51 protein-coding genes and 2 pseudogenes (2 of these 53 running past the window's edge) are annotated in these 57671 nt (G+C 59.6%); 27 read left to right on the top strand and 26 right to left on the bottom strand.

What is annotated here, in order from left to right; all coding sequences use genetic code 11:
• A protein-coding gene (locus AO065_RS21545) for an EamA family transporter (protein ID WP_004882840.1) crosses the window boundary here: on the bottom strand, positions 1–158 show its 5' portion. The gene continues 685 nt to the left of window position 1, outside the view; the window shows 158 of its 843 coding nt (coding positions 1–158); its start codon is at positions 156–158; its stop codon lies beyond the left edge, outside the window.
• A gap of 147 nt (positions 159–305) precedes the next feature.
• Here AO065_RS21545 and gcvA point away from each other — a divergent pair, with 147 nt between their 5' ends.
• Positions 306–1181 carry a transcriptional regulator GcvA gene (gene gcvA / locus AO065_RS21540; protein WP_231501446.1) on the top strand — a complete coding sequence of 292 codons (876 nt, stop codon included), beginning with the start codon at positions 306–308 and terminating at the stop codon, positions 1179–1181.
• 17 nt (positions 1182–1198) lie between these two features.
• Here the strand turns inward: gcvA and AO065_RS21535 are convergent, their stop codons facing one another.
• From AO065_RS21535 to AO065_RS21520, 4 genes are all read right to left on the bottom strand, one after another.
• On the bottom strand, positions 1199–1903 hold the full coding sequence (locus AO065_RS21535) for a helix-turn-helix transcriptional regulator (RefSeq protein ID WP_004882838.1): 705 nt from the start codon (positions 1901–1903) through the stop codon (positions 1199–1201).
• A gap of 2 nt (positions 1904–1905) precedes the next feature.
• Entirely contained in the window at positions 1906–2838 is a 933-nt protein-coding gene (locus tag AO065_RS21530; protein ID WP_004882837.1) for an NAD(P)-dependent alcohol dehydrogenase, read from the bottom strand.
• A gap of 272 nt (positions 2839–3110) precedes the next feature.
• On the bottom strand, positions 3111–3854 hold the full coding sequence (locus AO065_RS21525) for a substrate-binding periplasmic protein (protein WP_004886767.1): 744 nt from the start codon (positions 3852–3854) through the stop codon (positions 3111–3113).
• 149 nt (positions 3855–4003) lie between these two features.
• Positions 4004–5461: an efflux transporter outer membrane subunit gene (locus AO065_RS21520; protein WP_004886765.1), complete on the bottom strand. Its 1458-nt coding sequence runs from the start codon at positions 5459–5461 to the stop codon at positions 4004–4006.
• An 87-nt stretch (positions 5462–5548) separates the two neighbouring features.
• Between AO065_RS21520 and AO065_RS21515 the strand changes: the two genes are divergently transcribed.
• From AO065_RS21515 to AO065_RS21485, 7 genes and pseudogenes are all read left to right on the top strand, one after another.
• A complete protein-coding gene (locus AO065_RS21515; protein WP_004886761.1) occupies positions 5549–6163 on the top strand; it encodes a TetR/AcrR family transcriptional regulator in 615 nt (204 codons plus the stop codon).
• A 74-nt stretch (positions 6164–6237) separates the two neighbouring features.
• Complete coding sequence (locus AO065_RS21510; RefSeq protein ID WP_004886758.1) at positions 6238–7344, top strand: efflux RND transporter periplasmic adaptor subunit; 1107 nt, start codon at positions 6238–6240, stop codon at positions 7342–7344.
• Complete coding sequence (locus AO065_RS21505) at positions 7341–10451, top strand: efflux RND transporter permease subunit (RefSeq protein WP_004886755.1); 3111 nt, start codon at positions 7341–7343, stop codon at positions 10449–10451. Before AO065_RS21510 ends, AO065_RS21505 begins: the two co-directional genes overlap by 4 nt.
• Before the next feature lie 2 nt (positions 10452–10453).
• Complete coding sequence (fabF, locus tag AO065_RS21500) at positions 10454–11734, top strand: beta-ketoacyl-ACP synthase II (RefSeq protein ID WP_032652195.1); 1281 nt, start codon at positions 10454–10456, stop codon at positions 11732–11734.
• A 434-nt stretch (positions 11735–12168) separates the two neighbouring features.
• A pseudogene (locus tag AO065_RS21495) lies at positions 12169–13393 on the top strand (multidrug effflux MFS transporter).
• Positions 13394–13490: 97 nt separating this feature from the next.
• Positions 13491–15152 carry a methyl-accepting chemotaxis protein gene (locus tag AO065_RS21490; protein WP_407072086.1) on the top strand — a complete coding sequence of 554 codons (1662 nt, stop codon included), beginning with the start codon at positions 13491–13493 and terminating at the stop codon, positions 15150–15152.
• A gap of 353 nt (positions 15153–15505) precedes the next feature.
• Positions 15506–16063, top strand: coding sequence for a nucleotidyltransferase family protein (locus AO065_RS21485; RefSeq protein WP_043304809.1), 558 nt, complete (start codon positions 15506–15508; stop codon positions 16061–16063).
• 3 nt (positions 16064–16066) lie between these two features.
• Here AO065_RS21485 and AO065_RS21480 read toward each other — a convergent pair whose 3' ends face one another.
• From AO065_RS21480 to AO065_RS21470, 4 genes are all read right to left on the bottom strand, one after another.
• Entirely contained in the window at positions 16067–16444 is a 378-nt protein-coding gene (locus tag AO065_RS21480; protein WP_032652184.1) for a hypothetical protein, read from the bottom strand.
• Positions 16445–16574: 130 nt separating this feature from the next.
• Positions 16575–16772: a hypothetical protein gene (locus AO065_RS21475; protein WP_004886734.1), complete on the bottom strand. Its 198-nt coding sequence runs from the start codon at positions 16770–16772 to the stop codon at positions 16575–16577.
• 152 nt (positions 16773–16924) lie between these two features.
• Positions 16925–17215 carry a hypothetical protein gene (locus AO065_RS26780; protein ID WP_235811644.1) on the bottom strand — a complete coding sequence of 97 codons (291 nt, stop codon included), beginning with the start codon at positions 17213–17215 and terminating at the stop codon, positions 16925–16927.
• A gap of 92 nt (positions 17216–17307) precedes the next feature.
• Complete coding sequence (locus tag AO065_RS21470; protein WP_004886729.1) at positions 17308–17934, bottom strand: TetR/AcrR family transcriptional regulator; 627 nt, start codon at positions 17932–17934, stop codon at positions 17308–17310.
• A 109-nt stretch (positions 17935–18043) separates the two neighbouring features.
• On the opposite strand from AO065_RS21470, the gene AO065_RS21465 reads away from it, so the two are divergent.
• Positions 18044–19249 carry an MFS transporter gene (locus tag AO065_RS21465; RefSeq protein WP_004886727.1) on the top strand — a complete coding sequence of 402 codons (1206 nt, stop codon included), beginning with the start codon at positions 18044–18046 and terminating at the stop codon, positions 19247–19249.
• A 39-nt stretch (positions 19250–19288) separates the two neighbouring features.
• On the opposite strand, the gene AO065_RS21460 is transcribed toward AO065_RS21465, so the two are convergent.
• Entirely contained in the window at positions 19289–20230 is a 942-nt protein-coding gene (locus tag AO065_RS21460; protein WP_004886725.1) for an alpha/beta fold hydrolase, read from the bottom strand.
• Positions 20231–20455: 225 nt separating this feature from the next.
• On the opposite strand from AO065_RS21460, the gene AO065_RS21455 reads away from it, so the two are divergent.
• Positions 20456–20935, top strand: coding sequence for a DUF6882 domain-containing protein (locus AO065_RS21455; protein ID WP_004886721.1), 480 nt, complete (start codon positions 20456–20458; stop codon positions 20933–20935).
• Between the two features lie 48 nt (positions 20936–20983).
• On the opposite strand, the gene AO065_RS21450 is transcribed toward AO065_RS21455, so the two are convergent.
• Together AO065_RS21450 and AO065_RS21445 are read right to left on the bottom strand one after the other, a co-directional pair.
• Positions 20984–21280: a DUF3144 domain-containing protein gene (locus AO065_RS21450; protein WP_004886719.1), complete on the bottom strand. Its 297-nt coding sequence runs from the start codon at positions 21278–21280 to the stop codon at positions 20984–20986.
• Between the two features lie 170 nt (positions 21281–21450).
• Complete coding sequence (locus AO065_RS21445) at positions 21451–21888, bottom strand: DUF3592 domain-containing protein (RefSeq protein WP_004886717.1); 438 nt, start codon at positions 21886–21888, stop codon at positions 21451–21453.
• A gap of 88 nt (positions 21889–21976) precedes the next feature.
• Here AO065_RS21445 and AO065_RS21440 point away from each other — a divergent pair, with 88 nt between their 5' ends.
• The 3 genes from AO065_RS21440 (at position 21977) to AO065_RS21430 (ending at position 24785) form a co-directional block, all read left to right on the top strand.
• Positions 21977–22420, top strand: a complete 444-nt coding sequence (locus tag AO065_RS21440; RefSeq protein ID WP_004886715.1) for a GNAT family N-acetyltransferase — start codon at positions 21977–21979, stop codon at positions 22418–22420.
• A 203-nt stretch (positions 22421–22623) separates the two neighbouring features.
• On the top strand, positions 22624–23619 hold the full coding sequence (locus tag AO065_RS21435) for a hypothetical protein (protein WP_004886712.1): 996 nt from the start codon (positions 22624–22626) through the stop codon (positions 23617–23619).
• Positions 23620–23831: 212 nt separating this feature from the next.
• Entirely contained in the window at positions 23832–24785 is a 954-nt protein-coding gene (locus AO065_RS21430) for a hypothetical protein (RefSeq protein WP_032652179.1), read from the top strand.
• A 39-nt stretch (positions 24786–24824) separates the two neighbouring features.
• Here the strand turns inward: AO065_RS21430 and AO065_RS21425 are convergent, their stop codons facing one another.
• The 3 genes from AO065_RS21425 to AO065_RS21415 form a co-directional block, all read right to left on the bottom strand.
• Positions 24825–25064 (bottom strand): hypothetical protein, encoded by a 240-nt coding sequence (locus AO065_RS21425; protein WP_004886708.1) that lies wholly within the window; start codon positions 25062–25064, stop codon positions 24825–24827.
• A gap of 164 nt (positions 25065–25228) precedes the next feature.
• Positions 25229–25900, bottom strand: a complete 672-nt coding sequence (locus tag AO065_RS21420) for a response regulator (protein WP_004886706.1) — start codon at positions 25898–25900, stop codon at positions 25229–25231.
• On the bottom strand, positions 25875–29276 hold the full coding sequence (locus tag AO065_RS21415) for an ATP-binding protein (protein WP_004886704.1): 3402 nt from the start codon (positions 29274–29276) through the stop codon (positions 25875–25877). The genes AO065_RS21420 and AO065_RS21415 overlap by 26 nt, the downstream gene beginning before the upstream one ends.
• A gap of 504 nt (positions 29277–29780) precedes the next feature.
• Here AO065_RS21415 and urtA point away from each other — a divergent pair.
• The 8 genes from urtA (at position 29781) to tspO (ending at position 37098) form a co-directional block, all read left to right on the top strand.
• The gene (urtA, locus tag AO065_RS21410) at positions 29781–31025 is read left to right on the top strand and encodes an urea ABC transporter substrate-binding protein (RefSeq protein ID WP_004886701.1); all 1245 of its coding nucleotides are present in this window, start codon (positions 29781–29783) and stop codon (positions 31023–31025) included.
• Between the two features lie 98 nt (positions 31026–31123).
• Positions 31124–32041, top strand: a complete 918-nt coding sequence (urtB, locus tag AO065_RS21405) for an urea ABC transporter permease subunit UrtB (protein ID WP_004886699.1) — start codon at positions 31124–31126, stop codon at positions 32039–32041.
• Between the two features lie 10 nt (positions 32042–32051).
• Complete coding sequence (gene urtC, locus AO065_RS21400; RefSeq protein WP_004886696.1) at positions 32052–33215, top strand: urea ABC transporter permease subunit UrtC; 1164 nt, start codon at positions 32052–32054, stop codon at positions 33213–33215.
• Entirely contained in the window at positions 33212–33973 is a 762-nt protein-coding gene (urtD, locus tag AO065_RS21395; RefSeq protein WP_004886694.1) for an urea ABC transporter ATP-binding protein UrtD, read from the top strand. Before urtC ends, urtD begins: the two co-directional genes overlap by 4 nt.
• A gap of 10 nt (positions 33974–33983) precedes the next feature.
• Positions 33984–34673 (top strand): urea ABC transporter ATP-binding subunit UrtE, encoded by a 690-nt coding sequence (urtE, locus tag AO065_RS21390; protein WP_004886692.1) that lies wholly within the window; start codon positions 33984–33986, stop codon positions 34671–34673.
• Between the two features lie 81 nt (positions 34674–34754).
• Positions 34755–35984, top strand: a complete 1230-nt coding sequence (gene fmdA / locus AO065_RS21385; RefSeq protein WP_004886688.1) for a formamidase — start codon at positions 34755–34757, stop codon at positions 35982–35984.
• A gap of 79 nt (positions 35985–36063) precedes the next feature.
• Entirely contained in the window at positions 36064–36411 is a 348-nt protein-coding gene (locus AO065_RS21380) for an FmdB family zinc ribbon protein (protein WP_004886687.1), read from the top strand.
• Between the two features lie 246 nt (positions 36412–36657).
• On the top strand, positions 36658–37098 hold the full coding sequence (gene tspO / locus AO065_RS21375; RefSeq protein ID WP_004886685.1) for a tryptophan-rich sensory protein TspO: 441 nt from the start codon (positions 36658–36660) through the stop codon (positions 37096–37098).
• 52 nt (positions 37099–37150) lie between these two features.
• On the opposite strand, the gene AO065_RS21370 is transcribed toward tspO, so the two are convergent.
• On the bottom strand, positions 37151–37777 hold the full coding sequence (locus tag AO065_RS21370; RefSeq protein WP_004886684.1) for a glutathione S-transferase family protein: 627 nt from the start codon (positions 37775–37777) through the stop codon (positions 37151–37153).
• Between the two features lie 151 nt (positions 37778–37928).
• A complete protein-coding gene (locus tag AO065_RS21365) occupies positions 37929–40376 on the bottom strand; it encodes a PAS domain-containing protein (RefSeq protein ID WP_050562203.1) in 2448 nt (815 codons plus the stop codon).
• A gap of 403 nt (positions 40377–40779) precedes the next feature.
• On the opposite strand from AO065_RS21365, the pseudogene AO065_RS27930 reads away from it, so the two are divergent.
• Together AO065_RS27930 and AO065_RS27925 are read left to right on the top strand one after the other, a co-directional pair.
• A pseudogene (locus tag AO065_RS27930) lies at positions 40780–41961 on the top strand (methyl-accepting chemotaxis protein); the annotation flags it as partial.
• 33 nt (positions 41962–41994) lie between these two features.
• The gene (locus AO065_RS27925; protein ID WP_370454378.1) at positions 41995–42708 is read left to right on the top strand and encodes a methyl-accepting chemotaxis protein; all 714 of its coding nucleotides are present in this window, start codon (positions 41995–41997) and stop codon (positions 42706–42708) included.
• 190 nt (positions 42709–42898) lie between these two features.
• On the opposite strand, the gene AO065_RS21355 is transcribed toward AO065_RS27925, so the two are convergent.
• Positions 42899–43840, bottom strand: coding sequence for a DMT family transporter (locus AO065_RS21355; protein ID WP_004886666.1), 942 nt, complete (start codon positions 43838–43840; stop codon positions 42899–42901).
• Between the two features lie 74 nt (positions 43841–43914).
• Between AO065_RS21355 and AO065_RS21350 the strand changes: the two genes are divergently transcribed.
• Complete coding sequence (locus AO065_RS21350) at positions 43915–44769, top strand: LysR family transcriptional regulator (RefSeq protein WP_004886663.1); 855 nt, start codon at positions 43915–43917, stop codon at positions 44767–44769.
• A gap of 12 nt (positions 44770–44781) precedes the next feature.
• Here the strand turns inward: AO065_RS21350 and AO065_RS21345 are convergent, their stop codons facing one another.
• Together AO065_RS21345 and AO065_RS21340 are read right to left on the bottom strand one after the other, a co-directional pair.
• Positions 44782–46956 (bottom strand): hybrid sensor histidine kinase/response regulator, encoded by a 2175-nt coding sequence (locus AO065_RS21345; protein WP_004886662.1) that lies wholly within the window; start codon positions 46954–46956, stop codon positions 44782–44784.
• 240 nt (positions 46957–47196) lie between these two features.
• Positions 47197–48213, bottom strand: a complete 1017-nt coding sequence (locus AO065_RS21340) for a 1-aminocyclopropane-1-carboxylate deaminase (protein ID WP_004886659.1) — start codon at positions 48211–48213, stop codon at positions 47197–47199.
• Between the two features lie 171 nt (positions 48214–48384).
• Between AO065_RS21340 and AO065_RS21335 the strand changes: the two genes are divergently transcribed.
• Positions 48385–48891, top strand: coding sequence for an Lrp/AsnC family transcriptional regulator (locus tag AO065_RS21335; protein WP_004886657.1), 507 nt, complete (start codon positions 48385–48387; stop codon positions 48889–48891).
• A gap of 99 nt (positions 48892–48990) precedes the next feature.
• The gene (locus tag AO065_RS21330; RefSeq protein WP_043304790.1) at positions 48991–49806 is read left to right on the top strand and encodes an AraC family transcriptional regulator; all 816 of its coding nucleotides are present in this window, start codon (positions 48991–48993) and stop codon (positions 49804–49806) included.
• On the opposite strand, the gene AO065_RS21325 is transcribed toward AO065_RS21330, so the two are convergent.
• Positions 49744–50394: a LysE family translocator gene (locus tag AO065_RS21325; protein WP_004886654.1), complete on the bottom strand. Its 651-nt coding sequence runs from the start codon at positions 50392–50394 to the stop codon at positions 49744–49746. The two genes, AO065_RS21330 and AO065_RS21325, sit on opposite strands and share 63 nt — an antisense overlap.
• Positions 50395–51684 (bottom strand): hypothetical protein, encoded by a 1290-nt coding sequence (locus tag AO065_RS21320; protein ID WP_004886653.1) that lies wholly within the window; start codon positions 51682–51684, stop codon positions 50395–50397. It lies immediately after the preceding gene.
• A 197-nt stretch (positions 51685–51881) separates the two neighbouring features.
• Here AO065_RS21320 and AO065_RS21315 point away from each other — a divergent pair, with 197 nt between their 5' ends.
• Positions 51882–52790 carry a DUF808 domain-containing protein gene (locus tag AO065_RS21315; protein WP_004886651.1) on the top strand — a complete coding sequence of 303 codons (909 nt, stop codon included), beginning with the start codon at positions 51882–51884 and terminating at the stop codon, positions 52788–52790.
• A gap of 648 nt (positions 52791–53438) precedes the next feature.
• Here AO065_RS21315 and AO065_RS21310 read toward each other — a convergent pair.
• From AO065_RS21310 to alc, 4 genes are all read right to left on the bottom strand, one after another.
• Positions 53439–54224 carry an outer membrane protein OmpK gene (locus AO065_RS21310; RefSeq protein WP_004888121.1) on the bottom strand — a complete coding sequence of 262 codons (786 nt, stop codon included), beginning with the start codon at positions 54222–54224 and terminating at the stop codon, positions 53439–53441.
• A gap of 379 nt (positions 54225–54603) precedes the next feature.
• Positions 54604–55887, bottom strand: a complete 1284-nt coding sequence (locus AO065_RS21305; protein ID WP_004888119.1) for a urate hydroxylase PuuD — start codon at positions 55885–55887, stop codon at positions 54604–54606.
• A gap of 28 nt (positions 55888–55915) precedes the next feature.
• Entirely contained in the window at positions 55916–56440 is a 525-nt protein-coding gene (locus AO065_RS21300) for an ureidoglycolate lyase (RefSeq protein WP_004888117.1), read from the bottom strand.
• 273 nt (positions 56441–56713) lie between these two features.
• Positions 56714–57671, bottom strand: the 3' portion of a protein-coding gene (alc, locus tag AO065_RS21295; protein ID WP_004888116.1) for an allantoicase. It continues 38 nt past the right edge of the window; the window shows 958 of its 996 coding nt (coding positions 39–996); its start codon lies beyond the right edge, outside the window; the stop codon is at positions 56714–56716.

Here is a 57671-nt window from a genome sequence, read left to right as displayed (position 1 = left end):
AAGGGCAGCATTATGACGGCCACGGTCGCCACCGACGCGATCATGATGCCCATCCAGGCCATGGACAGATGGCGGTCGCGGTTGCCGTGCAGCATGGCATTCCAGCCTGCATGGAGCACTGCAGCGAGTAGAACCAGACCGCCTGCGTAACTGAGCATGGTGTTTTCCGAGTGGGCAGTGCGAAGGAGGCGCCAGAAGCAAAGGCAGTGTTTATCTGCTTGGCAAAATATCTATCTTGGTACGGCCTGACAAACCAGATAAATTGGCTGATCACGTTAGCGTGGCTATTGCGAATGAAACGAGAATTGCCCCCGCTTAATGCGTTGCGCTCCTTCGAGGCGGCTGGCCGTCTGGGCAGCTTCAAGGAGGCCGCAGCCGAACTGCATGTCACGTCGGGAGCGATCAGTCAGAGCGTTCGTCTGCTTGAGGACTGGCTGGGCTCGACATTGTTCGAGCGACACAACCGTCGGGTCGTTCTGACTGCTGCTGCCAGAGCGTATCTGGCTGAAATCGGCCCGCTGCTCGAACAGATTGCGCTGACGACGGCGCGTTTCGGCTTGCCTGATCCGGCCCCGCGCACGCTGTTGGTGAACGCGCTCGCGACCTTCACGTTGCGCTGGCTGGTGCCGCGACTTGATGCGTTTCGCGCCAAGCATCCCGGCATCGACGTACAGGTGCATACCTCGAACAAGGCCGTGGAAAGCCTGAAGGAGCCCTACGACCTCATCATCCGGGGTGGGCCGGACACGCTTTATGGCTATCGGACCCGCGTATTCCTGCGTGAAGACAGAATTCCTGTGTGTAGCCCGGCGCTTCTGAAGCGACTGCCGTTGAATACCCCGGAGGACCTGAGACACCACACGCTGTTACATACCTCCAGCCTGCCAAGGTTGTGGCCTGACTGGCTGGCGAGTGCAAGCGTCCCTGCGTTGCAGCCAGCTGCAGGCGTGGTGTTCGATCACTTCTATCTGACCTTGCAGGCTGCCATCGACGGATTGGGCATCGCGATGGGTCCTGCAGCGCTGGTAGCCAGCGACCTGCAGGCTGGAAGGCTGGTGATGCCCTTTGCCGGGCCGCGCCTCAAGTCGCGCAGTTACTGCGCCTATGTGCCTGACGAAAAACTGGACGATGAAACGGTGCAGTTGTTCTGTGCGTGGCTGGAGGGGCAGGGTGACGGTTGAGGAAAGGGCTGCCCGTGTCAGCAGGTCTCGCCCCGGACGTTGCAGGGCAGTATCTCCAGCGCACGCCACTCTTTGATCATCTGGCGACGATTGCGCGTATAGCGTTCGGTCAGGACCTGCGCTTCTGCAATGTCGTCCATGTCGATAATCCGGTATTTGCTGTCACCTTCGCACCACGCCGCCAGGTGACGCCTGGATTCGATGAAGCCGAGCATAATCGGCCAGATGGTCTGCGGATCCTTGGGCGCATGTTCGATTGAAAGCGTGATGCTCAGCTTGCACTGATCACGCAGCGCACGGCGGATCTCGCTCAGGTCGATGGTGGATGAAGCGCTGAACGGCCTGCTGATGTAGAACGTCTCGTCCTCAAGCGTCGGCCGCATCTCTACAGGCAGAACGGCACTGATCTTGGCCAGGGCGTTTTTCACGGCGAAGGCGAATTTGTCGTCGGTCTGGCGGCTGACCCACTGCGCACCAATCATCAATGCCTGAATTTCCTCCTCCGTAAACGACAGCGGAGGAAGCAGAAAACCGGGCTTGAGGATATAGCCCAGGCCCGGTTCTCCCTCGATGTCGGCTCCCATGCCCTGCAGGGTTGCGACGTCGCGGCGGATGGTTCGCAACGACACGCCCAGTTCCTGCGCGAGGGACGCCCCCGAGACGGTTCTGCGATGTCGGCGAAGCGCTTGCATCAATTCAAACAAACGATGACTTCTGGCCATGCCTACTCCATCGCGATAACACCTTTGCCACCGAGTTTGCGTCCTTGTTCAATGTCGGTGATCAGGTTGATCGCGCTACTCAAGGGAACGACTTCACCCACCGGGACCCTGAATCTGCCCTGGCTGGCGGCTTCGGCCAGCTTATCCAGAATCTCGGCGCGTGGCGAACCTATGATGGGCTTGAGCCTGCGGTCGAAGAGGGCACGTATGAATTTTCCGGGGCCGGGGTTCAGGTCAAGGAATACGCCGCCGGGCCGTAACATCGCAAGGCCTTGAGATACGCTCAGGGTGGCCGCGGTGTCCAGCACCACATCAAAACGGGTGCTGATGGCTGAAACAGGCGTCGTCCGATAATCGTAAACCGTATCCACACCCAACGCCCTGGCCTTCTGGATATCCCTGGCGCTGCAGCTGCCTGAGACGGTGGCACCGAGATAACGGGCGATCTGCACAGCCGCTTCGCCGACCGCGCCCGAGCAGCCGTTGATGAAAAGATGCTGTCCGGCCTGCAGCTTTGCCTTGTCGACCAGTCCGTTCCAGGCCGTGATGCCCGGCGTGCCGATGCAGGCGGCGTCTTCGAACGAGAGCGATTCGGGTTTTATGGCCAGAAAGGCTTCCTTGGTCACGACGGCCTGAGCAAACGCGCCGCTTTCCTTGAAACGGGCCAGTCCCATTACTGCGTCGCCTACCTTGAGCCGAGTGACGTCAGCGCCAGCCCTGATAACCGTGCCCGAAAAATCCATGCCCATCGCCCGGGGAAAGGTCTTGCCGGTGACAATCTTCATGACCCCGCTGCGCAATTTCCAGTCAATCGGGTTGATGGCGGCGTACCTGACCTGCACCGCCACCTCGTCCTTACCGGGGCTGGAGAGCTCGAAATCCTCGAGCCGCATCAACTCCGGACCGCCGTACTTGCTGTACTGAATGCGCTTCATGAGATGTCTTCCCGTTGAGTGTGGGGATGACACTACACAGCGACAGGGACAGTTTTTGTCACCATGATGGGCGGGCTGTTGATGCGTTGATGATCGTTCCCATCGCTCGTGCGTGCTAACACCAAGGACATTCCGCGTTATACACNCTGGAGCTTGTCCACGCATCTGCGCCACATTCAAGAGCGGACGCGGAGCGTCCTGGGAGGCATTCCCACGCAGAGCGTGGGGACGATCATCGTCGCATTCCTCCAGAAGGATTTGTGTATCACTGCTCACTGCAAAGGCTGCTCATACCTCTGCTGAATACGCTCCAGTTCACCGGACTGACGCAGGGTTTCCAGAGCGCTGGCCCAGGAGGCAACCAGTTCGTCTTCACTGTCCTGACTGAAGGCGATGTACAGCGAGGAGCGATAAAGCTCGATAGGAACCTGTCGCAGTGTGCCGGGGGCGATGTTCAGGTGTCGGCTCTGGTAGGCGACGCCCGCAGCGGTGTCGCCGATGATGATGCCAGTGCGACCGTTCAGCAGCATGCGGTAGAGCTGTACGCTTTCGGTGGCGCTTTTATCGAGGTTTCTAAAGCCCAGTGACTGCAGCATGTCGGGCAGCAGACCTGCGTGCCGGGTGGTGATCTGCGGCGCGTGCAGCAGTTGTTCGAGCGAGGTCACTGGCGGTGCCGTTGCCAGTTGATAAGGGTGTATCGACTCCTCCAGGATGGGGCCGACCCACTTGTACAAATGCTCGCGCTCTGGAGTTCGAAACATGGAGTACATGATGGTCCTGGGCCGCATCTTCAATATGTGACTTGCCCTCATGCTGGGTGCCAGCACGATAGTGAATTCGTGCCCGGTGACCTTCATGATTGCGCGGACTATCTCTGTGGTCATGCCGGTAAGCTGACCGTTCTCTGAATAATTGTAGGGCGCCCATTCTTCAGTCACGACCTGATAGTGATCGGCCCTGGCAGGCGCGCTGAGCAACAGACACAACAGTACTGAAATCAGTGTCGAATAATTCACATGGCCTGCCTGGTGGGCTGTTCGATCACTCAGGTCGGATCGACAGTCAAGACAAGCATAGACTCAAGCGAATGGCTTGGCAGCCCGGGTCGCAGGGAAAAGTATGCCTTTGGATTCAATGCCCACTGAGTTGCGGTTTATTGCGGTGGCTATCGAACCGCAACATCGGACCCCGGCGCCTGCCAGCCACCCCCGAGTGCCTTGAAGGCAGCCACGGCGGCACGGGCGGTTTCGGTCTGGGCCTGGGCTCTGGCGTCCGATGTCTGAAGCATCGTTTCGTCGGCGCGCAACACGTCGATCAGGCTGGCTGCCCCGTTCTGATAGCCCGCGAAGGACGATTGCCTTGCTGCGGTCAGCGCCTTTTCGCCACGGCTGAGAATGGTCGTCTGAGTGGTGCGATTGATCAGCGACGAGAACGCATTCTCGACATCTTCGGTGGCTCGCAAAACCGACTGTCGATAAGCGGCCAGGGCTTCTGCTTCTGCGCCCTTGGCCTGATTGATCTGCGCGTTGACGCGGCCGAAATCGAACAGCCTCCAGCGCAGTCCCAGTACGCCTGCCGACTGACTGGCGCCGCTGCTGAACAGGTTGCCGCTCGACACCGCTGTCGCACTGCCGAGCAGTGCGCTCAGCGAAAGCTTGGGGTAGTACTCGCTGACTGCCACTCCGATCCGGGCGCTGGAAGCGGCAAGGCGACGTTCAGCGACCATAAGGTCCGGTCTGCGGCGCAAGAGATCGGCAGGTGTGCCGGTTGCGATGAGTGGCGGGGCGGTCGGGATCGCTTTAACCGTCGCCAGTTTCGTGCGATGGGTGCCAGGAGGTACGCCCAGCATGACGTCGAGGGCGTTCATGGCGGCGTCCAGCCCAGACTGCAGAACCGGTACAGTTGCTTGAACCTGCGCGAGTTCGCCTTCGGTCTGGCGCAGTTCGTACTCGGGCGACAGGCCCCTGTCGTACAGCATCTGCACTTTCTCCAGCAGGTCCTGCCGGGTCTTGACCTGCCGTTGCGCGATGTCCAGTCGCGTTTGCAACCCGCGAATCATGATGTAGGTATCAGCCGTCTGCGCCGCAACCGCCAAGCGTGTCGCCGCAACGCCCGCCTCGGATGCCTGATAGTCAGCCAGTGCGGCTTCGCGGCCGCGCCTCAGTCCGCCAAATACGTCCAATTCCCAGGCGGCGTTGAGGTTGGCTTCGTATGCATTGCCGTAGCGATCAAAACCCGGGGTTGAGTCCAGTACCTCTCCGAGCGGCGTTTCCACTGACTGATAGGCGCGCGAAGCCTGCCCGCTGACGTTACCCGATGGCAGCAGCGCAGCAGTGGCGGCGCTGAGCCCGGCGCGCGCTTGAGTCAGCTGCGCGCTGGCCTGTGCCAGTGTGAGGTTTTGCGCCAGCGCACTGGAGACGAACTCGTTTAACAGTGGGTCGGCAAAACTCTGCCACCAGACCGCATTATCGAGCTTGAGCGCTGTAGAATCCGGCCTTGCGTCAGGTCGAGCCAGATAATGAGCCGACACAGGAGCGTCCGGACGCTGGTAATCCGGACCTACGGCGCAGCCCGCCATCAGGCTGGCACTTATCAATAGTGCGTACGTGCAGAGCGGGCGCATTGAGATTTCCTTGGGATGAATGACTGTGACCATATTACAATTTGGTCACTTGTTGTCAATCAAGGCTTGCGGAGCTAAGCTGGAAACATGACTAAGCACATCGATACGACCCCGTCACGCGGACCGTCCGACCACAGCGTTCGCGATCAGGTCGTGGAAGCGGCCACCGAACACTTCGGTCACTACGGTTTCGAGAAAACCACAGTGTCCGATCTTGCCAAGGCCATCGGTTTTTCCAAGGCCTACATCTACAAGTTCTTCGACTCCAAGCAGGCCATCGGCGAGGTGATCTGTTCCAATCGCCTGGCCATGATCATGACCATCGTCGATGCGGCAATCGCAGATGCGCCAACCGCCTCGGAGAAGCTGCGACGCCTGTTCCGCGCGGTGGTCGAGGCTGGTAGCGATCTGTTCTTTCACGACCGCAAGCTGCACGACATTGCCGCCGTCGCTACCCGTGACAAGTGGCCGTCCGCGCTAGCGCACGATGCCCGTTTGCGCGAGCTGATCCAGCAGATCGTTCTTGAAGGGCGCGAGTCGGGCGAGTTCGAGCGCAAGACGCCACTCGATGAAACCGTCCAGGCCATTCATCTGGTGATGCGTCCCTACATCAGCCCGGTCCAGTTGCAGTACAACCTGGATATCGTGCCCACAGCCCCTGTGCACCTGTCCGCGCTGATACTGAGAAGCCTCGCTCCATAAATTTGTGACTGTTGACTAAATTGGTCACTATCTAGAGAATCGGATTCCTGCTCACTTTAAAAGTTAGGGATCCCATGCTCCGGCTCATACCTGCAACGCTCGCCGTTTGTGCTCTGCCCTTCGTTCTGACCGCGTGTGGCGACTCGTCGAGCGTGCGCGATCCTCGTACGCAACCACCGTTGGTGAAAAGCGCCGCAGTTGCGAGCGCCAGTGACGGCGCTCGTTCGTTCACAGGCGTGGTGGTCGCTCGCGTGCAGAGCGATCTGGGTTTCCGCGTCTCCGGGAAAATTCTGGAGCGTCTGGTGGACACGGGGCAGACCGTCAAGCGCGGCCAGCCGCTCATGCGTCTGGACCCGGTCGATCTTGGTCTTCAGGCGCAAGCCCAGCAGCAGGCCGTGGCAGCTGCCGTGGCGCGGGCAAAACAAACGGCAGACGATGAAGCCCGCAACCGGGATCTGGTCGCTGCCGGCGCCATTTCCGCATCCGCCTACGACCGGATCAAATCGCTGGCTGACACTGCCAAGGCCGATCTCAATGCTGCGCAGGCGCAGGCTGCTGTAGCGCGCAATGCCACCGGCTATGCGGTGTTGTTGGCCGATGCCGACGGGGTTGTGGTTGATACTCTGGCCGAGCCTGGACAGGTCGTCAGCGCAGGGCAACCGGTGGTCAGGCTTGCCAAGTCGGGTCAGCGTGAGGCCATTGTCCATTTGCCGGAAACGTTGCGGCCTGCCGTCGGTTCTGCAGCGCAGGCGCGGATGTACGGAAACGACGCCGAGGTGATCCCTGCGAAACTACGGTTGCTGTCCGACTCGGCCGATCCACTGACCCGAACTTTTGAAGCCCGGTACGTACTCGACGGAGCCAACGCCGTCGCTCCGTTGGGTTCGACCGTCACGCTGGACATCGATGATGGCAAGACCTCCATGCAAGCGCTCGCGGTGCCCATTGGCGCACTTCATGACGCAGGGCAGGGCGCAGGCGTGTGGGTGATTACCGGGACACCGACGAAGGTTTCGTGGCGCGGCGTGCAGTTGCTGGGACTGAGCGACGATTCGGCTCGGGTCACAGGTGGCCTAAAGCCCGGCGAGCAGGTCGTGGCGCTAGGTGCCCATCTGCTTCACGAAGGCGAAGAGGTGCTGGTGCTGCAACCGAGTACTGTCGTTGCCGGAGCGAAGCCATGAGCTCGGGCCGTTTCAACCTCTCGGCGCTGGCCGTTCGCGAACGGTCCATCACGCTGTTTCTGATCTTCCTGATCGGCGTCGCTGGTACGCTCTCATTCTTCAAACTGGGGCGCGCCGAAGACCCGCCGTTCACGGTCAAGCAACTGACGATCATTTCGGCATGGCCCGGCGCAACCGCACAGGAAATGCAGGATCAGGTCGCCGAGCCGCTTGAGAAGCGCATGCAGGAACTGAAATGGTACGACCGAAGCGAGACCTACACTCGCGCCGGTCTGGCGTTCACCATGGTCTCGCTGCTGGACAAGACCCCGCCGTCCCAGGTGCAGGAAGAGTTCTATCAGGCACGCAAGAAAATCGACGATGCAGCCAAGACTCTGCCGGCAGGCGTGATCGGTCCGATGGTCAACGATGAGTTCTCTGATGTGACCTTTGCGCTCTTTGCCTTGAAGGCCAAGGGCGAACCGCAACGTCTGCTGGTGCGCGATGCCGAAGCCCTGCGTCAGCGGCTGCTGCACGTGCCTGGCGTGAAGAAGATCAACATCGTCGGAGAGCAGGCCGAACGCATTTTCGTGTCGTTCTCCCACGAGCGGCTGGCGACGCTGGGTGTTTCGCCGCAGGACATCTTTGCTGCGCTCAATACTCAGAACGTGTTGACGCCCGCGGGCTCCATCGAGACCGATGGGCCTCAGGTGTTTCTGCGTCTGGATGGTGCGTTCGACAAGCTCGAGAAAATCCGCAATACACCGATTGCCGTGCAGGGCAGAACCCTCAAGCTGACGGACGTCGCGACCGTCGAGCGCGGTTATGAAGATCCTGCCACGTTTATGGTCCGCAGCCAGGGCGAGCCCGCCTTGCTGCTGGGCGTCGTGATGCGCGATGGCTGGAACGGGCTTGACCTCGGCAAGGCACTGGATGCCGAGACCGCCAGCATCAACGCGGCCATGCCGTTGGGCATGACGCTTTCCAAAGTCACCGACCAGTCCGTGAACATCGCTTCATCGGTCGATGAGTTCATGATCAAGTTCTTCGTCGCGCTGCTGGTGGTGATGCTGGTCTGTTTCCTCAGCATGGGCTGGCGAGTGGGCGTGGTGGTGGCGGCTGCCGTGCCGCTGACCCTTGCGATTGTGTTCGTGGTCATGGAAGCGACGGGCAAGAACTTCGACCGCATCACCCTGGGCTCGCTGATTCTGGCGCTGGGCCTGTTGGTGGATGACGCGATCATCGCCATCGAAATGATGGTGGTGAAAATGGAGGAGGGCTACGACCGCATCAAGGCCTCGGCCTACGCCTGGAGTCACACAGCAGCGCCCATGCTCGCCGGTACGCTGGTCACCGCAGTCGGCTTCATGCCCAACGGTTTTGCCCAGTCCACGGCGGGCGAATACACCAGCAACATGTTCTGGATCGTCGGCATCGCGCTGATTGCGTCCTGGGTCGTCGCGGTCGTGTTTACGCCTTACCTGGGCGTGAAGCTGCTGCCTGACATCAAGCCGGTCGAAGGTGGTCATGCCGCGATTTACGACACGCCACGCTACAACCGTTTTCGCCGGATTCTGGCCCGGGTCATCGCTCGCAAATGGCTGGTCGCAATCGTGGTGATCCTGACCTTTGTCGTCGCGGTGCTGGGCATGGGGCTGGTCAAGAAACAGTTCTTCCCGACCTCGGATCGCCCGGAAGTACTGATCGAAGTGCAGATGCCGTACGGCACCTCCATCGAGCAGACCAGCGCCACCACGGCCAAGGTCGAGGCGTGGCTGCATAAGCAGGACGCGGCGAAGATCGTGACGGCCTATATCGGCCAGGGCTCGCCGCGTTTTTATCTGGCGATGGCGCCTGAATTGCCCGATCCATCGTTTGCCAAGATCGTCGTGCTGACGGACAGCCAGGAATCGCGTGAAGCACTCAAGCACAGCATCCGCGAAGCGGTCGCGCAGGGGCTGGCACCCGAAGCGCGGGTGCGGGTGACACAACTGGTGTTCGGGCCGTATTCGCCGTTTCCGGTCGCGTACCGTGTTGCCGGTCCTGATCCTGACAAACTGCGCGAGATTGCGCAGCAGGTACAGACTGTCATGCAGAACAGCCCGATGATGCGCACCGTCAACACGGACTGGGGCTCGCGCGTACCGACGCTGCATTTCTCGCTGAATCAGGATCGCCTGCAGGCCGTCGGGCTGACCTCCAGCGCGGTCGCCCAACAGTTGCAGTTCCTGTTGTCCGGCGTGCCGATTACCTCGGTGCGCGAAGACATTCGCTCGGTTGAGGTTATGGGCAGGGCAGCCGGGGATATCCGTCTGGACCCGGCAAAAATCGCAGGCTTCACCCTCGTGGGTTCCGGTGGCCAGCGCATTCCGCTCTCGCAGATCGGCGAAGTCGGCGTGCGCATGGAAGACCCGATTCTGCGCCGTCGTGATCGTGTGCCTACCATCACCGTGCGCGGCGACATTGCCGAGCATCTGCAGCCGCCGGATGTGTCGTCGAAGATCATCAAGGAACTGCAGCCGATCATCGACCACCTGCCGGCCGGTTACCGCATCGATCAGGCCGGTTCGATCGAGGAGTCGGCCAAGGCGACCGTGGCGTTGCTGCCGCTGTTCCCGATCATGATTGCGGTCACCTTGCTGATCATCATCCTGCAGGTGCGTTCGATGTCGGCGATGGTCATGGTGTTCATGACCGCGCCACTGGGGCTCATTGGAGTAGTGCCGACCTTGCTGCTGTTCAATCAACCGTTCGGTATCAACGCGCTGGTGGGGCTTATCGCGCTGTCCGGCATTCTGATGCGCAACACGCTGATTCTGATCGGGCAGATCGATCAAAACGAAAAGGATGGGCTTGATCCTTTCCATGCCGTGGTGGAAGCCACCGTGCAGCGAGCGCGTCCGGTGCTGCTCACGGCACTGGCTGCCATCCTGGCGTTCATCCCGCTCACGCATTCGGTGTTCTGGGGCACGCTGGCGTACACGCTGATCGGCGGCACGCTGGGCGGTACGGTCATGACCCTGGTGTTCCTGCCGGCCATGTATTCCATCTGGTACAAGATTCGCCCCGATCAAGAGCCGCAGGCTTCGCAACCCGTATCCACTGACGCACCTATGACGAGGACCTGAGCATGAATAATCACCAAGGACAAAAGCGCATTGTCGTCACCGGCTGCGGAGTCGTCGGGCCGTTGGGCTGCGGTGCAGAAGAAGTCTGGCGCAGGTTGCTGGAAGGACAGTCAGGTATCCGTGCGCTCGACGACGCGGTCAGTGACGGCACAGGCGTCTCGGTCGCAGGCCAGGTGCCGACGCTTGAACACGATCCGATCGCAGGTTACGACCCGGATCGCGTGATCGCGCCGAAAGAACGCAAGAAAATGGACCGCTTCATCGAATTCGCGCTGGTGGCTGCGCACGAGGCGTTGGAGCAGTCCGGTTGGCATCCTGAAACCGAGGCAGAGCAGCAACGCACGGCCACCATCATTGCCTCCGGCGTCGGCGGGTTCGGGGTGATTGCCGATGCCGTACGCACGACAGACACGCGTGGACCACGTCGCTTGTCGCCGTTCACTGCGCCGTCGTTTCTGGCCAACATGGCAGCGGGGCATGTCTCGATCCGCTACGGTTTCAAGGGGCCGCTGGGCGCGCCGGTGACGGCCTGCGCAGCCGGTGTGCAGGCGATCGGCGACGCAGCACGGCTGATCAGAAGCGGCGAGGCGGATATTGCGATTTGCGGCGGGACCGAAGCGGCAATCGATCGCGTCACGCTGGGTTGTTTTGCCGCTGCGCGGGCACTGTCCACCGGGGTTGCCGACCGGCCTCAGGAAGTCTCGCGCCCGTTCGACCGGGACCGCGACGGGTTCGTCATGGCTGAAGGCGCAGGGCTGCTGGTCATAGAGTCGCTGGAGCACGCGTTGGCACGAGGCGCGACGCCGATTGCAGAACTGGTGGGATACGGCACCAGCGCCGACGCCCACCACCTGACCGCAGGCCCCGAAGACGGCAACGGCGCACGCCGGGCCATGGAACAGGCGCTGCGTCAGGGCGGCGTGGATCCGTCTGAGGTGCAGCACATCAACGCCCACGCCACCTCGACGCAGGTCGGCGACAAAGGTGAGCTTGCTGCGATTCAGGCGGTGTTCGGTGCCGGCGCCAAGGTCGCGATCACCTCGACCAAGTTCGCCACCGGGCATCTGCTCGGTGCCGCAGGCGGGATCGAGGCGGTGTTCACTGTTCTGGCGCTGCGCGACCAGATCGTACCGCCGACACTGAACCTCATCCACCCGGATGAAGCGGCCGATGGCCTGGATCTGGTGGCGCTGACTGCCCGCAAGATGTTGATCACCCATGCGCTGTCGAACGGGTTTGGCTTTGGTGGCGTGAATGCCAGTGCGTTGTTTCGGCGGTGGTAGAGGTTGCCAGGTGATAGCACGCTGATCCACAGCGAAGCCTTGTGAAGAAGCGCTGAAATCTGCTTCTGCCCGAAGGGCGTGGGAGCTCTCGGAGGTTACGACGGCAGCGATGGGCTGCGCAGCGGCCCAGGTTGTATCTGACACACCGCGTGTGCAGGTTTTGCTGCCGGTTCCCGGCAGATTGCCGGCAATCCACCTCTTATCAAACAACCCATAAGTCACTGAAGAAACTGGGTTTTGTGGGAGCGGGCTTGTCCGCGAAAAGGCCGGTACATCCGACGCATGCGGTGGCTGAAACACTGCATTCGCGGACAAGTCCGCTCCCACGACGCCCGGTGTTTGCTGCACGACAGCGCTACGTCGAAGACGTGGTGGCGCCTCCCACACGGAATGGCGTGTACTCAGCAAACCAGTCTTTTTATAGAGAGCCATCAATGAATAACGTGACGGATAACGATGTGAACATGGCACCCACGGGTAAGGTGATTGCACTGCTGGCGGGCCTGTCGGCTCTCAGCATCCTGTCCACCAATATCATCCTGCCTGCCTTTCCCGAGATGGCATCCCAGTTGGGCGTGTCGTCACGCGAACTGGGACTGACGTTTTCCAGCTTCTTCATCACCTTCGCCCTGGCCCAACTGGTCGTCGGCCCGTTGGCAGATCGCTACGGACGAAAGAGGCTGGTGTTGGGCGGTCTGTCGGTCTTCGTGATCGGCACGGCAGTGTGCGGCTTCGCCCAGTCGTTCGAGATACTGATCGTCGGACGCGTGATCCAGGCACTGGGGATATGCGCGGCCGCAGTACTGGCCCGAGCTATTGCGCGGGACCTGTTTCAAGGCGAAGCACTGGCGCGAGCGATGTCGCTGATCATGGTCGCTGATCATGGTCGCGACCGCTGCGGCACCTGGCTTCTCGCCCTTGCTGGGCAGTGTGCTGACGACCGCGCTGGGATGGCGCGCGATCTTCGTCATCGTCGCAATTGCCGCGCTGTCGGTCGCGCTGATTTACAGCCTTACGCTGGGCGAAACGCTGCCAGCCTCCAGCCGCGTTTCGCGCTCGGTGCCTGAAGTGTTCGTCGCCTACGGCAAGCTGATGCGGGACCGTCGATTCATCCTGCCCGGTCTGTCGGTGAGCCTGTTGATGAGCGGGCTGTTTGCCTCCTTCGGCGCTGCACCAGCGATTTTGATGAGCGGGATAGGGCTGACGTCTCTGGAGGCAGGGTTCTACTTCGCTGCCACCGTCTTCGTGGTCTTCACCGCAGGCATCGCAGCCCCCAGGCTGGCCCACCGATTCGGCATTCGCGCCGTCACCGCGACAGGCTTCGCCATTGCACTGTTCGGCGGACTGTTGCTGTTGCTGGGGCCGGTGAACCCGAGCCTGGGTGGCTACACCCTTTCGATGGTCGTCTTCCTGTGGGGTATGGGCCTGGCCAATCCGCTGGGCACCGCCGTCACCATGGGGCCTTACGGCGCACAGGCAGGTCTGGCTTCTGCGTTGCTGGGCTTTTTGACCATGGGGTGTGCAGCGGTTACCACATGGCTTGGATCGGCACTGACCTTTGCGGCCGAGACTACACTGGGCGGGATTCAGGTGGTGGTGTGTGGTGTGGCGTTGGGGGTGTTTGTGGTGAGCGGCGCAAATACAAAGCAGACAACTTGAACGGCGGCTAATCGTAATAGTTGAAGACGCATGCAGTGGCTCTAGGTCATGGCCTTCCGTCAAGCCTGCCTAAAGTTTCTAGCGTTGCGTCGATAGCATGATGATGTGTCATTCATTCGACGGAAGACAGGAATCCAGCATGCGCCTAAGAAATCTCAACGTAGCTCCCCGAGCTGCCCTGTTTTTCGCACTGATCATCGCTCTGGTGTTCGTGCTGGGCGCATTTGCCGTGGTGCAAATGGGCAAGCTGAGGGACGCTGAAAAAGACGTCGAACTCAACTGGATGGCCAGCATCCGACAAACGGCTTTAATGAATTCTGCTGTTCTTCGCCTGAGGCTTGAAACACAGCGTGGCCTGGCTGACCCTCAATCCATTCAAAAGACGATCGACGGCTTTCCTGGCTACCGCAAAGCATTCAACGATGCGGTGACAGGTTACGAGCCCCTCATTTCGGGTGACAAAGAAAGGTCGACTTATGCACCGGTAAAACAAAGCGCCGATGCCTATTCCAAACAACTGGATATTCTCGAACCGCTGATGAGGCAGGGTGATATAGCGGGTTCGGTCCAACTGGTCAGTACGAGCATTCGACCGCTGACGAACGCGATGGAAGATCAGATCAAAGACCTTACCAACTTCAACAACGAAGGCGCCGCTCGGGCCGGGCAAACCGCAACTGATCTTTACGAAAGTGGGCTCTGGCTTGTTGTCGGGCTGATCACGGTGGTTGTCATTCTGACGATTGGTTTTGCACTCCTGCTGACGAGAAGTATTACTTCACCCATCAACGATGCCTTGTCTGTCGCAGAGCGCATCGCAGCCAGTGACCTCTCCAAGGAGGTTCTGGTCAGCGGGACTGATGAAGCCGGGCGACTGCTGAAAGCGCTGTCGCAGATGCAGGCGAACCTTCGCACCACGATCATGCAGATATCCGATTCATCCAACCAGCTGGCGTCCGCCTCGGAAGAGATGACAGCGGTTACCGAAGAATCCAGTCGTGGTCTTGTTGCCCAGAACGACGAGGTCAATCAGGCGGCAACGGCAGTCACCGAAATGAGCGCGGCGGTTGACGAGGTCGCTCGTAACGCCGAATCCGCTTCCGAAGAGTCGAAGCGCACCCAGGGTTATACCGAAGAAGGTTCGGCCCGAGTGGCCCAGACGTTGAAGTCGATTCAAAAACTGAACGGTAACGTTGAAAACACCAGCGAACAGATTCAAGGCCTGTCGAATCGTGCCCAGAGCATTTCCAAGGTGGTCGAGGTGATTCGAGCGATTGCCGAGCAGACCAACCTGTTGGCATTGAACGCTGCCATCGAAGCCGCCCGTGCAGGCGAGCAGGGGCGTGGGTTTGCGGTGGTAGCGGATGAAGTAAGAGCGCTGGCCCATCGCACCCAGGTGTCGACACAGGAAATCGAACAGATGATCGCGGCGATTCAGACCGATTCCGATCTGGCAGTGAAAGCGATGAACACAAGCAAGGATCTGGCGACCGAATCGCTAGGCGTCGCTCAGGAAGCCAGTACTTCGCTGGACCAGATTGCCAAGGCCATCGTTCAGATCAACGAGCGCAACCTCATGATCGCAACAGCCTCCGAAGAGCAGTCCCATGTCGCCCGCGAAGTTGACCGCAACCTGGTCAGCATCCGCGAACTCGCCACCCAGAGCGCCGCAGGTGCCAGCCAGACGGCCAGTGCATGCGGTGAAATGTCGAAACTGGCGGTCAACCTGAACCAGTTGGTGAACCGGTTCGTGGTGTGATCGGTATTTTCGCGGGGTTGGTTGGATGGACGTCCGGTCTGATTAGGTCTTAGAGGTTTTCTGGAACAGCAGTGGGAATTTGCCATGAGGGTTTTTTGCCCTCCTGGCTGTCGAATGTGCGACGCGCCTTGCGGAAGTCGGCGACTTTTTCGACTACTCAGGTTCGGATAGGGGACATACGGAGCCGCGGCCGCATGCATCACCCAGAAACAATCATGGGGTAGTATCGATGGTAGTGGCGTTGCTCAAAGCTTGGTAGACAAAGCGTCATTTGCCTGGCAAGTGCCCCAGACGGTATCGAGGAGCCACGGATGGATACGATATTGAGTGCCTAAGAGCTGGTCAGAATAGCAATGACCAATTCCGCAAATTCGGAAATCATGTCCCGTTTGCCTTCACTTGGCTTGAGTCAGTGCATGCTCACTGCGGGCTGTCTGTTCCAGGCTGTCTGGAATCATCAGGCGCAGTTGCCGCCAGACTGGGGGGTAAAGGACTACGACGTTTTCTACTTCGATACCGAACTGTCCTGGGAGGCGGAAAACGAGGTCATCACCTCAGCTAAACATCTCTTTCATGATCTGGGCGTCAATGTCGACATCAAGAACCAGGCACGCGTCCATCTTTGGTATCACCAGCGGTTTGGCAGAGATTGTCCTCAACTCCAGTCGACCCGGGACGGTATTGATCGCTACCTCATTGCCGGCACCTGTATCGGGCTGGAGGTTGAAACGGGCGACGTTTACGCATCTTTCGGTCTGGACGATGTGGGGCAGGGGCTTCTCAGGATCAATCCCGGCAACGCCCATCCCGATCTGTTCGATCAGAAGGCGAAGAGTTATCAAGCCCGCTGGCCTTGGCTCCGGATTTTGGGAACCGATTTCTCTTCAGAGGCGACTAATACTTCCCCCTGATATTCAAGGCCCAACCATTGGGTAGTGCTTGATGCGGCATGCATGGCTATGGCCGTCGCCTTTGCACATACCATCCAGATACCGGTAGTCGACGCGCACAGACTGCCCTTTTTTGGGCCACTGCCGACGCGGCAGATCATTCTGGTAGTCCCTGGTTTCTGGCGTAAACGTGAGGATGGTTCCTTCCATCGGGCACTCTACAGCGGGCGATGTCGTACGTACCTTTAATACCTGTGCCTGTAATGTCGGATAAGGCTTTTTCAATACATCGGTGATGCGCAGTTCCATCCTGCAAATTTGCCACGTTGATGCCTGTACGGGTTCGCACAGCAAGAAGAGGGGCAAGAAAAACAACACGCTGCGTGTCGCATGACGATTCATCATTTACGTTGCCTTGAGCATCGATGTTCGGGACATTATCAGGCTCGTGTCCATCGAATCATAGAATGGTTTTGACGTTGTGATTGAGTGCCAGCCGCTCGTTGGTACAAGACATACGCAGGCTGGCGGATCAATGAAGGACCCTGCGGCTTTCCCCGATCCTGATTCTATCGAGCGCTCGGTTCAAAGCATCCAGGGCGTCGAGCAGGGCTTTTGCCTCAGCCTCCCGGCCATCGCCCCACAGGCGTTCAGCCATCGTATTCAGCGCCTGGATGGAGTGCTCGATATCAGCAGCAGTCGCTGCTTTGGCTTGAGATTTCTTTGGCATTGATTGACCTTACTCCGGCGCGTTGCTTCATCCGTTTCGGCGCGATTACATCACACACCAGAACATGAAATTGAGGACAGACCAAAAGGTTGAATTCGAGGGGATCAGTGCGCTTCACAATCGTGGCCTGCGCCTGCGCGTGAGGTCAGCCTTCACTGCGGGGCTTGTGGACAGGCTACATCCTCTCGAGTCTCCCGCTTGATCCATAGAGTATGACCTCTGATTGCTTCTGTTTCCTTGGACCATGACTCGGTGGCCCGGTAGCAACTGCCTTTGTAGTGCACAACGACCGTCCTTGGATAACCTTCAGGCTCATCTCCATCAAGACGCATGTCTGGATCTGGCGAGGTCATCGAGCTATAAGGCATGCAGGCTGCCAGCATGATCGATGAAAGTGCCAACACAACCTTTTTCATGTCAGTCCCAATCGATTCGTCGCTCATTCTCTTCCCGCACATTCATCACCTTCAACTTCCACATACCGGAAGACAACCCTGGAACAGGATTTAGCACACTTACGGCCAGCGCTTGTTGATCATTGGTCATGGGCATTGGCGCTCAGGCTATCCCACAGCCCCATTATTTGAGTGACTGCAGCATCCAGCGTGTCATGCGAAACACCGTCGCGCGCCAGTGTCGACAAGCCCAGCATGAAACTGTCGAACACGGCAGCAAGTGTCTCCGGCATTACCGTCCTCGGCAATTCTCCCGCTCGGATAGCGCGTTCGACACAGGCCACCAGGGCAGCACGGTTCATGTCTCTCGCCCGTGCGAGGGGGGCCGAGATGGTCTTGCTCTCTTCCGAGCAAGCGCTCATCAAGCCGAGCGACACCAGACATCCCTTGGGATGATCGGGCTCGCATTGCATTTTTGCCGAGCGACGAAGGGTGAGTTCAATCGCTTCTCTGGGCGCCAAAGTCTGATCAAACAGGCTGTCGGTAACCCGACCGTGGGTAGTGAGGTAACGCTCCATCACCTCGGTAAACAGGGCCTGTTTCGAGCCGAACGCGGCGTAAAAGCTGGGTGCAGTGATGCCTCCACCGATGCTTGCCTTGAGCTGGGTGAGGGAGGTGGCGTCGTATCCGTGCTCCCAGAATAAATACATTGCCTGAGTGATTGCCGCGTCACGGTCGAACGTGCGCGGACGGCCCATCTGTGCCATGTCGAATCTCCTTCAGAGGTATTTAAATACTAATCGATACATAAGTCGTTGACCACCTGGATGCTTCTCCCTATATTTATACCGATCAGTATATTAGTCGGAGGATGACATGGCGACAGATGAGCAGCAGGGCGGAAAACTTCCGTTGGGAGCATTACTGGCGTTGGCGATGACAGGTTTCATCTGCATCGTGACCGAGACTTTGCCTGCGGGGTTACTGCCGGAGATCGGCAGTGGGCTGGGCGTCTCGCCGTCGTTTGCGGGGCAGATGGTGACGGTTTACGCACTCGGATCGTTGCTGGCGGCGATACCGCTGACCATCGCCACGCAAAGCTGGCGTCGCAGAACGGTGTTGCTGCTGCCGATTCTCGGCTTTCTGATATTCAATTCCGTCACGGCGCTGTCCTCGAACTACTGGCTGACGCTGGTCGCAAGGTTTTTCGCTGGCGCCTCCGCGGGTCTGGCCTGGAGCCTTATTGCGGGCTATGCACGGCGCATGGTGGTGCCTCAATTGCAGGGCCGGGCAATGGCGATAGCGATGGTGGGAACACCCATCGCCTTGTCGCTCGGGGTGCCGTTGGGAACCTGGCTGGGTGGCTTCATGGGTTGGCGCATGGCGTTCGGGTTGATGTCAGGCATGACCCTTGTGCTGATCGCCTGGGTGCTGATCAAGGTGCCGGACTATCCTGGTCAGTCTTCCTCCGAAAGGATGGCACTGCGTCAGGTCTTTTTCACGCCGGGCGTGCGTTCGGTTCTGGGCGTTGTTTTTACCTGGATGCTGGCGCACAACATTCTTTATACCTATGTCGCTCCTTTTGTTTCCCAGGCCGGGTTGGCGAATGATGTTGATGTGGTGTTGCTGGCATTTGGTGTTGCCGCGCTGCTGGGCATCTGGGTGACAGGGCGTTTGGTCGATCACCATCTGCGAACGACCGTATTGGCCAGCCTCGCGACCTTCGCTGCAGTGTCGATTTTCTTCGGTTTGTTCCCGGGCTCTGCCTTGGCCATTTACATAGGCGTCTTCATCTGGGGTCTGACGTTTGGCGGCGCGGCGACGCTGCTGCAAACAGCTCTGGCCGACTCGGCGGCGGAGGGCGCTGATGTTGCGCTGTCGATGAATGTGGTGGTCTGGAACAGCGCTATTGCAGGCGGCGGGATAGTGGGCGGCGTGTTGCTCGACCAATGGGGCGCAGGATCATTTCCCTGGGTGCTGTTGGTGTTGCTGCTGGGCGGCTTGGTCATTACATCGCGAGCGCGAGTACATGGTTTTACCCAAGGTGTGAGGCAGTCCGGTCAAGTGGTGGCTGGTCATTGATGGGCAGGCAGCCTTGCGCTGCCTGCCACAGCATCCCGATTACCGTACGTTCTTGTCCAGAAACTCACGAATCACTGGAATGATTTCCCTGCCATGGGTTTCAAGGGCGAAGTGTCCCGTGTCATAGAAGCGGATGTCTGCCTTGGGAATATCACGCTTCCAGGCCTCCGCTCCGGCGGGAAGGAAGAACGGATCGTTCTTTCCCCAGACCGCCAGCAAAGGCGGCTGATACTTGCGAAAGTAATCCTGAAAGGTCGGGTACATCGCAACGTTCGAGGCGTAATCCAGTACCAGGTCGAGCTGAATATCGGCATTACCCGGCTTCGATATCTGGAGTCCTTCCAGCGTGTAGCCATCCGGTGATACCGAACTCTTGTCGGCAACGCCTTCGAGATATTGCCACTTGATCGATGCTGGTGTCGGGAAGTCATGCAAGGTTTCCCGGTTCTTTTGCGTTGGTTCGTGCCAGTACTTCTGGATCGGCGCCCAACTATCGCCCAGTCCTTCCTCATAGGCGTTGCCGTTCTGGGAAATGATTGCGGTCACTCGCTCAGGGTGAGCGACAGCCAGACGCCAGCCGACCGGGGCGCCATAGTCATGCACCATCAATGCGTATTTATCGAGCTTGAGCTGTTCAGTGAACTGGCCGATGGTCTTCGCCAGTTGGCTGAAGGTGTAGCTGTACTGGTCCTTCGCAGGCGCTTCGGTGAAGCCAAACGCTGGCAGATCCGGCGCGATCACGTGGTAACGATCGGCCAGTTCTGGAATCAGTTCACGGAACATGAACGATGAGCCCGCGAAGCCGTGGAGCAACAGAACCGTGGGCGAGCTGGGGTTGCCTGCTTCACGGTAGAACACCTTCACATCACCGACCTGCTCGTAGCGGTAGTGAACCGGATGGGTCGCATCGGCGGACTGGGCACCGCCAGCAAGCAGGGATGCGGCGAGTCCGGCTGCTGCAATCGATTTGGGAGAGGTCATGATGGCTTCCTGTGTAACCATTAAATTTGAGGTTTTAGGTTACGACTAGGCATGTAACCTGTCAAATACAATTTATTGGTTACTGATCGTCATGGATTCCATCAGGGCTAGCTCAAGAGGGCGGAGATGCCCCCGAGCGTGCTCTACGCAAAGAGTCCTGGCTTTTCGAAAGCCTCAGCAAGGCCTTACACTGAAAAAGTCCACTGAATAGGCAAGGAAGAACTGATGCTGGAGCAGACGTTTGAACATCTGCTGGAGACAGCCATGGCAGACCTGATGGCCAAGCAGGAGCAGCTCAGTCGTGATTATGGGCTGGGTAACATGGCTCGCTGGTGGCTGGATCAGGAGGCTGCTACGGTCCAGTTTTTCGATGAAAACGACCGGCTGGCCGTTGAAGGGCAGATCATCAACATAGGCTCTTTTTCACCCAGGCACGGCAGTTGGCTGTGGGCCTGGAGTAATCCAACGGTACTCACCGCCCTTCGTGAAAAAGCCCTGCCGCTGAAGCAACTGCAAGCCATCTCTGGCGCTGAGTGTTTTGGTGCAGAACAGGCCATCCAGTTGGAAGATGAGTCCATGGCCTGGGAGCTGGCTGCCGTCGCGGTTCACCATCTGAACGCACTGGGCTGCTATCGAGCACCAACGTCATCTGACGGCCCCGTTATCTTTCTGGCCATCACTCACTTGAGGCATATCAGCCACTGATCGATTGCGGCAAGGCATGCAGTGCCGCTTCGCCACGGCCCCTGTCCATCAGTCCTTACTGTCGACCTTGTAGCGGTCAAAATTCTGGATATGCTCGTCAAGATTGTCCTCAAGCATCATTCGATACTGCTCGCAGAAATACTTGACGATTTCCTCCCGCGCTTCGGCCATTTCAGTTCCGGATTTAAAGCTGCGTGAAGTCACCCATGCATTGAATCGCGTAGCGCCGAAGGTCATTGACGCGCTTACCTTGCCGAGGTCTTCGGGCTTGTCGATCTGCTGGTTTGCCAGACTGATATGAGCATCAGCCCGGTCATAAAATGCTTGGTCGGTTTTTTGTGTCATGGATAGTTGCCTGTCTGCGATGTTCGATCATTCAGTGGTGTGATGCAGCGTTTGATGCGTGCCCGAAACGGGGTACACAGTGCCATAAGTTGGTTTGCCAGGCGCGGTAGCCGACACTGCTGTATCGCCCGCCGCCGACACTTATAGGCCATGTAATTTCATCTGAATGCCTATGAGGGTCGTGCCGTGCTGCGTCGGCGGATCCATGCAGCCGAGTGATAGCCGCCGCCTGCGGTGAATACAATAGCGAACAACCCTGTTAACAGGGTCGCGCCCCATAACGCACCGGGGTCTTCAATGATTGCAGTACCGGACGGATTTTCGGGGCGGTAGCGTACGGTCACTGAATCTCCCGCCTCGTAGCCGAAGATAAGCCCGCTTTCGGGGTAGCTGACCACCTTTCCCGTGGCGTCGGTGAAGTCGATTTGCGGGTGGCTGCCGCCCGAGTTCAGAGCGCTGACATGACCTTCGGCGCGTTGCGCATCGGCCAGAAAGCCAAGCCGGTCCTGGCCCAGCCATAGGGCGATGAAAAGCAGGCAAAGACCCAGCGGTATGAAAATCAGCGCCCGGAGCAGATTGCCCTGGTTGGAAGGGGGTGTGGAGGTCATGGCAGGTCCCTTGCTTCATCCTTAACGGCGGGTATTACAATGAGGTCTCCGAAACCTGTCAACGATATCCAGGACGGAGGATCCATCAATGAAGCCGGTCGAGATTCAACAGATCACGCAACTTCCGTCGCAAATCCACATGCTGGAAATGCAGGCAGCCGAGGAGGGCTTCAGATTTCTGACACGCTTGATTGTCGAGTGGGGCAGTGGCGCCAATCGTTTTGACGCGCCAGGCGAATGCCTCATGGCCGCCTCGCTGGACGGTTGCCTCATCGGCATTGGAGGCGTTTCAGTTGATCCTTACATGCAGAACGGCGTGGGCAGGCTCCGAAGGCTCTATGTTTCACCCGTAGCAAGGAGGCAAAACGTCGGACGAGTGTTGGTTGAAAGGCTTGTTGAACATGCCGCTGGACACTTTCGTATCGTGCGGCTTTCCACCGACACGACTGACGGGGATGCCTTTTATTTACGATGTAGTTTCAGGAGAACGAATGAGGAGGGTGCCACCCATATCATGGAGCTTGGTCGTTAAGTTCTTCGATACAGTTCGTTGCGATCGGATGGGGCAAGCTTTCGGAGAACCTCTGGCTCGACCCCCACTCTTGATGGGTGAATCGAACATTCATTTCAACAAGCTGGCCCTACGTCAAACCTTCGATTTCGCGTCGCCCCACATGTGAAATACCGTTGCATGACTGAGTCTGCCCACCTGTCTTGAGGTTTTCCAGAGCACCCATGATCCCAATCAACCCCCTGGCCATGATGGTCGGTTTCCTGATTTTCATCTTCTCTCAAGTCTTGCTCGGGTTATTGATTGCCTGCCTGCTGGCCTTTTTCATTCCGCGTTGCAGGCGCTACATGCTGGCGCGGCGTTGGCGTTTTGGTTTGATGATTTTGTTCCTGACGCTTGCCAGCGTGCCCTACGTCTGGAGCGAGGTTACTGAGTGGCGTGACTGGCGTGCACATAATCCGCGGCTTGAACATGAGGAGGTGTTGGGCGACCTCGTGCTGCCAGCGGGTACGCAGGTCCGGCTGGAGTATCTGGAGCCGTTCAACGACTTGAGTGGCAATCCGGTGCCTTACGGTCTGCGGAGCCTCAAGCAGGCGAACTTCGACCGTACGCCAGGCAACGTCATGGGGCTACGTGTACGTAGTCTTGCGCTGTGGCAAGGCCAAGGTTCGGCGACGGTCGAGACAATGGCGGCCAACGATCTGCAAGGCTGGAAGTGCGCGCCGGGCGACGTCGAATTCCGATTCCCGTTCGGAGCCCCTTTCAACTTTTCCGAGTGGCGCTTTTACGGTTGCACGCTGGCGCCAGGCAGCACGCTGGGCGGCATTGTCTGGACGGGACCCGTGAAGGTGTTTTCCACGGAGAACGATGGATGGGAGGCAAGAGCCGGGGATACCTCTACCTCAATGCTGGGGATGGAACTGCGCTGGCTGAGCATGCGGCTGAACAGGCCTTATGGTGATGTGCTCGGATGGGACGGCGTATTGAATCGTGAGGCTGATTTCGGCCCTGTTCACTATCCCGTCGGCACTCAGGTTCGTCGCTATCGCCAGGCTTTACTCTTCAGCCCGCCACTGGAATCGTCAGCCCTGGATCGTCGTACGGGAACGTCCATCGAGGCTGACCATTCAATCTTGCAGCGTGTTTCAGGTGAAGTGCTGGGGATACGCCCGAACACACAGGAGGGTTTACCGTCCTTCGAGGACATCGAGATTCCCTGAGGTAGGACGGCCGAGACTCAAGCGTCGTGAACGCGAGTGCTTCAGCGCTGCGGAGGAGGGTGGCAGGCAGCGCTGAATCCTGTGCTATCGGTCTACGCGCTATCACTGGCGTCATGTATCCTTCGCCGCATTAACATCATCCTGACCTGAGGCATAACGTTGCTGGTCATGGCCTTCGCAGTGATTTCAAGCGCGGTGTATCTGGGGGCAGCATGTTGATTGGATACCGGTTCGAGCGCACCGCGCAGGGTGATCTACACATCCACACACGCAACAGACTGATGGATGGAATAGCGCTGCTGATGGGCCCCGTCGGTGTTGCCGCGCCGGTGGTGCTCATGGTGTGCGTGGCCCTCAATGGCGGATCGCCGCTGGTTGACGTTGAGCCATTGGCAGCGTTATTGATGGTGCTTGGAACACTGCTGTTATCAGCCCTTGGCCTGGTGATCATGGTGTACACCGGATACCGCGAGACCCTGCTCTTGTCGAGGCGTGAGAATGAGGGCAAGCGCCGCACCCGAAATTTCTTTGGACGCCGTGAGCGCGTGCTGGCGGTCTTCAACATCGATGCATGCGATCACCTTGAACTTCGTCGCCATCCCGACAGCAAGCCGATCTACACCCAGCTATGGCTGGTCATGCGCGACGGGATCGAGCATCGCCTGACGACCGACAACGTTCCAGTAGTGCCGGGAAGCAAGCGCACCGACGGGCTGCTCAATCAGTTGGCGGACTATCTGGACGTGGCAGTGCCTACCGAGGTCGTCATGCTTGTGTCGAAAGGTGTGGCAGAGACCTGTAAGCCCGCTCCAGCCCCTGCCAGAGTCAGTGCCGGAAAGGGCGTGAAGCAACGCCCGGAAGAGGAGACCGCGTCTGAGCCGACCGAAAAAATTGGCGTGCCTGCTCGCGCGATGAGCGCCCTGCTAGGAACCTTTTTTGCTGTGCTGGAGTTGGCTAACGTTTTCGACCTGGTGCCTTCTCTGTTTTCGGGAAGGCTGCGTGTCACAGGCTACCGAACGCGTCCGACCCTTTATTACTGGGATGAGCGACCGCTGGCTTTTTCATTTCATATGCTGGCTGGCATTGCTGAAGTGCTGATCATCGGTACCATCGCCTGGACGTGCCTGCGCATCGCGATCCGGGGCTGGATCAAGTCCAGTCCCTGAAAGGCGGGCGGCAAGAAGAGAGCAACCGCGCATGCAAACCTATTTCTTCAGCGCCTTGGCCTCTGCAGCGAGGCACTCCAGGGCAAACTGTTCGGTGTAGGTCATCTGAATCGGAGTGGTTTCACCCTTGACGGTTCTTTCGCCTTCCAGGATGTACTTGATGCGCTTGTCAGTGACCCCTATACGCTTGGCGATCCACGACGGTGTCTGGCCGATGCGTGAAATCAGCTTGTCGGCGTATTCGGTGGAGGGGTTGTAGTGTTCTGCGTTGGGTGTCATGTGAAGTCCAGACAGGAAGGTTGGGCAAGGTGCATTTGAGTTTTATGCAACACGGTGCGCTATTTGTTGGATTATGTCTGCAATGGTCAACCATCTTCGTTATTCAAAAGCGTCCTGAGCGTTGGCGCTCTAGCCGCAATCGCTCATGAATAGAACGCTTCATTCTAGACCCCGCCCGCCATTACCCCCAACGCCACCGACGTCGCTGCCGTCCGCGTCTCGACCCCCAGCTTGATGTAGATATGCTCCAGATGCTTGTTCACCGTCCGTGGACTCAGTTGCAGGATGTCGGCGATGTCCTTGTTGGTCTTGCCGCACGACACCCAGCGCAGGACTTCGATTTCGCGGTCGGTCAGTTGGAACCGGCTGGAGAGTTTTCCGTAGGCGGGTTTGTCGTCGAAGCTGGCGGGTTGCGAGGCGTTGCGGGCCGATTGCAGGATGCGTGCGGTACGCAGGTGGGAGGCAACGCGGGCGAGGACTTCGGTGCACTGGATCGGTTTGGTCACGTAGTCGATGGCGCCTGCTTCGAAGCCTTGCACCACATGTTCGCTGTCGGTGAGGGCGGTCATGAACAGCACCGGGATGTTGGCCGTGTCGGGTTGGGCCTTGATCTGGCGGCAGGTCTCGAACCCGTTCATGCCCGGCATCATGGCGTCGAGCAGGATCAGATCGGGGCGGCGGCGCTGGATGCGGGTCAGCGCGCTGTGGCCGTCCAGCGCGACCAGCACCATGTAGCCCGCCTCGTCCAGCGCATCGGAGAGCAGCGCGAGGTTGTCGGGCACGTCGTCGACGATGAGGATGATGCCGTTTTCAGCGGCTCGGGTCATTGCGTCCATGGAGCGCCTCTTTCAATTGGTGGCTGAGTTCATCCAGGCGAAAGCCTGAAGCCAGGGTGCGCAACTCGGCGACGAAGCCGCTACTGCCTGCGCCATCACGTTCTATTGCGTCGAGTTTTTGCTGAATGCCCCGGACGTAGCCCAGGCCACACAATTCATAGAGTTCTTCGAGGTCCATCCGCGATGGCAGTACGCGGGGAGAGGGCGCAGGTGTCGGAGCGTTGTGCGCGCGACGCAGCCAGGTCAGTTGCAGGTGATGTTGCAGGCGGTCCAGCAGTCGTTGCAGGTGCACGGGTTTGGGCAGGTAGTCGTTGCACACTTGCAGGTTGCGCTCCTTGTCGTCGGCGAACCCGCTGGCGTTGGCCGACAACACGATGATCGGCGCCTGGGACAAGGCGTTGCGACGGATCAGACGGCTGGCGGCCCAGCCGTCCATGTCGGGCATGGAGAGGTCCATCAGGATCAGGTCCGGGTGCAGCAGCGAAACCTGTCTGATCGCCTCCTGCCCGTTGGCCGCCTGCGCGACGTCAAAACCGAGAGGCGCGAGCATGCCGCTGATGACCTTTCGGTGTTCGATGTGATCGTCCACCACCAGAATCAGCCGCCGTGGCCCTTCGTAGCCAATGAGGTCATGGTCCACGGCGACGACGGCCTTGGGCACGCGGACTTCCGAGAGGAACAGCCGCACCTGAAAGCGTGTGCCCTCATCCGGCTGGCTGGTGACCGACAGCGCGCCGCCCATCAGGGCGGTGAGCATGCGGGTGATGGTGAGGCCCAGGCCGACGCCGTTGTCCTGACGCACCAGTCCGCCGCGCTCGAAAGGCTGAAAGATTCGTTCCAGCTGTTCCGGGGCGATGCCGATGCCAGTGTCGATGATGTCGAAGATTGCCGTTTCCAGGCGGTAGCTGACCCGCAGGCAGACCTCGCCGCTGTCGGTGAAGTTGATCGCGTTGCCCAGCAGGTTGATCAGGATCTGGCGCACGCGCTTTTCATCGCCGCGCACCACATCCGGCATGCGCCCGACCAGCTCCATGCGCAGGGTCAGGCCCTTGTCCCGTGCCGGGCCGGTGAACATTTTCTGCAGGTCATCGAGGAATTCCCGAAAGAGGATTTCCGAAGGCTCCAGACGCAGTTTGCCCGCCTCGATCTTGGCCACGTCGAGCAGGCCGTCGATCAGCGACAGCAGGTGCGAACTGCTGCGCATGATGGTCGCCAGTGAGTCCTGATGCTTGCTTGGCGTGGCGGCATCGCGTTGCAGAATCTGGGTGAAGCCGAGAATGCTGTTCAGCGGCGTGCGCAGCTCGTGGGACAGACCGGTGACGTAGCGGCTCTTCGCCGCGTTGGCCGCTTCCGACGCCTCCTTGGCTTCCTGCAAGGCCTGATCGGTCTTGTGGTGGGCTTCGATTTCCTGCATCAGCAAAGCGGTCTGGCGTTCGGACTCTTCCAGCGCCACGCGACGGCTCTCCCGGGTCAGCACCACCCACCAGGCCAGCACACCGGCGAAAACGCAGCAGGTCAGGAAGGCCTTGAGGAAGGCCAGCATCAGCGTGTGGTGAGCCTGTGGCGATTGGTCGGTGAGGCCGTGTGAAACCTGGCTGTAGATCAACGCCAGTGCACCCGACAGGCCGAGCACCAGCACGCTCAGCAAACCCAGGTATTGCATGAGGCGGGTGTGCAGGTAGCGGCGGGGCAGGCGAGGCAGCAGGCGGCCGATCAGGTCTTCGAACTGCATGGACAGTCGCGAACGGGTCTTGCACTGATCTCCGCAGCGGGCGTCCAACGAGCAGCACAACGAGCAGATCGGCGAGCCGTAGGCCGGGCACCAGGCCATGTCCGGGGATTCGAAAGCGTTGTTGCAGACGCCACACTGCAGGCTCGCTTGCCGACCCGTCGGGAAGAGCAGCAGCGGGTCGCTGTCACGCGCCAGGTAGTAGCGGCCCTTGGTCAGCCAGGCGATCAGCGGCGCGGCGATCATCGCGGTGGTCAGGGAAATCAGCGGCGGCGCGGCTCTGGCCAGTTCGCCGAGCGCGCCGAAGTGAGCGCAGATGGACAGCAGCGATGCGATGAACATCGCACCGACGCCCACCGGATTGATGTCGTACAGGTGCGCACGCTTGAACTCGATGTGCCTGGGTGACAGGCCCAACGGTTTGTTGATCACCAGATCGGCCACCAGCGCACCGATCCAGGCGATGGCGACGTTGGCGTACAGGCCCAGCACTTCTTCAATGGCGTCGAACACGCCCAGTTCCATGAGGATGAGCGCGATGGCGACGTTGAACACCAGCCAGATCACACGTCCGGGGTGGCTGTGGGTGACGCGGGCGAAGAAGTTCGACCAGGCCAGCGATCCGGCGTAGGCGTTGGTCATGTTGATCTTGATCTGGGAAATGATCACGAACAGCACCATGGCCGCGAGCGCCCATTCCGGTGACAGAAACACGTAGTTGAAGGCCACCAGGTACATCTGCGTCGGCTCTGCCGCGCGTTCGATGGGCACCTGATGTTGCAGGGCGAGAAAGGCCAGAAAGGCACCGGCCATGATCTTAAGGCCTCCCGGGATCACCCAGCCGGGGCCGGCCATCAATAGCGCGGCCCACCAGCGTTTGCGGTTGCGACGGGTTTTCTCTGGCAGGAAACGCAGGTAGTCCACCTGTTCACCGATCTGGGTTACCAGTGACAGCGCCACACTGAACGCCGCGCCGAACAGCAGCAGGTTGAAGGTGCCGCCTTCACCTTCGCGACCGGCGAACGAGGTGAGGTCCGAAAGTGCGTCCGGGTTTTTCCAGATCACGAACACGTAGGGCACGATCAGCAGGGTCAGCCACAAGGGTTGTGACCACATCTGCAGGCGGCTGATCAGGGTGATGCCGTAGGCCACCAGCGGAATGACGATGATCGAGCAGATCACGTACGCCAGCGCCAGCGGAATGTGGAAATACAACTCCAGCGCCAGCGCCATGATCGCCGCTTCCAGGGCGAAGAACAGGAACGTGAAGCTGGCGTAGATCAGTGACGTGATGGTCGAGCCGATGTAGCCGAACCCTGCGCCGCGGGTCAGCAGGTCCATGTCCACGCCATAGCGCGCGGCGTAATAGCTGATGGGCAGACCGGTCAGGAAAATCACCACCGCCATGGCAATGATCGCCCACAGTGTATTGGTGAAGCCGTAGCTCATCACCAGCGCGCCACCGATGGCCTCCAGCGCCAGAAACGACACGGCCCCGACCGCGGTGTTGGCGATACGGAATTCCGACCATTTGCGAAACGATTTGGGCGTAAAACGTAGGGCGTAGTCTTCCATGGTCTCGTCGGCGACCAGCCGGTTGTAATCGCGGCGCACTTTGATGATGCGTTGAGAGCCAGAGGGGCGCACTGAGTGGATTCCTGAGGGTTAATGACTCACGCAAATCCCTGTACGTTGCCGACGTGGGTGGGAGGCAGCAACTTCTGTGCCTGTCTGGCAGCAACATTCGTGGGAGGCCCTACCACGTCTTCGACGCAGCGCGGTCTCGCAGCAGACACTGGACCACAGAAAAATAGCGTTTCTTCAGTGGGTTACAGGATGTTTGCCAGTAGGCGGCGTTTCGGCGATCTGCCAGGCATCGGCAGCAGAACCTGCACATGCGCTGTGTCAGCGGTAATCAGGGGCCGCTGCGCAGCCCATCGCTGCCGTCTTACGCATGTCTACTTTCAGCAAAATGACGTTCCGCACAGGCGCAATCATGCCCTTGATCCTGCCGATGCGCCCTACGTCAAATGACGTATGCCGATACGTCATGCTGCGTATACCCCGTTTCCGGCGTCACGCTCATTCTTGCTCCTACTCGCGACGGCTCTGACCGGTCTCGCCGCGACTCACCAGCACAGGAGCGGGAACATGGATTCACGACAGACAGGCCCCATACGCTTTTTTCCCCGACGCCTAGCGTTGGGTGCGGCAGCGCTCTCGCTGATTGCCGCCAGTGTGTTCAGCCAGGCGACCCTGGCCGATGAAGCCAATACCACCGGCCTTGCCGTGACGGCCACCGAAGTGACCGTCGGCCAGTTGCACTCGGCCACTGGCACCATGGCGATCTCCGAGACCGGCTCGATCCAGGCCGAGCGGCTGGCCATCGACCAGATCAACGCGTCGGGTGGCATCCTCGGGCGGCAGATCAAGATCGTTCAGGAAGACGGTGCGTCGGACTGGCCGACCTTCGCCGAAAAAGCCAAGAAACTTCTGGTTGGCGACAAGGTGGCGGCCGTGTTCGGCTGCTGGACCTCGGCCTCGCGCAAGGCCGTGTTGCCGGTGTTCGAGAAGGAAAACGGCCTGTTGTACTACCCGACCTTCTACGAAGGGCTGGAACAGTCGAAAAACGTGATTTACACCGGCCAGGAAGCCACCCAGCAGATCCTCGCCAGCCTCGACTGGATCGCCAAAGAGAAGGGCGCCAAGACCTTCTACCTGATCGGCTCGGATTACATCTGGCCGCGCACCTCCATGAAGATCGCCCGCAAGCACATCGAGAATGTCCTGCACGGCACGGTGGTCGGCGAAGACTATTACCCGCTGGGCAACACCCAGTTCGGTTCGCTGATCAACAAGGTCAAGTTGAAAAAAACCGACGTGGTATTCGCCGCTGTCGTGGGCGGCTCCAACGTGGCGTTCTACAAGCAGCTCAAGGCCGCAGGCGTGACCTCGGCCAAACAGAACCTGCTGACCCTGTCGGTGACCGAGGATGAATTGCTGGGCATCGGCGGCGAAAACATGCAGGGCTTCTATGCCTCGATGAAGTACTTCCAGAGCCTCGACAACCCGAACAATAAAGCCTTCGTGGAAGCGTTCAAGGCCAAGTACGGCAAGGACTCGGTGATGGGTGACGTGACCCAGGCTGCCTATCTCGGACCCTGGTTGTGGAAGGCCGCCGTCGAGAAAGCCGGCAGTTTCGACGTCGACAAGGTGGTTGCCGCTTCGCCAGGCATCGAGCTGAAAACCGCGCCGGAAGGTTACGTCAAGGTTCACGAGAACCATCACCTGTGGAGCAAGACCCGCATCGGCGAAGTCCAGGCTGACGGTCAGTTCAAGGTGATCTACGAGTCGGACCTGATCGAGCCCAATCCTTTCCCCAAGGGTTACCAATAACAGCGGCTGCCTGAGCGCTGTGTACCGGAGCGGGGCTGTCTGCAGCGTCAAGCCGACAGCCTCGTGACCCCCGTCATTCACCCTTGGAGACCACCATCATGGAATGGCTATCGGAATTTGGTGCCATCGCGGCCATGCAGGGGTTCAACGGTCTGTCCGTGTTTTGCGTACTGCTGTTGATGGCCTTGGGGCTGGCGATCATTTTTGGCCAGATGGGCGTGATCAACATGGCCCACGGTGAGTTTCTCACCATCGGCGCCTACACCACGTACGTGCTGTCGACGCTGGTGCAGACCTATCTGCCGTGGATGCAGCCGTACTACTTTTTTTTCGCCATCGCGCTGTCGTTCGTGGTGGCCGGATCGATTGGCTGGGTGGTGGAGCGGGTGATGATCAGCCGTCTCTACCATCGGCCACTCGACACCCTGCTGGCGACCTGGGGTCTGTCGCTGGTCATGCAGCAGGCGTTTCGCTCGATCTTCGGTGCGCGTGAAGTCAGCGCCACGCCGCCGGAATGGCTGATGGGCGCCGTGAACCTGACCGATGCCATCGAAATTCCGCGCAACGGCCTGTTCGTCATGGGCCTCAGCATCCTGATGACCGGTGGCATTTTCCTGATGCTCTACCGCACCCGCTGGGGCCTGCACGTTCGCGCCACGGTGCAGAACCGCATCATGAGCCGCGCCGTCGGCATCAACACCCGTCAGGTCGACCGCATGACTTTCGCGCTGGGCTGTGGGGTGGCCGGTGTTGCCGGTGCGGCGTTCACCACCATCGGCTCCACAGGGCCCACAGCCGGTTCGCTGTACATCGTCGACACCTTTCTGGTGGTGGTCTTTGGCGGCGCACAGAGCCTGTTCGGCACCATCGCCTCGGCGTTCGCGATTGCCCAGGCGCAGTCGATTTCCGAGTTCTTCATGAGTGGCTCGATGGCCAAGGTGCTGACGTTGTCGGCCGTGATCCTGATCCTGCTGATGCGCCCGCAAGGCTTGTTTTCCAGCAAAGTCCGCAAATAGAGGCCGAACGATGAACGCGCTCAACAAAATGCTCGGTGGCCGTCAGGGTGTGATCGGCCTGCTGATCCTCGCTGCCCTGATTCTGGTGGTGTTTCCGCTGACCCTGGATGCCTTTCGCCTGAACATGGTCGGCAAGTACCTGACCTACGCCTTCGTCGCGGTCGGACTGGTCCTGTGCTGGGGGTACGGCGGCATTCTCAGCCTGGGGCAGGGGGTGTTTTTCGGGCTGGGCGGCTACTGCATGGCCATGTTTCTGAAGCTGGAAGCGTCGGACCCCGAGAGCACCAAAATCCAGTCCACTCCCGGCATTCCGGACTTCATGGACTGGAACCAGATCACCGAACTGCCGTGGCTGTGGGTGCCGTTTCACAGCTTCACCTTCACGGTAATCGCTGTGGTGCTCATGCCTGTCATCCTCGCACTGATCATCGGCGCCGCGTTGTTCCGGCGGCGGGTGGGGGATGTGTACTTCTCCATCGTGACCCAGGCCATCGCGCTGATTCTGACCGTGCTGATCATCGGCCAGCAAGGCCTGACCGGCGGGGTGAACGGCATCACCGACCTCAAGACTTTATTGGGCTGGGACATTCGCGGTGACGGCGCGAAGCTGGCGCTGTACTTCATCAATGCCGCGCTGCTGCTCGGCTGCATCCTGATCGGCAAATTCATCCTCTATTCCAAGCTCGGCCGACTGCTGATGGCCATGCGCGACAAGGAAGAGCGGGTGCGCTTCTCGGGCTACGACGTGGCGGCGTTCAAGGTCTTCGTCTACTGCGTAGCGGCCGGATTCTCCGCAATCGGCGGGGCGATGTTCGCGTTGCAGGTGGGCTTCATGTCGCCTTCGTTCGTCGGCATCGTGCCGTCCATCGAGATGGTCATCTTTGCCGCCGTCGGCGGGCGCATGTCGCTGCTGGGCGCGGTGTACGGCTCGCTGCTGGTGAATTACGGCAAGACCTACTTCTCCGAATCCTTTCCTGAGCTGTGGCTGTACCTCATGGGCGGCCTGTTCATTGCGGTGGTCATGTACTTCCCCAACGGCCTGGCCGGTCTGTGGGAAAGCCACGGTCGCAAATGGCTGGGCAGATTCGGGTCCAGACCTGCGCCAGTCAGTAAGGCGTCCATACCTTCGACCACTGAAAAACAAACCGCCCGCCCGTTGGAGACCCAGCCATGAGCAGCCCGACAGGCTTCCAGATGAACAAGCCGGTGCTGGCCATCGAAGGTCTAACCGTGTCATTCGACGGCTTCAAGGCGGTCGATGATCTCAACCTGTACATCGACCGCAACGAGGTGCGCGTGGTGATCGGCCCCAACGGTGCGGGCAAGACCACCGTCCTCGACCTGATCTGCGGCAAGACCCGCGCTACCGGCGGCAGCATCCAGTTCAAGGACCGCGAACTGACCCGGATGAACGAGTACGACATCGTCCGTGCCGGTGTGGGGCGCAAGTTCCAGACCCCGTCGATCTACGACAACCTCAGCGTGTTCGAGAACCTGGAAATGTCCTTTCCGGCTGGCCGCAGTGTGTTCGGCGCGCTGTTCTTCAGGCGCTCCAGCGAAGTGCTGGAGCGGGTCCGGCAGGTGGCCGCTGACATTTTTCTCGGCGACCTGCTGCAGCAGCAGGCCGGGCTTTTGTCCCACGGCCAGAAGCAGTGGCTGGAAATCGGCATGTTGCTGATGCAGGACCCGGAGCTGCTGATGCTCGACGAGCCGGTGGCCGGCATGAGCGTCAGTGAACGTGCGCAGACCGCCGATCTGTTGAATCGCATCAGCCAGGGCCGCTCGGTGCTGGTGATCGAGCACGACATGGAGTTCGTCAAGAGCATCGCCCACAAGGTCACGGTGCTGCACCAGGGCAAGGTGCTGGCCGAAGGCAGCATGGAGTCGGTGCAGAAGAATCCGAAAGTCATCGAAGTCTATCTGGGCCATTGAGGAGCACCGCATGTTCACGATTCAACAACTGAGCTGTGGCTATGGCCAGAGCCAGATTCTTCATGACCTGAACCTCAACGTCGAGAAACAGGAAATCGTCGCGGTCATGGGCCGCAACGGCATGGGCAAGACCACGCTGTTCAAGAGCCTGATGGGCATCCTGCCGCAATGGGGCGGGCAGGTGCAGGTGGATGGCGTGGACGTGTCGGCGATGGAAACCCATTCACGGGTCGGACACGGCATGGCCTATGTGCCGCAGGGTCGCATGATCTTTCCGTCGATGAGCGTGCTGGAAAACATCCAGACCGGACTGCCCGCGTCAGCCAACGGCAAGGTGCCGGAGGACCTGTACGCGCTGTTCCCGGTGCTGTTCGACATGCGCGCCCGCCGTGGCGGCAACCTGTCCGGCGGGCAGCAACAGCAACTGGCAATCGCCCGTGCGTTGGCGACCAACCCCAAGGTGCTGTTGCTCGACGAGCCGACTGAAGGCATCCAGCCGTCGATCATCAAGGACATCGCCCGCACGCTCAAGGAGATCCGCAGCCTGCGCAACCTGACCATCGTGGTCTCCGAGCAGGTGCTGTCGTTCACCCTGGAAATCGCCGACCGATTCCTGGTGATCGAGAAGGGCCGCTTCGTGGTCGAGGAAGCCCGCGCCAATGTCGACGAAGCGACGATCAGTCGCTACCTGTCGGTGTAGCCCTTGAACCGTGTTCCCTCTTTTTAACTGCAGTGACTTTACCTAACGATCGAATTGAACCGAGACCGCAGGAGAACCGCCATGACCGAAACCCTGATCAAAGTCGACCTGAACCAGCCTGTCACCGAGAACGAGCAGATTCACAACCGCTGGCACCCAGACATTCCGATGGCCTGCTGGGTCAAGCCGGGTGACGACTTCGTTCTCGAAACCTACGACTGGACCGCTGGTGCGATCAAGAACGATGACGATGCCAGCGACGTCCGGGACGTTGACCTGACCACCGTGCACTATCTGTCCGGCCCGGTAGGCGTGCATGGCGCCGAACCCGGCGACCTGCTGGTGGTGGACCTGCTGGATATCGGTGCCCGCGCGGACTCGCAGTGGGGCTTCAACGGCTTCTTTTCCAAGCAGAACGGTGGCGGCTTTCTGACCGAGCACTTCCCGCTGGCGCAGAAATCCATCTGGGATTTCAAGGGCATGATGACCAGCTCGCGGCACATCCCTGGCGTCGAGTTCGCCGGGCTGATCCACCCCGGTTTGATCGGCTGCCTGCCTGACCACAAGATGCTCGCCGAATGGAACCGCCGCGAGCAGGAACTGATCGATACCGACCCTGATCGCATTCCGGTGCTGGCCTGCCCGCCCTTTGCCGCGACTGCTCATCTTGGCAAGCTCAAGGGTGCGGCCCGAGACCTGGCTGCCGCGACCGGAGCACGCACCGTGCCGCCTCGCGAGCATGGCGGCAACTGCGACATCAAGGACCTGTCCCGGGGTTCGAAAGTGTTCTTCCCGGTCTATGTCGACGGCGCGGGTCTGTCGGTGGGTGACTTGCACTTCAGCCAGGGCGACGGCGAAATCACCTTCTGCGGCGCCATCGAAATGGCCGGCTGGGTGCACATGCGGGTCGAGCTGATCAAGGGCGGCATGGCCAAGTACGGGATCAAGAACCCGGTCTTCAAGCCCAGCCCCATCGTGCCGAATTACAACAACTACCTGATCTTCGAAGGCATCTCGGTCGACGAAGCGGGGCAGCAGCATTACCTGGACGTCAACGTCGCCTACCGGCAGGCGTGCCTGAACGCGATCAATTACATGACCAAGTTCGGCTATTCACCTGCGCAAGGTTATTCACTGTTGGGTTCCGCGCCGGTTCAGGGCCATATCAGCGGCGTAGTGGACGTGCCTAACGCCTGCGCGACGCTGTGGCTGCCGACCGAGATCTTCAAGTTCGACATCAACCCGAATGCCAACGGTCCGACGAAGTTCATTGATGGCACTGTCGATTTGCCGATTGCTCAGGACAAGTAGGTTCCACGGTGCGCACCGCTCGTGAAAGACGAGCGGTGTCCGTCCGCACTGTGTCGATCTCAAATCAGAGGAATGCAGCATGCCCATGTACGAATACGACTGCCCGCACTGCGGCGACTTCACGTCGCTGCGGCCCATGGCCGAAAGCGCGCTGCCCTGTGAATGCCCGGTGTGCGGCGCGTCCAGCATGCGCGTGATCCTTTCGGCCCCCGGCTTGAGCACCATGGCGGGCAATACCCGCAGCGCCATTGCCCGCAACGAGCGCAGCGCCCATGAACCGAAAACGCTCGATCAATACAAGGAAAGCCGTGGACACCCCAGCGGGTGCAGCTGCTGCGGCCCGACGACCCGACCGGTCCCGACCAAGGCGAATCCACATGCGCTGAAAGGCAAACCAGCGGGACGGCCATGGATGATCAGTCATTGAGTGCCAGTTTCGAGTGGCGGGTTATCGCCTGGTGCATGAATTTTTGATTGGAAAACTATTGTGGGAGATGCCCCTGTGTCTCTGACACAGCGCTGTGCGACAGCGCCAGGTTGAAGACGTGGTGGGGCCTCCCACGGTCAGATATCTGCTGCGTGAAACAACCTCACCGACATATTGAATTTCTGACACTGCAAGCGAGTCATTGAAGGGTAAGCGCCAGACCACTTTCCCTCTCAAGGACCGACGATGACCTTCTTCATTTTTCTTCTCGCCTGCGCAGCCGCCGCGAGCACCGGCATCATTTTTCAGCCCGGCCAGTGGTACGAATCGCTGAAAAAACCGAGCTTCACGCCGCCGAACTGGCTGTTCCCGGTGGCCTGGACAACCATCTACCTGCTGCTGGCCTGGGCCGGTTATCGCCTGAGTCTGATGCCCGGAAGCCAGGAAGTACTTGCGCTGTGGGCTGCGCAGATCGCGTTGAACACGCTCTGGACGCCGGTGTTCTTCGGTGCGCACAAGTTGTTGGCCGGGATGGTGATCATTACGCTGCTTTGGCTCGTTGTAGCGGCCATGTTGGTGATGGCGTTGCGTCTGGATGTGATCACCGGACTGATGCTGTTTCCCTATCTGGTCTGGCTCTGCGTGGCGGCTGCGCTGAATTTCTCGATCCTGCGCAACAATCGCTGAGACCTGCTGAACAGTCACCAGGCGTCACAGGACGCCTGGCTGACTCGCTCCCTTATTTTGCGAACGAATACTCGCCGCCTTTTTCCAGCGCCGCGCGATAGGCCGGTCTGGCCTGGAATTTCTCGACCCAGGCCGCAAGGTTCGGATAGGGCTGCAGCTTGCCACGGGCCTTGGCGAGTTCGCCGATGAAGCTCATCTGAATGTCGGCACCGGTCAGTTCTTCGCCCACTAGGTAAGGCGTCAGGCCCAGCGTGTCGTTCAGATAACCGAGGTAGTTGGCGACTTCCGATTCAATACGCGGGTGCAGCGGTGCGCCTGCATCGCCCAGGCGTCCGACGTATAGGTCCAGCATGAGCGGCAGCATCGCCGAGCCTTCGGCGAAGTGCAGCCACTGCACGTACTCGTCATAAGTCGCACCGGCAGGGTCCGGTTGCAGACGGCCTTCGCCGTGACGACGGATCAGGTAGTCGATGATGGCGGCGGACTCGATCACCACATGAGGGCCGTCCTGAATCACCGGCGACTTGCCCAGCGGATGAATTTCCTTGAGCTCATGTGGCGCCAGGTTGGTCTTGGCATCGCGCTCGTAACGCTTGATCTCGTAGGGCAGGCCCAGCTCTTCCAGCAGCCAGAGAATGCGTTGCGAACGCGAGTTGTTGAGGTGGTGAACAGTGATCATGAGGGCTCCGCTGTGCAATAGGGTGTAAGGAGCAGACTGCTGGGTTATCGCAGAGTGCCCTGAAATGATGCTTGTTCGGCGACACGGCGTCTCAGGCGTCGGCCCAGGGCGGAACGAGCCAGTCCACGATGCCGAACATCCTGAAAGCGTTTTACGTGTCGATCAGTTCGCGCACTCTGGCTGCCAGCGTATCGATCGAAAAAGGCTTGGTGAGCACTTCCATTCCTGGCCCCAGACGGCCTCCGCCAATGACTGCGTTTTCGGCATAGCCCGTGATGAACAGGGTTTTCAGGTCCGGCCTTACTTCACGTCCCGCGTCGGCCATCTGCCGCCCGTTCATGCCGCCGGGCAGACCGACATCGGTAATGAGCAGGTCGATGTGCACATCGGACCGCAGTACTTTCAAGCCAGCGATACTGTCTCCTGCTTCGATCAGGCTGTAGTCCAGACCGCCCAGCACATCCATCAGCAACATACGCACGCTAGGTTCATCGTCCACGATCAGAATGGTTTCGCCGGACTGTGTCGGCGCTGCGGACGTGTTGTCGATCTCATATGCCTGCTTGTCCGCGCTACCGTGGTAGCGGGGCAGGTAGATGCATATCGATGTTCCCAGCCCGACGGCCGAGCATATGCGCGCCTGACCACCGGACTGTCTGGCGAACCCGTAAATCATGGACAGACCCAGTCCGGTGCCTTGACCGATGGGTTTGGTGGTGAAGAAGGGGTCGAATGCCTTGGCGATGATGTCCGGCGGCATGCCGGTGCCGGTGTCTGTCACGGTCAGCGACAGGTAGTCACCTTCCGACATCTCATGAGCCCTGGCCGTGTCAGGATCCATCCACACATTGGCGGTCTCGATGGTGATGCGTCCGCCGTTTGGCATGGCATCACGGGCATTGATGCAAAGGTTCAGAAGGGCGTTTTCGAGCTGGCTGGCATCGACCAGCGTCGGCCAGACATCGACTGCACCCACTGTCTCGACGGTAATGCTGGGCCCCACCGTACGCTGGATCAGCTCGCCCATGCCTTCCATCAGCATATTCACATCGGTGGGGCGCGGGTCCAGGGTCTGCCTGCGGGAAAATGCGAGCAGGCGGTGAGTCAGCGAGGCGGCACGCCGGGCGGCGCCTTGCGCCGTCAGGATGTACTTTTCGGTTTCCTGCCACCGGCCTTGCGATGTTCTCAGTGCGATCAGCTCCAGAGCGCCCGAAATACCCGCCAGCAAATTGTTGAAGTCGTGGGCCAGGCCGCCGGTCAATTGCCCAACGGCTTCCATTTTCTGTGACTGGCGCAGTTTCTCTTCGGCCTGCATCAGCTCGACCGTTCGTTCTGCTACACGCTGCTCCAGGGTTTCATTGAGTGCGCGCAAGGCGGCGGTCGCGCGATCGCGTTCGGCTTCCACGGAGCGTCGTCCCTCGACGTCAATGACGACCCCGGGCAGGCTTAGCGCAGTGCCGTCTTCGGCGAGATCCACGCGTCCGTTCGCTTCGATCCAGTAATACTTTCCGTCGGCGCGGCGTACACGGTACTGGTGAGCGTAAGCGCCGCCTGTCTTGATGGCCTCGTCGATAGCGGCCTTCAGCCCGGCTCGGTCTTCGGGGTGCACCGAGCCGATCACCTGCTCCATTGTGAGACCTTCATGCCCAAGCGCGGGGTCAAGGCCGAACGCACGCGAGAAGGCTTCATCAATGGTCAGGCTGTCTCCCGGCACGTCCCAGTGCCAGGTGCCTATGATCGCGCCTGCCGCCAGGGCAAGCTGCACACGCTCGACGTTCTGCCGCGCGACGGCTTCGCTGATGCGCAGTCGGTCCTGAGCATTTCGCCGCTCGGTGACATCGCTGAAGATGATCGCGATCTGTCTGTCGGCAGGATCTCCGACGCTGACCGCACGGACATCGAACCAGCGCTTGAACGCTTCGGCGTAGTTCTCGAAGGTCGCGGGCTCTCCGGTCTTGGCAACGTGTCCATACGTCTCGAACCAGAAGCGCTCCAGGTCCGGCGCAAACTCGGTGACCCATTTCCCGCGCAGGTTGACGCCTGCCTGGCGTTCGAATGCCGGGTTGGCTTCCACGAAACGGTAATCGATCGGTCGGTCATCGTCATCGAACTTCACTTCCACAATGGCGAACGCGGATTCGATGGTCTCAAGAATGGTTCTGAAGCGTTGCTCGCTCTGACGCAGTGCGGTTTCAGCCTTGCGCATTCCCGACATATCCAGCATCGCACCGATCATGCGAACCGCCTGGCCCTCGGTATTGCGCAAGACATGGCCCCGATCAAGGACATCGGCGTAAGTGCCGTCGTTGCGGCGGAAGCGGTACTCGTGCGACCACGCGGTATCGGTGCCGTCGATGACTTGATGAATCGACGCGTAGACGTGTGCGCGTTCATCCGGATGGATCTGGGAAAGCCACCATTCTCCCGTTACGTCCACCGAGGCGAGCGGGTGCCCGTACGCGTCTTCAAGCGCGTCATTCCATAGCACCTGATTGGCTTGCAGATCCCAGTCCCAGATGGCATCGCTGGTCGCTTTGGCGGCCAGTCGATAACGTTCCTGAGTATGTTCGGCAGTCTTGCCTGCAAGGTTCCTGAGCATGCCGTCCGGCGGCGACTCAAGACCTGCGTCCTCAATGACCCTGCGCAAGCGCGCGACTTCAGTCTCCAGCTCTTCATGAGTCAGATCTTTCAAACTTTATGCTCTCGTTTCGTAATAACGGCCTTTGCTCAAAAACACTGGCGCTTTGAAAGGCCGTCGGCATTATCCGTACTTTATGTCATTAATCATATAATCGTGCGGGAGAGATTTGCAGGGCTACCGGTCATCTGAAAAAGGTTCGTCCTGATAAGTTAAATAAAACTTAATATTTGCTCGGGGCCTGTAAACAAAGGCCTGCACGTCATACCTATCAATTGATCAGTTATATCGATCATGTTAGCCATCAAGTTAGCGAGTTGCGCGCCGATTCCTGTGCATTACGAAAAATCGAGGCACACAGGCTATGAGCGCTAAATGGTTGGACAATCTTAACGTCAGTAAAAAGCTCGCTCTGGGCTTTGCGGCGATTCTGCTGGGGGTGCTGACCGTTACGGCCATTGGTTACTCAAGCACCAATCTGTTGATCGAGCGCCTGGGCAAGAGCAGCAAGATCGCGGAAATCAAGGATGACGTCCTGAATGCACGTATTGCAGCACAAGCCTATGCCACCGGGCCCACCGCTGCCGGTGTGCAGGTCTATGGAACTGCGCTGGACACCCTGAGTCGCAGCGTCGAGCAGGGGCTGAATGTGTTCGTCGTATCGAGCAACCTGCAGAAACTGAAAAGCATCAAGGAACAGGTCGGCGGTTTGAAGCAGACTTTCGATCAACTGGTCAGCATCAACCAGAAAGTCGATGACGCGCTGAAGCCGCTGATCAAGGTGTCGGACGAGGTCAGTGCGACTTTCGAAAACCTGTTGCAGAAAACCATCGACGACACTTTGCGTGCTCCGAGCGAGACCGGTATCCAACAGGTCAAGATCGCCGGTGACCTGCGCAACGGCATGACCAATTTCCGTCTGATCTTTCGTCGCTACCTGAGCATCCCGACTGCCGACAACCGTCAGGCCACCTACAACGCCGCCGATGCGCTGATCGCTCAGGTGGCGGCTGCACGCAGCCAGTTGCCGGTGGAAGCCAATGGCGCAGTAGACACCGCATTGAACGCCCTGAAGCAATACAAAGTGCTGATGGCGTCCATTTCCGAGATGCTGCAGCAGACCGATCAGATCCGCAGCACCCTGCAACAACAGTCCATCGCGACAGCGGCCAGTGCCGATGAGCTGGCCGCCGCGCAGGTGGTCAGTGCCAAGCGTGAGCAAAACACCGCTGTGATGCAGCTTTTGAGCGTGGCCCTGGTGGTGTTGCTGATAGGCATCTTCGCGGCCTTCGTCATTACCCGTCAGATCACCGTGCCGTTGAATGACACCGTAATTGCCGCTCGACGCATCGCTGAAGGCGACCTGACCCAAGACACAGCTACCACGCGTCAGGACGAGTTGGGTCTGTTGCAGAACACCATGCAGCACATGACCGTCTCGCTGCGCGGGCTGATCGGCGGAATCGGCAACGGTATCACTCAGATCGCGACCGCTGCCGAAGAGCTTTCGGCGGGCAGCGAACAGACCAGCGCTGGCGTGGCCCAGCAGAAGAACGAAGTCGATCAGGTCGCCACGGCCATGAACGAAATGGCGTCGACTGTTCAGGAAGTCGCCCGCAACACCGAGGACGCCTCGAAGGCTGCGAAACAGGCGAGCGAACGTGCGGCCCATGGCAGCAGCGTGGTGCAGCACGCCACACGGGAAATCGGTCAACTGGCGGGAGAGGTCAAGGAACTGGGCCAGGCCATGCAGCGCCTGACCGAAGACAGCGGCAAGATCGGCAGCGTTATCGACGTGATCAAGGCGGTCGCCGAACAGACCAACCTGCTCGCGCTCAACGCCGCCATCGAAGCGGCGCGTGCAGGCGAACAGGGTCGCGGCTTTGCCGTCGTGGCCGATGAAGTGCGTTCGCTGGCGCAGCGCACCCAGAACTCCACCACCGAAATCGAAGCGCTGATTCAGGCGTTGCAGCAGGGCACCGGCGCAGCCGCAGGTCTGATGGACGCCAGCCTGCAACGCACCGAAGGCACCGTGGTGCTGGCGCGTCAGGCCGAGCAGGCGCTGGTGGAAATCAACCAGTCGATCAGCACCATCGAGCAGATGAGCCAGCAGATTTCGGCATCTGCCGAACAGCAGAGCGCTGTGACCGAAGAGATCAACCGCAGCGTGCTCAGTGTCCGCGACATTGCTGATCAGTCGGCAGCGGCCACCGAGCAAAGTGCAGCCTCGACCGTGGAGCTGGCCCGTCTGGGCAGTGATCTGCAGAACATGGTGGCAAGGTTCCGTATCTGAGGTCTGAAGAGCGGGCTTGCGGCGAGATCGTAAGCCCGCTTTCAAACGCGCTGACATACCGCGTCGACTGCATCGCCGGCAAGCCGCCTCCCACGGTCCGGTGTTTGCTGCGCGACAGCCCTACGTCGAAGACGTGGTGGCGCCTTCCACAGTCCGGCGTTTGCTTTGATACAGATAAAGGGCGAGACATCTACCTGGCCGCTTCAGCCTTACGCCTCTCCGCCCTGACCACCAACCAGATACCGATTCCCGACACCAGCATGCCTGACGCCATCTGCCAGGACAGCGGTTCGTCGAACATCATCCAGGCCAGCAGCATGGTCACCGGCGGGCTGAGGTACAGCACGCTCGCGACGCGCGTTTCGGAAGCGCGGCGCAGGCACACCCAGTAAAGCCCATAGCCACCCAGGGTGGATAGACCGGCAGTCCACGCCACGCTAATTGCAAACCCTGTACTGGGTATCGGTGCCAGTCCGCCTTGTGCGCTTTCAATAACGGCGAAGACGATGCCGGACACGCAACATTGCAACCACAGATTCGGCAGCAGCCCCATGGTTTGCGAAACGGTCAACCGCTTGCGCCAGAGCGTTGCCACCGCCAGCGACAGCATGCCCAGCAATGGCAGCCCATAAGCCCATAACGGCGCTTTACCCCAGGCCAGTGCACCTTGTGTTGCGATCACCACACCCAGCAGACCGATGGCCAGTCCGACCCATACGCGCCAGGCCAGTCGCTGACCCAGAAACAGCGCTGCCAGCAGCGCCATCCCGATGGGCAGCAGGTCGGCGAACAGTGCCGCGAGCCCGGCCGGGACGCCCAGCGCAATGCCCTGGGTGATGCCCGCCAGATAGCCCGTCATGGCCAGCAGACCGATGCCTGCATTTTTCAGCAACACGGCAGGCGAGGTCTGCCGCAACTGCCGGAACACAAAGGGCAAAAGAATCAGGCAGACCAGCACGCAGCGCCAGAACACCACCAACAACGGCGGGGCGTAATCGATCGAGAAGCGGGCACCGATAAAGCCGGAACTCCACGTCAGGATCAGTCCCGCTTCGAGCAGCGGCAACGGAATGGATCGCCGACCATCAGGTCGCAGGGTTTCATTGTGTTTTATCGATAGGTGCTGGTTCATGCCCACAGACTACGAAACAGGCGTAATCTAATAAATCAAAATAAACGACATCAGTTATTTACGAAGATTGAATCATGAAGCCAACGCTCGATATCGAACTGATCAGAACCTTTCATGCCGTTGCCCGGATCGGCAAATTCTCGGCTGCAGCTGATCAACTGCATAAAAGCCCGGCTGCTGTGAGCGTGCATATCCAGCGTCTCGAGGCCGTCGCAGGCGGCCGTTTGTTCAATCGCGATAACCAGTCGGTTTCTCTCACTGCGCTGGGCAAACGACTGTTGTTGTCCACGACCGAGCTGCTCGCGACTCACGACCGGGTGCTCGCCGACCTTCACGGCACCCGTCTGGCCGGACGCATCACCCTGGGCGTACCAGATGAATATGCCACCCACGTTATTCGCGACATTCTGCCGACGTTCATCGCAGCCTGGCCCAATGTGGTGCTGGAACTGAAAACCGCACCCAGCTACGCCCTGCGCGATCAGGTACAGCGCGGCAAGCTTCAGGCGGCTGTGTTGGCGTTGCCCAAGGGCGAGGCGAGCGACGATGCGCAGATGTTGGTGTCGACTCGCCCGGTGTGGGTCGGACCACAAGGGCAGTCTCTGCAGACGTCTGAAGTGCTCCCGCTGGCGGTGCATGCCGCGCAATGTCCGTATCGGCAAGCGATGCTCGAGTCACTCGGTGAATTTGGCCGCAAGGTGCGTATCGTGCTGGAAAGTCCTTCCAATCAGGCCGTCAAGGCCTGCGTGGAAGCAGGATTGGGGATCAGTCTGATCGACCGTTCCCGTGTCACCGAGGGCATGCAGATACTGGAAGGGCTGCCCGAGATCGCCGAGCATGACGTGGTGTTTCTGCGGTCGCCGGGCTCGCGGATGGATGAGGCGGTAGACCTTCTGGGCAATGCCATGCGCCAGTCTTTCCGGCTTTAGCGAGGCATGCCCTCAAGCACTGCCCTGGACAAGATTCGCCAGACGGGACGCAATGTCCTGACGGCGGAAGGGCTTGGCCAGAACCTCGAAATCATCCGTCGGCACCGGCTTGGCATTGGTGTAGCCGGTGATGATGAGAATCGGCAGGTCGTTGATGCGCTGGCGTATCTGTCGGGCCAGTTGAACGCCAGTGATGTCGGCCATGACGTAATCGGTGACCAGCACATCGGGCCTCAGGCCTGCATCAAACAGGTCCAGCGCCACTGCGGCGGAGGGTGCTTCGGTGACCTGATAACCCAGGTCCTGCAAAAGGTGCGCGGTGCTGTCCCTGACCAGGTCTTCGTCATCGACCAACAGCACATGGACGGAACCCTTGAGCAGCGGAGTCTCCGGCGCCCTGGATTCTGCCTGCATGACCGGACTGCTGGCCACTGGGAGCCAGAGCGTCACTTCGGTGCCCTGACCGGGTTTGGAGCGAATGTCGAACTCGCCGCCCGATTGCAATGCCAGCCCTTGAACCATGGACAGGCCCAGCCCAGTGCCTTTGCCCACGCCCTTGGTGGAATAGAAAGGCTCCACGCAGTGCTTGAGGGTGTCTTCGCTCATGCCGCAGCCGTTGTCGCTGACAGTCAGCCGCACATGATTGCCGGTCCTGGTTTTCAGCGAATCGGCCCGCGCGCTGATCTTCACCCGGCCACCTTCTTCCAGTGCGTCACGCGCGTTGACCGTCAGGTTGAGGATCGCCAGTTCCAATTGGTGCGGGTCGACAAACACGGCCGGCAGACTGTCGGGAATATCGACTTCGACGACGATCATCGGCCCCAGCGAGCGCTCGATCAGGTCTTTCAGTTCTGCGACCAGGCCTTCAAGCCTGATCGCCTCCGGCACGAGCGTCTGGCGCCGCGCAAACGTCAGCAGCCTGCCGACCAGCGTGCGGGCGCGGTCGGCCGCCAGCATGGCGCTGTCGAGCAGCTTCGTGGAGCGTGGGTCTTCCACGCGGCGGCGAACCAGTTCCAGCGACGCCATGATCGGTGTCAGCAAATTGTTGAAGTCGTGCGCCACGCCGCCGCTGAGCTGACCGACCATCTCCATCTTGCGAGACTCATGCAATTGGGCGAGGGCTTTCTCGCGCTGGGCGAGCATGGTCACGACGCGCTGTTCCAGGCTTTCGTTCAGGTCGCGCAGTGCACGTTCAGCCCGTGCCTGATTGATCCACAGCCAGGCCTGCTTCGCGGCTTCCTGGGCGAGATCCAGTTCGTGATCGCCGAAGGTACTCGTGATCGACGGCTGGATGGTCAGCACCGCCTCGAGTTTTCCGTGCAGCACCACTGACACGTAGATCGTGCACGGCGGCTCAGAGATTGTGTAGCGAGCCATCCTTGTATTGGCAGGAATGATCGGGCTTGCTGCGATTTCATGCAGCACAGCGCGGTCGGCGCGCAGGTCTGCTGACATGCTGTCCGTCCACTCGGGCAAGTGTCGGATTGCGGACGATGGATCATTCGGGTCTGTCGGCAGCGTCTTCAGGTTAGAGCCGTTATCGTCAATCCCGATGAGTGCGATGTGCTGAACCGCCAGTTCACCCCTGAGGCGGTTCAGCACATGGCGCTCGATGGCGCAGGGATCGGAGGTGGAGGGCAATGTTCGGCCCAGCTCGATCAGGAACGCCTGACGCCGTTCGAATTGCACGCGCTCGGTGGTTTCGGTGACGATGCACAGCACGCCGCCGATCGAACCGTCAGCCTCGCGAACAGCGGAGTAGGACACATTGAAGTAAACGGTTTCTCCGGCACCGAAGCGTTTTATATAGAACGGACGGTCCTTGGCCGAGAATGTTTTTCCCGTGTCACGAACACCCTGCAGCAGCGGTTCGAGGTCATCCCAGAGCTCGCCCCAGTTCTCGATGGCCGGACGGCCCAGCGCGCCGGGGTGTTTATCGCCAATGCTTGGCGCATACGCATCGTTGTACAGCGCGATGAACTGCGGCCCCCAGAACACCACGATCTGTGCGTGCACCGGCAGGGCGGTGGCGATCAGATTCTTGAGGCAGTCGGACCATTGCGAGGGATGCCCCAGAGGCGACTGATTCATCACCGCCGTTTGCAGAAGCGCACCGATCTCTGCGCCCTCTTCGGGAAAGCACAGTGCTTCAGCGTTGTTTGACTGGAGTGAGTTGAGGTTATCCATCGACCTTGACGCTCTGGTAAATAGGCTGAGCTTGCGCGGTTAGAGCGTACAAGTGCGCCGAGCGTTCACTGGTTAGTTGAATTTTAGCGGTCGATGTTGCGGATCGGGTCGGAACTGATAGTTACTGCAAGCAAAGAATAGGTGCGTTCAGCCCTGAACACTTCCATATGAGTGTATCGAATGAAAAACCCGCGATATTCGCGGGCTTTCGATAACGTCACAAACGCTCGCAGGCAGCCTTCAACCATCCTTGAACAGAAAGCTGTAGGCGTTCAGGGCCGGGACGCCGCCCAGGTGCGCGTAAAGGACCTTCGAGCCTTCGGGGAATTCGCCGTTGCGGACCATGTCGATCATGCCGTGCATGGATTTGCCTTCGTAGACCGGGTCGGTCAGCACGCCTTCAAGGCGCGCGCATAGGCGGATGGCTTCCAGCGTGCCGTCGTTGGGCAGGCCGTATTCGGGGTAGGCGTATCGGGTGTCGAGCACGACGTCGTCGGCGGTGATCTCACGGCCCAGCTCGACCAGCTTTGCAGTGTTCTGGGCGATACGCAGCACCTGCTCGCGGGTCTTGTCCGGCTTGGCCGAGGCGTCGATACCGATGACCCGCTGCGAGCGTCCGTCGGCGGCAAAACCCACCAGCATGCCCGCGTGGGTGCTGCCAGTCACCGAGCAGACCACGATGTAGTCGAACTTGAAGCCCAGTTCTTCTTCCTGCTGACGCACTTCATCGGCAAAGCGTACGAACCCCAGGCCGCCGAACGGGTGCTCCGAACAACCCGCCGGAATCGGGAAGGGTTTGCCGCCGCTCTCGACCACATCGGCCATGGCCTTTTCCCAGCTTGGACGGATACCGATGTCGAAACCTGCCGAATCCAGACGCACATCGGCGCCCATGATGCGGGACATTTCGATGTTGCCGACCCGGTCGTACAGCGCATCGGAATAGTTGACCCAGTTTTCCTGTACCAGCACGCACTTCATGCCCAGATGCGCTGCCACGGCTGCGACCTGACGGGTCTGGTTGGACTGGATGCCGCCAATCGACACCAGCGTGTCGTAGCCGCCCTCGATAGCTTCAGGTACGAGGTATTCCAGCTTGCGCGTCTTGTTGCCGCCAAAGGCCAGCCCGCTGTTGCAGTCCTCTCGCTTGGCATACAGCTCGACCTTGCCACCCAGGTGTTCGCTCAGGCGTTTGAGCGGCGTGATGGGCGAGGGGCCGAATGTCAGAGGGTAGCGCTTGAACTTGCTCAGGTTCATATCGAGTCTCCGTTGAGAGGTGAGGCCAGGCATGAGGTGTTAACGCTGTGCCTGAAACAGGTCCTATCATAGGAAATAGCTGAATAATCGTGGTTGCAAAGAATTGTTCGATTAGCGAATTAGCGTTAGTGTCGAACCAGTAAAACTTTTATTTATTTCGTGGAAAGACACATGAAAGCAATAAATGAAACCGGCAAAACGCTCACGCCAGAGAAGGCGCCGCCGCTGGACCGGATTGACCGCACCATTCTCAAGACCCTGCAGGTCGATGCCTCCATCTCCAACGTGGCGCTGGCGGAAAAGGTCAGGCTCAGCCCGCCGGCCTGCCTGCGCCGCGTTGAGCGGCTCAAGGAAAGTGGTGTTATCAAAGGTGTGGTGGCGCTGCTGAACGGTGAAGTGCTGGATGCCGGGATGGTGGTGCTGATCGGCGTGGTGCTGGACCGCTCGACGCCGGACTCGTTTGCGCAGTTCGAGGCGGCGGCGCAGAAGGTGTCCGGGTGCATGGAGTTTCACGTCGTCACCGGCGAGTTCGACTACTTCATGCTGCTGCGCACCAGGGACAGCCAGAGCTTCAACCGCCTGCATGCCGAGCAGCTGCTGTATTTGCCGGGCGTGCGGCAGATCCGTTCGTTCATGGGCTTGCGTCAGGTATTGTCGACGACCCACATTCCACTCTGAGGCCCGGGCATGGCACGCATTGCCTGAACAGGGGGCCGCTGATAATCTCGCCCACTTGCGCAGGGACTGGACATCGCGTGCCGTTCAAGGAATGACAACATGACCCCGATCATCGAAGCCTTATCGAAACAACCCTTTGCAGAATGCTCGCTGGTGTCTGCCCACGACGCCGAGTTTCCCCGCCACACCCATGAAGAATATGTGATCAGCGCCAACCTCTCGGGCAGCGAGCGGATCTGGTATGACGGTCGATCTCAGGACGTGCAGCCGGGGCAGGTCACGCTATACAACCCCATGACGGTCCAGTCTTCCCTGTTCGACTCGACAGGCGCACGCTTCATCAGCGTCCATCTCGACGCGGGACACGTTGCGTCGGTGTTCGGCGAGGTGCAGGGGCCACTGTTCGATGAAGGCGCGCTGAAGGACGATGCGCTGTTCAAGGCCATTGTCACGCTGCACGCGGCCAATGATCCTTCGCGGCGCGAAGAAGCGCCCTACGAACTGTTGGCCGAGCTTTCCAGGTTTCGCGGCGAGGCCCCGGTGATCGTGGAGCCCGATATGGCCGCCAGGGTCGTGGAATACATGCAGGACAACCTGTACGAAGACATTGATCTGCAGGACATCAGTGCCATGGCGGGCATTTCGAAGTTCCACCTGGTGCGCAGCTTCAAGATGACCAGGTCCCTGGCGCCGATGCAGTTCCTGAAACAGCTCAGACTGATCGAAGTGCGCAAACGGCTGCGTCGGGGCGATGCAGCGGCCCGGGTCGCAACCGAGTTGTACTTCTACGACCAGGGCCACATGTGCAATTCGTTTCGCAAGGTGATGGGCATTTCACCGATGCGCTACGCCTCAATGCTCAAAGACGGGCTGCGGGCTGACAAACTCCATGTAGCCGGAAACCACAACGTATAACGTGAAATAGGCGAAGATCAGCGCCGATGCGATGTAGGTCCATCTCAGCATCTTCTCGCCCAGCAGTTGCCCGCCATGGTAGGCCAGGCCGCACAGCACCAGCGTCCAGAAGACCCCGGCGCTGAAAAAGCCCGAGAGGAACAGGATCGAACTGTTCATGTCGACGCCCTGTTTGGCGATGATCGCGCCACCGACTGCGGCGAACCACAGGATTGCGCTGGGTGAAGACATGGCCAGCACGATTCCCTTGGAGAACAGCGCGAAGTTGGTGCGACCCCACTGCGTTTGCGAACCACTGACGCCGGCCTTCACCCGTATGGCGCTGGTGACCATCTTGAAGCACAGGTAGGCCAGCACCGCCGAACCGCCCAGCCACAGTGCCCAGCGCACTGCCTCGTACTGCAGCAGCACCGCCATGCCCGCCAGCGCAAGAATCGCGTAGACCATGTCGCCGATGCAGGTCCCGAGACCGAGCCACACACCTTGTCTGAAGCCGCGCTGCATCGACAGGGTGATCATGGCCATGTTCGCCAGGCCGATCTCCAGGCACAGCGACAGACTCAGTAAAAAACCGTTGTAAAACTCCACTTACTTGCTCTCCAGCAGGGACTGCTCATAAAAAAGGGATGTTTCGCACAGCGACAGTCCGAACAAGACATCCGTGTTTCTGGCGTGATGCACGCCATAGGTTCTCAGGAAACGCTCGAAGGTTTCCAGATTGTCGGACATGACCGCATCAAGCAACGTTTTGGCGATGCGCATCATGGCGACCGGAAAGGCTGCGCAATCAATGTGGATCTTGCCTGGCGCAATCACCGACAGCACGCCTGCATCCTCAAGCATTTTCAACTGCGCGTAGGCGGCGCCTGCATCTGGAAACTGTTCGGGGCCGCGCCGCAGGTAGCGGAACAGCTCCAGAACATAGAACCGCACCATTTTGTCAGATTCCAGTTCAAGACAGTCGGCGACATCGGGCGTGAGGGCGAGCAGGAAACCGAACACGTCAGCCACCGCTTCCTGAGCGACCATCGAGCCCCAGCGATCATGACGGCTCAGGCGACGGTAATCGGTAGCGGGCAAGACGATGGAATGCCCCAGATCGTGGCCCCGGAACCAGCTCATCATGTAGCGCTCGATGTCCTGAGCTGCAGGGAGGTCATCATCGGTCCAGCCAAAGATGCCTTTTTGCTCCAGCGAAATCTGCTGGTAGAGACTCAGGTAGGTGTTGGCGAAGACGATGGTTCGTTTGACGGGCGAGTACTTGATGCCCTGATCTTCGGGCATGAAATAGGCGAAATGTTTGGGAAACGTGTCGGCCTCGCCGCCGATGGCGATCAGATCGATGATCTTGTACGAGCAGGCAGGTAGCTGTTGGAGCTTGGCGCCGAGCTGCCGGGAAAGCCTTGCGACGCTGCTGTCGAGGTAATGATCGACGATGTTGGAGACCGCCTGAAGCCTCAGGTTCGGCGTGCCGAAGAACGCCGAAAAACCGGTCTCCCGGGATTTTCCCAGCCAGGTCGACAAAGGGCCGACGTAGCTCACCAGTTCCTGCTCATCGAGCCCCGCCAGTTGGGCGCCGGTGTCCTTTATCCAGACCGAGCCCATCAAGCCCTCGGCGATCAGGCCCATCGCTTCACGGGACGCTTCGTCTGCCAGTTGCCCTGACGCCGTCGCCAGATGGTTGGCAATCGTGACCAGGATGGTCTGCACCAGCATCGAATCCTTTTCGCCTGCGCGCTCCAGTTCGCGAATCAGGTTGGCCTGCCGCACCAGTTGGCTCAATGCGCTGGTCAGCGTGGGGGAAAAGTTTTCAGGCTTCTCGAGCCGAACGGCCCGGATGATGTGTTGTTGTCGTTTGGGCCAGAAAATGCTGTTCATGATCGCTCCCTGTCAAGAGCGGCAATCAGAACAGTCGAGGCATGGCTAGGTATTGGAAATAATTGCTGTAAGGCACCAGACTTGAGGGCATGCGACCAAACGTTCCCGCATGTTGCGAGTCAGAGTGATGTGACTGACTGTAGCCTGTGATTCAATACGCGCCGTTTTGTTTTTTTACTTGCTCAAGGACTTTGATTTTGGCTGCTGGAAGCTTGCTTACCCTGCTTGACGATATTGCCACCCTGTTGGATGACGTGGCGCTGGCTACCAAGAAAACCGCAGGTGTGCTGGGTGATGATCTGGCGCTCAATGCGCAACAGGTGACTGGCGTGTCGGCCGACCGCGAATTGCCGGTGGTCTGGGCGGTTGCCAAGGGTTCATTGCTCAACAAGGCGATTCTGGTGCCTGCTGCGCTATTGATCAGCGCCTTCGCCCCTTGGGCAATCCTGCCGCTGTTGATGATCGGCGGTGCGTTTCTGTGCTTCGAAGGCTTTGAGAAAATCGCGCACAAATGGCTGCACAAGGAAGGCGCCGACGAACACGAGCAGCGCAAGCAGGCCACGACCGATGCGTCGGTGGACATGGTGGCGTTCGAGAAAGAGCGTATCAAAGGCGCGATTCGTACTGACTTCATCCTTTCGGCGGAAATCATCGTGCTGGCACTGGGTGTGGTGGCGGCGCGGCCGTTCATGGATCAGGTCGGCGTGCTGGTTATCGTGGCGGTGCTGATCACGGTCGGCGTCTACGGCCTGGTGGCCGGTATCGTGAAGCTGGATGACCTGGGTCTGTATCTGAAGAAGAGCGCCAGTTCGTTCGCACAGAAACTCGGCGCTGGCCTGCTGTGGCTGGCACCGGTGTTGATGAAACTGCTGTCGATTCTCGGCACGGCAGCCATGTTCATGGTCGGTGGCGGGATCCTGGTCCACGGCCTGCCATTTGCCCACCATTGGGTAGAAGGCGTGACGGCAAGCGCCGCGGGTGCGGTGGGTGGATTGTCAGTGATCATTCCAACGCTGATCGACGCCGTTGCAGGCATCATTGCTGGTGCGGTACTGGTGGTGATCGTCACGTTCGCGGGCAAGGCGTGGAAGGCTGCGCGGGCGTAGCCTTGATCGGGCATGGAGTGCCAATGGGACGCGGAGCGTCCCGGGCTGCATACCACGCAGAGCGTAGGCACGATCGGCGCGTTGATCGTTCCCATGCTCCGCGCTCATCGTTATACACAAGTCATCTGGCTATCCAGTGAAGNAGCGGCACTGACGTGCTTTTGTAGCGCGATGGCATGAACACCGCAGATCGCGACGTGGGTGAAGGCTGAGTTCTGGCGCTGATTCGGGGGGCAATCGGCATGGATGCCGATTGAGCCGCACTGAGCCAGGGATGGCTCATTTGTGGCGACCCCCGAATCAGTGTCAGGACGAAGGAACCCCGGCGAAGCCGGGGCCGGAACCGGAGCAAAGGACTTTGGCTACTTTGGTCCCTCAAAGTAGCGCGCCGTAAGGGCGCAAAGGTGACATGAGCCGGGCACTCGGCTCACTGAATCCGCAATCTGTGCCATTTGTGACGCGGAGCGTCACGGGCAGCATGCCCACGCGGAGCGATGGGCACGATCAGTGTTGAGTCGGACTTGTGTATAACGCCGAGCGCAGAGCGTGGGCACGATCAGTGTCGAGGCGGACTTATGTATAACGATTGATCGTTCCCATGCTCCGCGTGGGAATGCCGCTCAGGACGCTCTGCGTCCCGGCGGGCTATCAGAAGAACACTTTCACCAGCAGGCTCGCGGTGTTCTGGTCGGTGTCGAACGAGCCGGTGTCCTTGATGCCGTATTTGTTGGTCCAGTAGTCATACTCGATACCCACATACAGTTGCCGCTCCGGGTAGTTGAGTGCCTTGCCCAGGTCGTATTTGATCTGTGGGTTGAAGTGCAGGTTGGAGTGGTAAGTGCCGCGCGACGTCTCGTCGTTATCGACCACCCAGTCCATGAAACCGTCGATCAACACATCCGATTTTCCCACTGGAATGGTGTACGACCACACCGGTGTGATCTGCCATACGCCATCGCCCGGACGATTGCCTTCGGTGTGGCGCTGGTAGAAGTTGAGCTGGAAATAATCGAAGCCCGGGATCTTCAGGTCGAACGCAGGACCGATCAGGTAGGACTCGTTATCGCCTTCGCCAAATTCATAAGTGGCAGCCAGCAGCACATCGGTGATAGGTCCGAACTCGAACTTTTGTCCAAAGATCTTGCCCATCGACAGGCGCGGAGAGATTTCGCCGTAGTAGGTGTTATCGCCCGCGTTCGCATCTTTCTTGCCGTTGTAGAAGATCTTGTCGACGAATAGAAAGTTGTCGCCGTATTTCCAGCTGTCCGCATGTTCGAAGGTGAAGGTCTGTTGTATCTCCGGGTTGACGGTAAAGTCCCGTCCATTCAGATAGGTCAGGCTGTTGCTCTGCCACTGGAAGATATCCCCGGCCATGGCGGGTGCAGCGGCCAGCAGACTGCTGGCCAGTAACACGCTGGAAAGTGTGCGGTTCATTCGGTGTATCCCTTGAGTAAGATCATGGTCGAGCAGACCGGCGCTCTGAATGGCACCTTGTCCGGGGGTGTAATAATTTGTCTGTTTGGTCAACTTCCACTAGTTAGCAAGAGCTGCGCCAATCGCTGAAAAAAAGCCGACGTAATACGAAAACCGCCACTTTTATGTCGGTTTTGGTTGTTTTCTGGAATTCCAGGCGCTGGAATGCACAGCCTGCTGGCAGGGATGTGCAATCGACTTGGATAAAGCAGTCCGTTATCGGCCTGTTTTGCAGCGGCGGCGGAGGATACTGGCTCGCGCCATCCCGCTCAAGTGCTCCAGCGCAGGGCGGCTGGAGCGAAAACGGGGCGGCCGTCGCGCAGAGGGCCGCCCGGGTGAATCAATTCAGCTTCGCACCCTGATCAATCCAGGCACCGACCAGGTCGCGCTCCTGTTGGGTCATCTGCGTGATATTGCCCAGCGGCATGATCGGTGAGCTGACGGCCTGGGCCTTGATCCGTTGCGCCTGCTGCTGAATCTGCTGCGGCGTATCGAACATCACCCCGGCAGGTGCGACGCTGAACAACTGGCTGGTGGGGCTGGCCGAGTGGCAGACCGTGCAGCGCTGCCGAATCACGTCGTGGACCTGACTGAAACCTGCACCCGCAACCTTGGGTGTTTCCGGCTGGGCAGGTGCTGCGACCGGCTCAGGCGGCTTCTCATCGGCGCGATGCCCACCCACGGCCGTTCCGGGCAACGGTTGGTAGACAATCTTCGTCGCCTGCGGCGGCTGCGCGGGGCCGGTGACGTACGCCAGGCAAAGCATGCCCAGCGCGGCCACCGGCAGTGTCCAGGCGAAGCGATGGCTGTCATGCCGGGTATTGAAATAATGACGTACCAGCACCGCCAGCAGGGCGATGCCTGCCAGAATCAGCCAGTTGTATTCACTGCCGTAGGTGCTCGGAAAGTGATTGCTGATCATGATGAACAGCACGGGCAGGGTGAAGTAGTTGTTGTGCCGTGAACGCAGCAGCCCCTTGGCCGGCAGGCTCGGGTCCGGCGTGCGGTTTTCAGCGATGGCGGCGACGAGCGCGCGTTGCGCCGGCATGATGATGCGGAACACGTTGCCGACCATGATGGTGCCCATGATCGCCCCGACATGCAGGTACGCGCCGCGACCGCTGAACACCTTGCTGAAGCCGTACGCTGCTGCGACCAGCAGAATGAACAGGATCAGGCCCAGCAGGGCAGGGCGTTTGCCCAGTGCCGAGTCGCACAGAAAACTGTAGATGAACCAGCCGACGAACAATGAACCCAGCCCGATGTGCACGCCTTCCGCGCCCGACAGGCTGCTGCCCGGTGCCAGCAGGTACAACGTCGGATTGGCGTAAAACACCACGCACAACAGGGCCACGCCCGACAGCCAGGTCGAATAGGCTTCCCATTTGAACCAGTGCAGGTTCTCCGGCATGGTCGGCGGGGCGAGCTTGTACTTCTCCAGGTGATAGATGCCACCCCCATGGATGGCCCACAGATCACCCGAAAGCCCGTCACGCGGGTTCTTGCGGTTGAGGTTGTTTTCCAGCCAGACGAAGTAGAACGATGCGCCGATCCAGGCGACGCCCACAATCATGTGAATCCAGCGTATGCCCAGATTCAGCCATTCCATCAAATGTGCAGCCACGGTGCTTACCTAAATACCTGTCACCACTTCACGGGTGCTCAGGCCCTTCCTGGGAGTCGGGATCGAGCACCAGCAACTGGTGCTCTGCAAAGTAATGCTCATCGCAGTTATTGCCGGTTCCACTGCGATCAACCACCAGGAAATCATCCCGCTTTTCGATCGTCAGCACCGGATGGTGCCAGACGCCGCGATGGTAATTGATACCCTGCCTGCCGTTGGAGACGAAGGCACGGGTCAGCTCTGATTCAGGCGCATCGCCAAGTGGCGCGACCACGATCAGAAAAGGGTTGCCGAGCAGCGGTATGAACGCCTGACTGCCCTGCGGATGACGCTCCAGCATGGTGATGGTCAACGGCATCGGCAGCGCCTCGGCGCGGAAGATGCTGATGATCGCCTTGTCGTCCGGCTGCGCGGTCTCAACCTCCGCCAGACGATGAAAGCGCATGGTCGAACCGTTGTTGATCATGAAGTGATCGCTGCCATCGGTTTCGATCACATCACCGAACGGCGCAAAGGCTTCCTTGGTCAACGGCTCGATTATCAGTTTGCGCATGCAGGTTCTTCTGTTCTCAGTGTGATGATCCGTTCCCACGCTCTGCGTGATAACACCGCTTCGTAATGTGACGCAGAGCGCCACCGCCTGAATGCACACGCCAGGTGCACATCGTTATATACACATCTTGCTGCAACCAACGCACTGTGGGAGGCGGCTTGCCGGCGATGCCTTTTTTGAAAGCAACACATCAGTGACTGAACTGACGCCATCGCCGGCAAGCCGCCTCCCACGAGGTATGCATTCAATCGGGCACTCTCTCAACGCTGAAGCTTACCGCGACACTTTGCCCAGCAACCGCAACCGGCTGACGCCGCCATCCGGGAACACGTTCAGGCGGATGTGGGTGATCGGTCCGATGGCTTTGACCTGCTCGGCAAATTCGTGCTCGGCGTGCATGGTCAGTTTCTGGCTGGGCAGCAGTTCGCGCCAGAACAGGCTCTGGGTTTCGATCTGGCTGTCGGTGCCGCCTTTAACGAACGCACCCTGGATCGAGCAGCTGTCCGGGTAGTTGCCTTTGAAGTGCAGGGTGTCGACGATGACTTTCTCGACTTCGCCCGGATGCCCCAGCGCCACGATCACCCAGTCATTGCCCGGCGTGCGGCGGCGGGCGGTTTCCCAGCCGTCACCCATGTTCACGCCACGGCCCGGATTGAGAATGTTGCTCATGCTGCCGTAGTGCTCGTCCGAGCAGGCAATCGAACGGCCGCCATTGAGCGCTGCCACCAGATCGATCTGCTCGCCATCACCGACTGTGGTCCAGTCGCGATGCGGCACGCCATGCACGCGCAGGCGTGCCACGCCGCCGTCCGGATAGATGTTGAAGCGCAGGTGGCTGAACGGTTGGTCGTGGCTGATTTCGTGGTAGTGATGACTGTTGCCTTTCAACTCCACTGACGGCAGCACTTCGGTCCATGCCGTGTTTTCGTCCGGCTCACCCGAGGCCAGAAAGCAGGCTTCCAGCGAGGCGGACGGCGGGAAGTTGCCGGTGAAGAACGAGGTATCGATGTCCACGCCCTTGATGGTGCCCGCCACGCCCAGGCGAATGACCGCGCTGTCGTAACCTTCGAAGCGTTTGCGGCGCGATTCCCAGCCGTCCATCCACTTGCCGTTGTCGTCGAACACGCCTTCCTTCCAGACCGCAGGCGTCGGCTGGAACAGGCGGTTGGCATCGGCGAACCAGTCGTCGGTCACGGACAGAACCTTCGTGCCCAGACGCGCGTCAGCCAGG

Origin of the sequence: Pseudomonas viridiflava (genome assembly GCF_001642795.1) — a bacterium.
In the GTDB taxonomy this organism is placed as follows: domain Bacteria; phylum Pseudomonadota; class Gammaproteobacteria; order Pseudomonadales; family Pseudomonadaceae; genus Aquipseudomonas; species Aquipseudomonas viridiflava.
Note: the sequence above shows the minus strand (reverse complement) of the source record. Positions and strands in the feature narration are given on the sequence as shown.

Bases quoted from the DNA above. Each gene is read 5' to 3' on its own strand.
- AO065_RS21535 (WP_004882838.1), bottom strand. From the start codon at position 1,903: ATGGCCAGAAGTCATCGTTTGTTTGAATTGATGCAAGCGCTTCGCCGA.
- AO065_RS21530 (WP_004882837.1), bottom strand. From the start codon at position 2,838: ATGAAGCGCATTCAGTACAGCAAGTACGGCGGTCCGGAGTTGATGCGG.
- AO065_RS21520 (WP_004886765.1), bottom strand. From the start codon at position 5,461: ATGCGCCCGCTCTGCACGTACGCACTATTGATAAGTGCCAGCCTGATG.
- AO065_RS21515 (WP_004886761.1), top strand. From the start codon at position 5,549: ATGACTAAGCACATCGATACGACCCCGTCACGCGGACCGTCCGACCAC.
- AO065_RS21510 (WP_004886758.1), top strand. From the start codon at position 6,238: ATGCTCCGGCTCATACCTGCAACGCTCGCCGTTTGTGCTCTGCCCTTC.
- AO065_RS21505 (WP_004886755.1), top strand. From the start codon at position 7,341: ATGAGCTCGGGCCGTTTCAACCTCTCGGCGCTGGCCGTTCGCGAACGG.
- fabF (WP_032652195.1), top strand. From the start codon at position 10,454: ATGAATAATCACCAAGGACAAAAGCGCATTGTCGTCACCGGCTGCGGA.
- AO065_RS21490 (WP_407072086.1), top strand. From the start codon at position 13,491: ATGATGATGTGTCATTCATTCGACGGAAGACAGGAATCCAGCATGCGC.
- AO065_RS21485 (WP_043304809.1), top strand. From the start codon at position 15,506: ATGACCAATTCCGCAAATTCGGAAATCATGTCCCGTTTGCCTTCACTT.
- AO065_RS21480 (WP_032652184.1), bottom strand. From the start codon at position 16,444: ATGAATCGTCATGCGACACGCAGCGTGTTGTTTTTCTTGCCCCTCTTC.
- AO065_RS21475 (WP_004886734.1), bottom strand. From the start codon at position 16,772: ATGCCAAAGAAATCTCAAGCCAAAGCAGCGACTGCTGCTGATATCGAG.
- AO065_RS26780 (WP_235811644.1), bottom strand. From the start codon at position 17,215: ATGAGCGACGAATCGATTGGGACTGACATGAAAAAGGTTGTGTTGGCA.
- AO065_RS21470 (WP_004886729.1), bottom strand. From the start codon at position 17,934: ATGGCACAGATGGGCCGTCCGCGCACGTTCGACCGTGACGCGGCAATC.
- AO065_RS21465 (WP_004886727.1), top strand. From the start codon at position 18,044: ATGGCGACAGATGAGCAGCAGGGCGGAAAACTTCCGTTGGGAGCATTA.
- AO065_RS21460 (WP_004886725.1), bottom strand. From the start codon at position 20,230: ATGACCTCTCCCAAATCGATTGCAGCAGCCGGACTCGCCGCATCCCTG.
- AO065_RS21455 (WP_004886721.1), top strand. From the start codon at position 20,456: ATGCTGGAGCAGACGTTTGAACATCTGCTGGAGACAGCCATGGCAGAC.
- AO065_RS21450 (WP_004886719.1), bottom strand. From the start codon at position 21,280: ATGACACAAAAAACCGACCAAGCATTTTATGACCGGGCTGATGCTCAT.
- AO065_RS21445 (WP_004886717.1), bottom strand. From the start codon at position 21,888: ATGACCTCCACACCCCCTTCCAACCAGGGCAATCTGCTCCGGGCGCTG.
- AO065_RS21440 (WP_004886715.1), top strand. From the start codon at position 21,977: ATGAAGCCGGTCGAGATTCAACAGATCACGCAACTTCCGTCGCAAATC.
- AO065_RS21435 (WP_004886712.1), top strand. From the start codon at position 22,624: ATGATCCCAATCAACCCCCTGGCCATGATGGTCGGTTTCCTGATTTTC.
- AO065_RS21430 (WP_032652179.1), top strand. From the start codon at position 23,832: ATGTTGATTGGATACCGGTTCGAGCGCACCGCGCAGGGTGATCTACAC.
- AO065_RS21425 (WP_004886708.1), bottom strand. From the start codon at position 25,064: ATGACACCCAACGCAGAACACTACAACCCCTCCACCGAATACGCCGAC.
- AO065_RS21420 (WP_004886706.1), bottom strand. From the start codon at position 25,900: ATGGACGCAATGACCCGAGCCGCTGAAAACGGCATCATCCTCATCGTC.
- urtA (WP_004886701.1), top strand. From the start codon at position 29,781: ATGGATTCACGACAGACAGGCCCCATACGCTTTTTTCCCCGACGCCTA.
- urtB (WP_004886699.1), top strand. From the start codon at position 31,124: ATGGAATGGCTATCGGAATTTGGTGCCATCGCGGCCATGCAGGGGTTC.
- urtC (WP_004886696.1), top strand. From the start codon at position 32,052: ATGAACGCGCTCAACAAAATGCTCGGTGGCCGTCAGGGTGTGATCGGC.
- urtD (WP_004886694.1), top strand. From the start codon at position 33,212: ATGAGCAGCCCGACAGGCTTCCAGATGAACAAGCCGGTGCTGGCCATC.
- urtE (WP_004886692.1), top strand. From the start codon at position 33,984: ATGTTCACGATTCAACAACTGAGCTGTGGCTATGGCCAGAGCCAGATT.
- fmdA (WP_004886688.1), top strand. From the start codon at position 34,755: ATGACCGAAACCCTGATCAAAGTCGACCTGAACCAGCCTGTCACCGAG.
- AO065_RS21380 (WP_004886687.1), top strand. From the start codon at position 36,064: ATGCCCATGTACGAATACGACTGCCCGCACTGCGGCGACTTCACGTCG.
- tspO (WP_004886685.1), top strand. From the start codon at position 36,658: ATGACCTTCTTCATTTTTCTTCTCGCCTGCGCAGCCGCCGCGAGCACC.
- AO065_RS21370 (WP_004886684.1), bottom strand. From the start codon at position 37,777: ATGATCACTGTTCACCACCTCAACAACTCGCGTTCGCAACGCATTCTC.
- AO065_RS21365 (WP_050562203.1), bottom strand. From the start codon at position 40,376: ATGCTCAGGAACCTTGCAGGCAAGACTGCCGAACATACTCAGGAACGT.
- AO065_RS27925 (WP_370454378.1), top strand. From the start codon at position 41,995: ATGAACGAAATGGCGTCGACTGTTCAGGAAGTCGCCCGCAACACCGAG.
- AO065_RS21355 (WP_004886666.1), bottom strand. From the start codon at position 43,840: ATGAACCAGCACCTATCGATAAAACACAATGAAACCCTGCGACCTGAT.
- AO065_RS21350 (WP_004886663.1), top strand. From the start codon at position 43,915: ATGAAGCCAACGCTCGATATCGAACTGATCAGAACCTTTCATGCCGTT.
- AO065_RS21345 (WP_004886662.1), bottom strand. From the start codon at position 46,956: ATGGATAACCTCAACTCACTCCAGTCAAACAACGCTGAAGCACTGTGC.
- AO065_RS21340 (WP_004886659.1), bottom strand. From the start codon at position 48,213: ATGAACCTGAGCAAGTTCAAGCGCTACCCTCTGACATTCGGCCCCTCG.
- AO065_RS21335 (WP_004886657.1), top strand. From the start codon at position 48,385: ATGAAAGCAATAAATGAAACCGGCAAAACGCTCACGCCAGAGAAGGCG.
- AO065_RS21330 (WP_043304790.1), top strand. From the start codon at position 48,991: ATGACCCCGATCATCGAAGCCTTATCGAAACAACCCTTTGCAGAATGC.
- AO065_RS21320 (WP_004886653.1), bottom strand. From the start codon at position 51,684: ATGAACAGCATTTTCTGGCCCAAACGACAACAACACATCATCCGGGCC.
- AO065_RS21310 (WP_004888121.1), bottom strand. From the start codon at position 54,224: ATGAACCGCACACTTTCCAGCGTGTTACTGGCCAGCAGTCTGCTGGCC.
- AO065_RS21300 (WP_004888117.1), bottom strand. From the start codon at position 56,440: ATGCGCAAACTGATAATCGAGCCGTTGACCAAGGAAGCCTTTGCGCCG.